The sequence below is a fragment of the Streptomyces sp. NPDC104307 genome, assembly GCF_055584045.1.
This window is the reverse complement of sequence record NZ_JBVJMU010000008.1, coordinates 228,305-284,782: the sequence shown is the minus strand read 5'-3', so window position 1 is coordinate 284,782 and position 56,478 is coordinate 228,305. Positions and strand designations below refer to the sequence as shown.

General features: G+C 71.3%; 48 protein-coding genes and 1 riboswitch (2 of these 49 only partly in view). Of the genes, 18 read left to right on the top strand and 30 right to left on the bottom strand.

Annotated features, from left to right (window positions below; genetic code table 11):
* On the top strand, positions 1–119 hold the end of the coding sequence (locus ACZ601_RS22395) for a hypothetical protein (RefSeq protein WP_440575406.1). Its footprint begins 283 nt before the window's first position; the window shows 119 of its 402 coding nt (coding positions 284–402); its start codon lies off the left edge, out of view; its stop codon occupies positions 117–119.
* Positions 120–575: 456 nt separating this feature from the next.
* Here ACZ601_RS22395 and ACZ601_RS22390 read toward each other — a convergent pair whose 3' ends face one another.
* The gene (locus ACZ601_RS22390; RefSeq protein ID WP_469540567.1) at positions 576–1,748 is read right to left on the bottom strand and encodes an acyl-CoA dehydrogenase family protein; all 1,173 of its coding nucleotides are present in this window, start codon (positions 1,746–1,748) and stop codon (positions 576–578) included.
* A 392-nt stretch (positions 1,749–2,140) separates the two neighbouring features.
* Here ACZ601_RS22390 and ACZ601_RS22385 point away from each other — a divergent pair, with 392 nt between their 5' ends.
* Positions 2,141–3,415: a glycoside hydrolase family 18 protein gene (locus ACZ601_RS22385; RefSeq protein ID WP_469540564.1), complete on the top strand. Its 1,275-nt coding sequence runs from the start codon at positions 2,141–2,143 to the stop codon at positions 3,413–3,415.
* A gap of 74 nt (positions 3,416–3,489) precedes the next feature.
* On the opposite strand, the gene ACZ601_RS22380 is transcribed toward ACZ601_RS22385, so the two are convergent.
* Entirely contained in the window at positions 3,490–3,639 is a 150-nt protein-coding gene (locus ACZ601_RS22380; protein ID WP_469540562.1) for an SCO1431 family membrane protein, read from the bottom strand.
* 116 nt (positions 3,640–3,755) lie between these two features.
* Positions 3,756–5,126 carry a peptidase C39 family protein gene (locus tag ACZ601_RS22375; RefSeq protein ID WP_469540560.1) on the bottom strand — a complete coding sequence of 457 codons (1,371 nt, stop codon included), beginning with the start codon at positions 5,124–5,126 and terminating at the stop codon, positions 3,756–3,758.
* Positions 5,127–5,334: 208 nt separating this feature from the next.
* Between ACZ601_RS22375 and ACZ601_RS22370 the strand changes: the two genes are divergently transcribed.
* Positions 5,335–5,946 carry a uridine kinase family protein gene (locus ACZ601_RS22370; protein ID WP_440575411.1) on the top strand — a complete coding sequence of 204 codons (612 nt, stop codon included), beginning with the start codon at positions 5,335–5,337 and terminating at the stop codon, positions 5,944–5,946.
* A 376-nt stretch (positions 5,947–6,322) separates the two neighbouring features.
* Positions 6,323–8,227, top strand: coding sequence for an AAA family ATPase (locus tag ACZ601_RS22365; RefSeq protein ID WP_469540557.1), 1,905 nt, complete (start codon positions 6,323–6,325; stop codon positions 8,225–8,227).
* Between the two features lie 49 nt (positions 8,228–8,276).
* Here the strand turns inward: ACZ601_RS22365 and ACZ601_RS22360 are convergent, their stop codons facing one another.
* The 11 genes from ACZ601_RS22360 to ACZ601_RS22310 form a co-directional block, all read right to left on the bottom strand.
* A complete protein-coding gene (locus ACZ601_RS22360; RefSeq protein ID WP_469540554.1) occupies positions 8,277–9,374 on the bottom strand; it encodes a hemolysin family protein in 1,098 nt (365 codons plus the stop codon).
* Positions 9,371–10,741 carry a hemolysin family protein gene (locus ACZ601_RS22355; protein ID WP_469540552.1) on the bottom strand — a complete coding sequence of 457 codons (1,371 nt, stop codon included), beginning with the start codon at positions 10,739–10,741 and terminating at the stop codon, positions 9,371–9,373. The genes ACZ601_RS22360 and ACZ601_RS22355 overlap by 4 nt, the downstream gene beginning before the upstream one ends.
* Before the next feature lie 187 nt (positions 10,742–10,928).
* The gene (locus tag ACZ601_RS22350) at positions 10,929–11,378 is read right to left on the bottom strand and encodes a PH domain-containing protein (RefSeq protein ID WP_469540549.1); all 450 of its coding nucleotides are present in this window, start codon (positions 11,376–11,378) and stop codon (positions 10,929–10,931) included.
* A 22-nt stretch (positions 11,379–11,400) separates the two neighbouring features.
* Entirely contained in the window at positions 11,401–12,249 is an 849-nt protein-coding gene (hisG, locus tag ACZ601_RS22345) for an ATP phosphoribosyltransferase (RefSeq protein WP_440575416.1), read from the bottom strand.
* 59 nt (positions 12,250–12,308) lie between these two features.
* On the bottom strand, positions 12,309–12,581 hold the full coding sequence (locus tag ACZ601_RS22340; protein WP_073739434.1) for a phosphoribosyl-ATP diphosphatase: 273 nt from the start codon (positions 12,579–12,581) through the stop codon (positions 12,309–12,311).
* 34 nt (positions 12,582–12,615) lie between these two features.
* A complete protein-coding gene (ribH, locus tag ACZ601_RS22335) occupies positions 12,616–13,101 on the bottom strand; it encodes a 6,7-dimethyl-8-ribityllumazine synthase (RefSeq protein WP_469540544.1) in 486 nt (161 codons plus the stop codon).
* Positions 13,102–13,144: 43 nt separating this feature from the next.
* Positions 13,145–14,443: a bifunctional 3,4-dihydroxy-2-butanone-4-phosphate synthase/GTP cyclohydrolase II gene (locus ACZ601_RS22330; RefSeq protein WP_469540541.1), complete on the bottom strand. Its 1,299-nt coding sequence runs from the start codon at positions 14,441–14,443 to the stop codon at positions 13,145–13,147.
* Positions 14,440–15,084 carry a nicotinamide mononucleotide transporter family protein gene (locus tag ACZ601_RS22325; protein WP_073739438.1) on the bottom strand — a complete coding sequence of 215 codons (645 nt, stop codon included), beginning with the start codon at positions 15,082–15,084 and terminating at the stop codon, positions 14,440–14,442. Before ACZ601_RS22325 ends, ACZ601_RS22330 begins: the two co-directional genes overlap by 4 nt.
* Positions 15,081–15,698 (bottom strand): riboflavin synthase, encoded by a 618-nt coding sequence (locus ACZ601_RS22320; protein WP_469540537.1) that lies wholly within the window; start codon positions 15,696–15,698, stop codon positions 15,081–15,083. Before ACZ601_RS22320 ends, ACZ601_RS22325 begins: the two co-directional genes overlap by 4 nt.
* Positions 15,699–16,799 carry a bifunctional diaminohydroxyphosphoribosylaminopyrimidine deaminase/5-amino-6-(5-phosphoribosylamino)uracil reductase RibD gene (gene ribD / locus ACZ601_RS22315; RefSeq protein ID WP_469540535.1) on the bottom strand — a complete coding sequence of 367 codons (1,101 nt, stop codon included), beginning with the start codon at positions 16,797–16,799 and terminating at the stop codon, positions 15,699–15,701.
* 155 nt (positions 16,800–16,954) lie between these two features.
* Positions 16,955–17,085: riboswitch (FMN riboswitch) on the bottom strand.
* Positions 17,086–17,590: 505 nt separating this feature from the next.
* Complete coding sequence (locus ACZ601_RS22310; protein WP_469540532.1) at positions 17,591–18,808, bottom strand: ROK family protein; 1,218 nt, start codon at positions 18,806–18,808, stop codon at positions 17,591–17,593.
* A gap of 155 nt (positions 18,809–18,963) precedes the next feature.
* Here ACZ601_RS22310 and ACZ601_RS22305 point away from each other — a divergent pair, with 155 nt between their 5' ends.
* Positions 18,964–20,193 carry an MFS transporter gene (locus ACZ601_RS22305; RefSeq protein WP_469540529.1) on the top strand — a complete coding sequence of 410 codons (1,230 nt, stop codon included), beginning with the start codon at positions 18,964–18,966 and terminating at the stop codon, positions 20,191–20,193.
* A gap of 155 nt (positions 20,194–20,348) precedes the next feature.
* Complete coding sequence (locus tag ACZ601_RS22300) at positions 20,349–21,743, top strand: uracil-xanthine permease family protein (protein WP_440578570.1); 1,395 nt, start codon at positions 20,349–20,351, stop codon at positions 21,741–21,743.
* Positions 21,744–21,799: 56 nt separating this feature from the next.
* On the opposite strand, the gene ACZ601_RS22295 is transcribed toward ACZ601_RS22300, so the two are convergent.
* The 6 genes from ACZ601_RS22295 to ACZ601_RS22270 all read right to left on the bottom strand — a co-directional run bounded on the left by ACZ601_RS22295 (position 21,800) and on the right by ACZ601_RS22270 (position 29,420).
* Positions 21,800–22,765: a GNAT family N-acetyltransferase gene (locus ACZ601_RS22295; protein WP_469540527.1), complete on the bottom strand. Its 966-nt coding sequence runs from the start codon at positions 22,763–22,765 to the stop codon at positions 21,800–21,802.
* Positions 22,762–24,897: a peptidase C14 gene (locus ACZ601_RS22290; RefSeq protein ID WP_469540524.1), complete on the bottom strand. Its 2,136-nt coding sequence runs from the start codon at positions 24,895–24,897 to the stop codon at positions 22,762–22,764. The genes ACZ601_RS22295 and ACZ601_RS22290 overlap by 4 nt, the downstream gene beginning before the upstream one ends.
* Before the next feature lie 117 nt (positions 24,898–25,014).
* A complete protein-coding gene (locus ACZ601_RS22285) occupies positions 25,015–25,854 on the bottom strand; it encodes an SDR family NAD(P)-dependent oxidoreductase (protein ID WP_469540522.1) in 840 nt (279 codons plus the stop codon).
* A 166-nt stretch (positions 25,855–26,020) separates the two neighbouring features.
* Entirely contained in the window at positions 26,021–26,866 is an 846-nt protein-coding gene (locus tag ACZ601_RS22280) for an amidohydrolase family protein (RefSeq protein WP_469540519.1), read from the bottom strand.
* The gene (locus tag ACZ601_RS22275; protein ID WP_469540517.1) at positions 26,863–28,050 is read right to left on the bottom strand and encodes a mandelate racemase/muconate lactonizing enzyme family protein; all 1,188 of its coding nucleotides are present in this window, start codon (positions 28,048–28,050) and stop codon (positions 26,863–26,865) included. The genes ACZ601_RS22280 and ACZ601_RS22275 overlap by 4 nt, the downstream gene beginning before the upstream one ends.
* Complete coding sequence (locus ACZ601_RS22270; RefSeq protein ID WP_469540514.1) at positions 28,050–29,420, bottom strand: aspartate aminotransferase family protein; 1,371 nt, start codon at positions 29,418–29,420, stop codon at positions 28,050–28,052. The genes ACZ601_RS22275 and ACZ601_RS22270 overlap by 1 nt, the downstream gene beginning before the upstream one ends.
* 287 nt (positions 29,421–29,707) lie before the next feature.
* Between ACZ601_RS22270 and ACZ601_RS22265 the strand changes: the two genes are divergently transcribed.
* The 10 genes from ACZ601_RS22265 to ACZ601_RS22220 all read left to right on the top strand — a co-directional run bounded on the left by ACZ601_RS22265 (position 29,708) and on the right by ACZ601_RS22220 (position 41,496).
* Positions 29,708–30,565: an IclR family transcriptional regulator gene (locus ACZ601_RS22265; RefSeq protein WP_440577834.1), complete on the top strand. Its 858-nt coding sequence runs from the start codon at positions 29,708–29,710 to the stop codon at positions 30,563–30,565.
* Between the two features lie 208 nt (positions 30,566–30,773).
* Complete coding sequence (locus tag ACZ601_RS22260; RefSeq protein ID WP_469540510.1) at positions 30,774–32,921, top strand: peptidase C14; 2,148 nt, start codon at positions 30,774–30,776, stop codon at positions 32,919–32,921.
* A 42-nt stretch (positions 32,922–32,963) separates the two neighbouring features.
* Entirely contained in the window at positions 32,964–34,220 is a 1,257-nt protein-coding gene (locus ACZ601_RS22255; RefSeq protein ID WP_469540507.1) for a Gfo/Idh/MocA family protein, read from the top strand.
* A 41-nt stretch (positions 34,221–34,261) separates the two neighbouring features.
* Entirely contained in the window at positions 34,262–35,518 is a 1,257-nt protein-coding gene (locus tag ACZ601_RS22250) for an ABC transporter substrate-binding protein (RefSeq protein WP_469540504.1), read from the top strand.
* 98 nt (positions 35,519–35,616) lie between these two features.
* Positions 35,617–36,522 carry a carbohydrate ABC transporter permease gene (locus ACZ601_RS22245; RefSeq protein ID WP_073739466.1) on the top strand — a complete coding sequence of 302 codons (906 nt, stop codon included), beginning with the start codon at positions 35,617–35,619 and terminating at the stop codon, positions 36,520–36,522.
* Positions 36,523–36,524: 2 nt separating this feature from the next.
* Entirely contained in the window at positions 36,525–37,475 is a 951-nt protein-coding gene (locus tag ACZ601_RS22240; protein ID WP_469540500.1) for a carbohydrate ABC transporter permease, read from the top strand.
* Between the two features lie 6 nt (positions 37,476–37,481).
* Complete coding sequence (locus ACZ601_RS22235) at positions 37,482–38,510, top strand: NAD-dependent epimerase/dehydratase family protein (protein ID WP_469540497.1); 1,029 nt, start codon at positions 37,482–37,484, stop codon at positions 38,508–38,510.
* Between the two features lie 8 nt (positions 38,511–38,518).
* Positions 38,519–39,598 (top strand): dihydrodipicolinate synthase family protein, encoded by a 1,080-nt coding sequence (locus ACZ601_RS22230; protein WP_469540495.1) that lies wholly within the window; start codon positions 38,519–38,521, stop codon positions 39,596–39,598.
* Entirely contained in the window at positions 39,582–40,607 is a 1,026-nt protein-coding gene (locus ACZ601_RS22225) for a hydroxyacid dehydrogenase (protein ID WP_469540492.1), read from the top strand. The genes ACZ601_RS22230 and ACZ601_RS22225 overlap by 17 nt, the downstream gene beginning before the upstream one ends.
* A gap of 40 nt (positions 40,608–40,647) precedes the next feature.
* Entirely contained in the window at positions 40,648–41,496 is an 849-nt protein-coding gene (locus ACZ601_RS22220) for a fumarylacetoacetate hydrolase family protein (protein ID WP_469540488.1), read from the top strand.
* Between the two features lie 6 nt (positions 41,497–41,502).
* Here the strand turns inward: ACZ601_RS22220 and ACZ601_RS22215 are convergent, their stop codons facing one another.
* The 5 genes from ACZ601_RS22215 to ACZ601_RS22195 form a co-directional block, all read right to left on the bottom strand.
* Positions 41,503–43,203 (bottom strand): flavin monoamine oxidase family protein, encoded by a 1,701-nt coding sequence (locus tag ACZ601_RS22215; protein ID WP_469540485.1) that lies wholly within the window; start codon positions 43,201–43,203, stop codon positions 41,503–41,505.
* Positions 43,204–43,255: 52 nt separating this feature from the next.
* The gene (locus tag ACZ601_RS22210; RefSeq protein WP_469540482.1) at positions 43,256–44,053 is read right to left on the bottom strand and encodes a carbon-nitrogen hydrolase family protein; all 798 of its coding nucleotides are present in this window, start codon (positions 44,051–44,053) and stop codon (positions 43,256–43,258) included.
* 242 nt (positions 44,054–44,295) lie between these two features.
* Positions 44,296–44,751 (bottom strand): Lrp/AsnC family transcriptional regulator, encoded by a 456-nt coding sequence (locus ACZ601_RS22205; protein WP_311307943.1) that lies wholly within the window; start codon positions 44,749–44,751, stop codon positions 44,296–44,298.
* A gap of 137 nt (positions 44,752–44,888) precedes the next feature.
* A complete protein-coding gene (locus tag ACZ601_RS22200) occupies positions 44,889–46,346 on the bottom strand; it encodes an aldehyde dehydrogenase family protein (protein WP_440578705.1) in 1,458 nt (485 codons plus the stop codon).
* 220 nt (positions 46,347–46,566) lie between these two features.
* Positions 46,567–48,033, bottom strand: a complete 1,467-nt coding sequence (locus ACZ601_RS22195) for a GuaB1 family IMP dehydrogenase-related protein (RefSeq protein WP_389213561.1) — start codon at positions 48,031–48,033, stop codon at positions 46,567–46,569.
* A gap of 307 nt (positions 48,034–48,340) precedes the next feature.
* On the opposite strand from ACZ601_RS22195, the gene ACZ601_RS22190 reads away from it, so the two are divergent.
* The gene (locus ACZ601_RS22190; RefSeq protein ID WP_469540674.1) at positions 48,341–49,357 is read left to right on the top strand and encodes a terpene synthase family protein; all 1,017 of its coding nucleotides are present in this window, start codon (positions 48,341–48,343) and stop codon (positions 49,355–49,357) included.
* A 58-nt stretch (positions 49,358–49,415) separates the two neighbouring features.
* Here ACZ601_RS22190 and ACZ601_RS22185 read toward each other — a convergent pair whose 3' ends face one another.
* From ACZ601_RS22185 to fmt, 4 genes are all read right to left on the bottom strand, one after another.
* Positions 49,416–50,432 carry a sugar-binding transcriptional regulator gene (locus tag ACZ601_RS22185; RefSeq protein ID WP_024488660.1) on the bottom strand — a complete coding sequence of 339 codons (1,017 nt, stop codon included), beginning with the start codon at positions 50,430–50,432 and terminating at the stop codon, positions 49,416–49,418.
* A 164-nt stretch (positions 50,433–50,596) separates the two neighbouring features.
* The gene (gene rpe / locus ACZ601_RS22180) at positions 50,597–51,280 is read right to left on the bottom strand and encodes a ribulose-phosphate 3-epimerase (protein WP_389213563.1); all 684 of its coding nucleotides are present in this window, start codon (positions 51,278–51,280) and stop codon (positions 50,597–50,599) included.
* Positions 51,281–51,391: 111 nt separating this feature from the next.
* Positions 51,392–52,825: an RsmB/NOP family class I SAM-dependent RNA methyltransferase gene (locus tag ACZ601_RS22175; protein ID WP_469540478.1), complete on the bottom strand. Its 1,434-nt coding sequence runs from the start codon at positions 52,823–52,825 to the stop codon at positions 51,392–51,394.
* 73 nt (positions 52,826–52,898) lie between these two features.
* Positions 52,899–53,831 carry a methionyl-tRNA formyltransferase gene (gene fmt / locus ACZ601_RS22170; protein ID WP_469540476.1) on the bottom strand — a complete coding sequence of 311 codons (933 nt, stop codon included), beginning with the start codon at positions 53,829–53,831 and terminating at the stop codon, positions 52,899–52,901.
* Positions 53,832–54,072: 241 nt separating this feature from the next.
* Here fmt and ACZ601_RS22165 point away from each other — a divergent pair, with 241 nt between their 5' ends.
* Entirely contained in the window at positions 54,073–54,612 is a 540-nt protein-coding gene (locus ACZ601_RS22165; RefSeq protein WP_440578824.1) for a hypothetical protein, read from the top strand.
* Between the two features lie 487 nt (positions 54,613–55,099).
* Here the strand turns inward: ACZ601_RS22165 and ACZ601_RS22160 are convergent, their stop codons facing one another.
* Positions 55,100–56,478, bottom strand: partial view of a primosomal protein N' gene (locus ACZ601_RS22160; protein ID WP_469540472.1) — the 3' portion only. It continues 772 nt past the right edge of the window; the window shows 1,379 of its 2,151 coding nt (coding positions 773–2,151); its start codon lies off the right edge, out of view; its stop codon occupies positions 55,100–55,102.

Genomic DNA, 56,478 nt, shown 5'->3' with positions numbered 1-56,478 from the left:
CCCTGCTGTTGACGCTCCCCCAGGGGCTCGACTGGAGGATGCAGCCGTTCTCGCACGCCGGGGGCAGCGCCTCCCGCCCGTTCCGGATGCCGCACCAGGTCCGGCGCGAGGCCGCCTGATCCCGGCCGCCGCCTCCGCGGGACGGCGAACCGGCTGACGCGACGCGACCGCGCCGCATCACGACGGCCCGGCCGGCGTGGTGCGGTCGGCGAACGGGAGCGTTCCGGCACCCGAGCCGCCCGGGGGCCCGGCGAACGAGCGCCCGAATCGGCCGGACAGTGACCAGGCCCGGCCCCCCCAGCGTTGACCTGGCATGACCCTGCTGCATCACACGGCCGGCCCCGGTCGACGCCGTCTCGCCGTTCCGGCCTCCGAAGAATCGATTCCGCAGCCCGGACCCTCGCCGGCGCCGCAGTCCGAGCCGCCGCGCCGGGTTCCCCACTCGACCGATCCGCCCATCTACCGGGCGCTGCTCCGGCACTGGGAGAGCGCCGGGAGGACCCCGCCGGGCCGCCATGACCAGGAGTGGAACCGGATCATGACGACGCCCGTGTGGTCCGACCGGCCGCTGCGGGTCAGTGCGTCTCAGGACCCGCGAGGTGGCGGGCGATGACCATGCGCTGGATCTGGTTGGTGCCCTCGACGATCTGCAGCACCTTGGCCTCACGCATGAGCCGCTCGACGGGGAAGTCCAGCGTGTAGCCGTACCCGCCGAGGACCTGGACGGCGTCGATGGTGACCCGCATCGCGGCGTCCGTGCAGAACAGCTTGGCCATGGCCGCCTGCCGCGAGAACGGACTGCCCGCGTCGCGCAGCCTGGCCGCCTCCAGGTAGAGCGCCCGGCCCGCCTCGATCTGGGTGGCCATGTCCGCGAGCATGAACCGCAGCCCCTGGAAGTCCGCGATGGGGCGGCCGAACTGCTTGCGCCCGGTGGCGTAGGCGACGGCCTCGTCCAGCGCCGCCTGGGCCACGCCGATGGCGCACGCGGCGATGCCGAGCCGCCCTGAGTCGAGTGCGGACAGCGCGATAGCGAAGCCCTGCCCCTCCTCACCGATCCGGCGCGCGTCGGGGACCCGGACACCGTCGAAGTGGAGCTGGGCGGTGGGCGAGCCCTTCATGCCCATCTTCTTCTCGGGGACGGCCGCGCTCAGCCCTTCGGCGTCGCCGGGAACGAGGAAGGCGGTGATCCCGCGGGCGCCGTCGGCGCCGGTACGGGCCAGCACGGTGTAGAAGTCCGCGACGCCGCCATGGGTGATCCACGCCTTGGTACCGGTGATGACCCAGCTGTCCCCGTCCCGTACGGCCTTCGTCCGCAGCGAGGCGGCGTCCGAGCCGGAGGCGGGCTCCGAGAGGCAGTAGGCGCCCAGCAGGCCGCCCGCGAGCATGGCCGGCAGGTGTTCGGCCTGCTGCTCCTTGGTGCCGTATCCGGCGACCGCGTGGCAGGCGAGGGAGTGGACGCTCACGCCGAGCCCGACGGTGAGGCGGGCGGAGCTGAGCTCTTCGAGGACCTGGAGGTACACCTCGTACGGCTGGTCGCCGCCGCCGTGGGCGGAGTCGTACGGCAGTCCGAGCAGGCCGGAGCCGGAGAGCAGCGTGAAGACCTCGCGCGGGAACCGGCCGGCGTCCTCCTCCTCGGCCGCCCTGGGCACGATCTCCCGCTGGGCGATGTCGCGGACGAGCGCGATGAGCTGCCTGGACTCCTCTGTGGGCAGACGGCGTTCCACTGACTGCGGGGCACGGTCGGGCATGACGGCGCTCTCCTCCCTGTCGGGCGTTGCGGCGATCGCGCGCGCGGGGTGTGTGCGGCGCCGCCGGGGATCTACGGGCGGAGCCCGAAAAGACTGCGGTCCAGCCGATGTTGCCCTCCCGGATTGCGAGAGGTGCCGGTCAGCGGCTGTGGCGGCTTGAGTATGCCCGATAGGACGGTATCCGTCACTGGGTGACAGGGCACTTCGGCCACGTCGGGCGGTCGCGGGCCGTCCTGGCGAACGGTCAGCGGAATTGGTCCGAACCATTGACCCAACTGGTCTAGTCCATCTACGGTTCACCGCGAACCGGCTTTCCGCGTTCATGCCAATTCTGTGCAGGCGCAGAGAGCCGGTCGTCCACCGGCAAGTCCCCTCCCCCACGAGGAGCAACGATGATCGGACTGCATCGCCCGGAAGCCCGCCTCCGGGCGCTCGCCGCCGCCGCCTGTACCACCGCCCTGGGCGCCGCCCTGCTGGGCGTCGCGGGCACCGGGTCCGCCGGCGCGGCCCCCGCAGAGCTGAAGGCCGCCGCCCCGGCGGCAGCGCCCGCCGCCCCCACAGCGGCCGGCAGCAAGGTGGTCGGCTACTTCACCGACTGGGGCGTCTACGACCGCAATTACCACGTCAAGAACATCGAGACGTCGGGCTCGGCCGACAAGCTCACGCACATCAACTACGCCTTCGGCAACGTCCAGGGCGGCAAGTGCACGGTCGGTGACTCGTACGCCGACTACGAGAAGACCTACACGGCCGACCAGTCGGTCGACGGGGTCGCGGACACCTGGGACCAGGACCTGGCCGGCAGCTTCAACCAGCTGCGCAAGCTGAAGAAGCTGCACCCCGACCTCAAGGTCCTCTGGTCGTTCGGCGGCTGGACCTGGTCCGGCGGCTTCGGTGAGGCCGCGAAGAACCCGGCGGCGTTCGCGGACTCCTGCTACAGCCTGGTGGAGGACCCGCGCTGGGCCGATGTCTTCGACGGCATCGACATCGACTGGGAGTACCCCAACGACTGCGGCCTGACCTGCGACACCAGCGGCCCTGACGCGTACGGCAACCTGCTGTCCGCCCTGCGCTCCAAGTTCGGCAGCGACAACCTGGTCACCTCGGCGATCAGCGCGGACGCCTCCGACGGCGGCAAGCTCGACTCCGTCGACTACGGCGGCGCCGCACAGTACGTCGACTGGTACAACCCGATGACGTACGACTACTTCGGCGCATGGGACGCCAAGGGCCCGACAGCCCCGCACTCCCCGCTGAACTCCTACTCGGGCATCCCCAAGGACGGCTTCAACAGCGAGGCGACCATCGCCAAGCTGAAGGCGGAGGGCGTCCCCGCCTCGAAGCTGCTGCTCGGCATCGGCTTCTACGGCCGCGGCTGGACCGGCGTCACCCAGGCGGCGCCGGGCGGCACGGCGACCGGCGCGGCCCCCGGTACCTACGAGGCGGGCATCGAGGACTACAAGGTCCTCAAGAACAGCTGCCCCGCCACCGGCACCGTCGCGGGTACGGCCTACGCGCTCTGCGGCACCAACTGGTGGAGCTACGACACCCCGGCCACCATCGGCACCAAGATGGACTACAAGAACGAGCAGGGCCTCGGCGGCACCTTCCTCTGGGAGCTCAGCGGTGACACCACCGACGGCGAACTGATCAAGGCGATCAACTGACCTCGGTGCGGCAGGCATGACGGTGGGCGGGGAGCCGGGCGGGCTCCCCGCCCACCGTCACGCCCGCCCGCCGCTCACATCAGGCCGAGCTGCGTGACGAACATCGCGATGACGACGACGAGCGTCCAGCCCAGGACGTTCTCCAGCAGCTTGGAACGGTCCCCGGGCCCGCCGGTCCGGGTACGGCGGCGGGCGGTGGTGGTTGCGGCGGCAGTCGCGGTCATGGCATCTCGTTCGGTCGGCCGGCAGTCGGTGTCCCCCGAGGACCCGACCACAGTGCCAGCCGGACCGGCCCCCGGGGTAGAGAGCTGCGTCACTGCCCCGGGGACGCCGGAGCGCGTCAGCGGACGCCGACAGCCGCCAGAGCCCGGCGCTGGGCGGGGGTCGGGTGCGCGGGGAAGTACAGGTAGCAGACGCCACCTGTGCCGGACACCACACCGCCGCTCGCGTTGTAGCGCTTGGTGCGGAGCCAGATCGTCTCCCACTCGTGCCGCTTGTAGACGCGGCGCACCGCCTCGTCGTCCGGGGACGCGGGGTCGTTGGCGATCACGTCGCCGTCCGCGGTGAAGCCGATCACCGTCATCAGGTGGCCGGAGGTGCCGTAGCCCGCGCCCGTCAGCTCCTCCTTCAGGAACGACTGGGACGTTATGGCCGGAATCCCCGCCCGGATCAGGGTCTCCAGGTCCTTCAGCGAGCCCAGCCGGGTCACCACGGCGCTCATGTCCTCGTACGTGGCAGCGTAGGCGGCGTTGAACGGCCAGTTGCCGCAGCCCTCGTACTGGTTGTCGTAGGTGAACCGCGCCGCGTGGCAGACCTGCGGGTCCGCCAGCCCCGGCTTGACCCAGGCGAGGTCCGCCGCGCTGGGGTGGCGGCCCCAGTACTCGATGATCATCTGCGAGGAGGTGGGGCTGCACCACGCCTCGCCGCCGTTGTCGTACTCGGGGTACTGGCCCGCGTGCACGTTCTGCGAGTAGCGCGGCACCGGCAGCTCCCGGACCAGCCCGGGGACGGAGGCGGGCACGGTGAAGCGGTCGGGGACGTCCGAGGCCATCGCGCCCAGGCGCCACACCGTGGGGGTGAGCCGGGTGCCGGGGGTGCGGTACAGGGTCAGCCGCAGCCGGTAGGAGGCGAGCCGCAGTCCGCTCGCCGCGTCGTCCACCGAGAAGGTGTCGGTCCAGATGGAGCTCTTGCCGTCGCTCTGGTCGTCGACGGACGTGCGGCGGATGTCGCCGTCGCCGGCCGCCCAGCGCCCCATGACGTACCAGGGGGACTCGGTGCCGTCCGAGTAGGTGCCCCGGAGCTCGATCTGGATCCAGGTGCCGGCCGGCGTGTGCGCGTTCCAGGAGGCGATCGCCTCGGTGGCCGGGACGGAGGAGCGGTGGACGGGTGAGGTCCAGGTCGCGTACTCCCAGGCGGCCGTCGTACCCGTGTGCGGGTCGGTGTAGTCGGTACGTCCCAGCGGGTGGCCGATCACCAGGCCCGCCCGGCGGCCCGCGACGGCTCGGGTCCCGGCGCCGGAACCGCAGCGCCAGTCGGTGTACGTACTCCAGGAGTGGTTGTCCACGGAAGCTGCCGCCGTCGAGGGTGCGGGGTGCGGGGCTGAAGAGGGGACGGCGGCGGCCGCGGAAGCGGTGGACGACACCGCTCCAGCTCCGGCCGCAGCCGCGATGGCGGCGGCGAGCACGGTTCGGCGTGAGGTCGGAATGGGCATGGGCGAGACCCCCGGTCGTAAGCGGAATGGGGCTTCAGGTGCACGACAGTGCGCCAACTATTGCGGCTCCTCCCCCGGTTCGGCCAGCGATTCGCCTCGCGCCGCCCGACCAATATTGGTCTCGACCACTGGCGTGACCTGCGGCGGCTCCGTAGCGGCTCGCAGACCGGACGGACTCGCGGACCGGACGGACTCGTAGGCTGGACGGATGAGCGACCTCTCGCAGCACGCCGCGCGGCTGCGCACCCTGCCACCTTCCTGCGGACCGGTCCGGCTGATCGCCGTCGACGGCCACGCGGGATCCGGCAAGAGCACCTTCGCCGCCCGGCTCGCGGCGGCGCTCGACGGCGCGCCCGTACTCCACCTGGACGATCTGGCCAGCCACGAGGAGATGTTCGGCTGGACGGACCGGCTCCGGAGCCAGGTCGTCGAGCCGCTGTCGCACGGGGAGCCCGCGCGCTACGAGCCGTACGACTGGACCGCCCGGCGCTTCGGCCCGCCGCGCACCCTGGAACCGGCTCCGGTGGTCCTGATCGAGGGGGTCGGCGCCGGACGGCGGGCGCTGCGCCCCTTCCTCGCACACCTGTTGTGGATGGATCTGCCCGCCGCCGAGTCATGGGAACGGGGCCGCCGGCGGGACGGTCCGGCCCTGACGGGGTTCTGGGACGACTGGACCGTCGCTGAATCGGCTCATTTCTCGGCCGATCCCTCGCGCCCCTCGGCCGAAACGTTGGTGCGTCAGTTGCCTGTGGGGTACGAGTGGTTGAAGGGATCCGGTGCGACAGCAAAAGCGAGTCGCTCCATCACCCAAAGTGATTAATCGGTGCCGCCATACCGAGCAGTCGGAAATCGGTCCGTAAGTGCCCCGGCTCTGCTTGACCCGGGGCGGTACAGGTCTTACGTTCTCAATGTGCGGCTTTTCGGAGCCCCCGCAGACGCGAAGCCCCCGGTTGTTCCCCCGTGATCGGGGGCTTCGTTCTGTGCCCGGCGCCCGTTCCCGGCCGCCTTTCACCCCATCGCGCTCACCCTGGGTCACGACCCCTCTTCAGCCTGCGGCGCCCTTAGTCGGACACTCCCTGCGCAGGTACGATGCCTCTCAGTGCGGTCAATTCCCGTTCGCGGCACAGCGGTTCGGCACGCCTCGGCGGGCAGCCGTGCGGCGGGACATCCTGGGGGCACGGTTTGTGGGGGACCAGATGGACATCGGCACGCAGGGCGCACAGGCCCCGGCCGACCTCGCCTGGCTGCGCGGCGTGGACGCCTACACGATGGGCGCCTACCCGCAGGCAGAGGAGGAATTCAGAGCCGCGGTACAGCTCGATCCCGGCATGGCGGACGCCTGGCTGGGCCTCCACGCGCTGCGGGCCGACACCACCTCTGCACTGCTGCACATGTACAGCCACCGTGACCGCTTCGGGGAGCAGCGCGGCCGCCACCGCCGCACGCTGAACTCCTGGTACTGGCTGGGCTGGTGGGTGCAGCCGGTGCTGGAGAGCCCGCGCGATCTGCTGCTGGCGCACGCCTCGCACTGGCTGGACGGACGCCATGTGCCGGAGCTCGACCGGGCGTTGGCCGGGCTGCCGCCGGTGGACGCCGACGCGCAGGTCCGCTTCCTGCACGCCTGCCGTTCCTACCTGGTCAAGGACTGGGAGCAGCTCGTACGCCATACGGAGCAGCTGATCGAGGACCCGCTGCTGGGCATCGAGGCGGGGCTGTTCGGCGGTATGGCCCGGGTACGGCTGGAGATGTACGGACAGGCCGAACCGCTGCTCTCCACCGCGCTGATGCGCTGTCGCAGCGAGCAGCCGCAGCGCAAGGAGCTGCGCTACTGGCTGGCCCGTGCGCACGAGGGGACCGGCCGCAGCGCTGCCGCGCTGCCGTTGTACCGGGCCGTGCACCGGATCGACCCGGCGTTCATGGACACCTCGGCGCGGCTGGCGGCGATCGCGGACTACGACGGGCTCGACGGCTCCGACGAGTTCTCCGGGCTGGCCGCGGTGTCGCTGACCGGTCCGGGGGGCGACGGCATGTACGTGGAGGCCCAGCCGGACGGCGACTCGGTCCTGGGCACCGATCTGGTGGACGGCCGGGATCCGCGGCCCGGTGGCGCTGATCCGCAGGACCTGCCGGGGGTGGGGGTGTCGCCTCCGCCCGGCGGGGCGCGGGAGAAGACCTCGGTACCGGGCCAGTCGGCGCCGTCTCTGTTCCCGGCCGGCCCGAGCGATCCGGTGCTGCTGGCCGAGGCCTTGGCCGAGCTGGAGCGAATGGTCGGGCTCGATCCGGTGAAACGGCAGGTCAAGGCCTTGTCCGCGCAGCTGAACATGGCGCGGCTGCGGGCCGGCCAGGGGCTCCCCGTACAGCCGCCGAAACGGCATTTCGTCTTCTCCGGACCGTCCGGCACCGGGAAGACCACGGTGGCCCGCATTCTGGGCCGGGTGTTCTACGCGCTGGGCCTGCTCGGCGGGGACCATCTGGTCGAGGCCCAGCGGGCGGACCTGGTCGGTGAGTTCCTGGGCCAGACGGCGGTCAAGGCCAATGAGCTGATCGATTCCGCACTGGGCGGGGTGCTGTTCGTCGACGAGGCGTACAGCCTCTCCAACACGGGCTACAGCAAGGGCGACGCGTACGGGGACGAGGCCCTGCAGGTCCTCCTCAAGCGGGCGGAGGACAACCGGGACCATCTCGTCGTCATCCTGGCGGGATACCCGGAGGGCATGGACCGGTTGCTCGCCACCAACCCCGGGCTGTCCTCGCGGTTCACCACCCGGGTGGACTTCCCCAGCTACCGCCCGCTGGAGCTCACCGCGATCGGTGAGGTCCTGGCCGGGGAGAACGGGGACGCGTGGGACGAGGAGTCGCTGGACGAGCTGCGGGCCATCAGCGGCCATGTCGTCGACCAGGGCTGGCTCGACGAGCTGGGCAACGGCCGGTTCCTGCGCACGCTGTACGAGAAGAGCTGCGCCTACCGCGATCTGCGGCTCTCCGGCTATGCGACGGTGCCGACGCGGGACGATCTGGCGACGCTGCGGCTGCCGGATCTGATGCAGGCGTACGGCGAGGTGCTGTCCGGGCGCCGGCCCCCGGAGCGGCCGACGGGGTGATCCCGGGCCGTCGGACGGGTCGGCCGACCCGGCCGACGGCCCGGGAGCCTCAGCCGACCAGGGCCGTGAGTTCGTCCGAGCCGGTCTGCCGCTCCCCGGTGCGGCGCGGCTCCGAGACCCGGTGGGCCGGGTCCCGCACCTCACCGACCAGCATCTCCAGGACGTCCTCCATGGCGACCAGGCCGAGTACCCGGCCGGAGGCGTCCGCGACCTGGGCCAGGTGCGTCGCGGCGCGGCGCATCACCGTCAGGGCGTCGTCCAGCGGGAGTTCGGCCCGTACCGTGGCCATCGGGCGCCACACGTGCTGCGGGACCGCCCGCTCGCCGTCCTCCAGGTCGAGGACGTCCTTCACGTGCAGGTAGCCCATGAACGGGCCGCCGCCCTCCGCGCAGACGGGGAACCGCGAGTAGCCGGTCCGCACCGTGAGCGCCTCGATCCGGCGCGGGGTGACGGACGGGTCGACCGTCACCAGGTTCGCCCGGCGCAGCAGTACCTCGGTGACGGGACGGCTGCCCAGCTCCAGCGCGTCCCCCAGCCGCTCCTGCGCCTCCGGCTCCAGGAGTCCGGCCTGTCCGGAGTCCTCGACCAGCCGGTTGAGCTGCTCGCTGGTGAAGACGGCCTCCACCTCGTCCTTCGGCTCGACGCCGAAGAGCCGGAGCACCAGCCGGGCGCAGGCGCCCAGCGCGGAGGTGACGGGGCGGCAGAGTCGGGCGAAGCCGACCAGGCCCGGACTGAGCCACAGCGCGGTCTTCTCCGGGGCGGCCATCGCCAGGTTCTTCGGGACCATCTCACCGATGACGAGATGGAGGAAGACGACGAAGACCAGCGCCAGCACATAGCCGAGCGGATGGATCAGGCCCTCGGGCAGGTGGACCGCGTGGAAGACCGGCTCCAGCAGCTGGGCGACGGTCGGTTCCGCGACGGCGCCGAGGGTCAGCGAGCAGATGGTGATGCCGAACTGGGCGGCCGCCATCATCTGCGGCAGGTTCTCCAGCCCGTACAGCACCTGCCGGGCCCGGCTGGACCCGGTTGCCGCGAGCGGTTCGATCTGGCTGCGGCGCACCGAGACGAGTGCGAACTCGGCGCCGACGAAGAAGCCGTTCGCGAGGACCAGGAGTCCGGCGAAGAGCAGTTGGACCAGGCTCATCGCGCCGCCTCCAGGACGCCATGGGCCGCCGGTTCCGCGGCGGCCTGCTCGTTGAACCCGGCCAGCCGTACGAAGCGGACCTTCTCGGCCCGGTAGTGGCCGACCTGGCGGACCGAGATCCGCCAGCCGGGCAGTTCGGCCCGGTCCCCGGGGGCGGGGATCCGGCCCAGCAGGTCGGCGACGAGACCGGCCACGGTCTCGTACGGGCCGTCGGGTACGTCGAGCCCTATCCGGCGCAGGGTGAGGACCCGGCAGCTGCCCTCGGCGTCCCAGGCGGGCCTGCCGTCCTCCGGGGCGGCTGGGGCCAGCTTGGGGCGGTCGGCGCCTTCGGCGTCGTGCTCGTCCCTGACCTCCCCCACGAGTTCCTCGATGATGTCCTCAAGGGTGACGACACCGGCGGTGCCGCCGTACTCGTCGACCACCACGGCGATCGGCTGCTCCTTGCGGAGCCGCTGGAGGAGCTGCTCGACGGGCAGCGTCTCCGGGACCAGCAGCGGGGGCACCGCGATCCGGCCTGCCGTGGTGCGCAGCCGGTCCCCGGAGGGAACGGCGAGCGCGTCCTTGAGGTGAATCATGCCGACGACCTCGTCGATGCGCTCCCGGTACACGGGGAAGCGGGAGAGGCCGGTGGCGCGGGTGAGGTTGAGGACGTCGGCCGCGGTGGCGGACGTCTGGAGTGCGCTGACCTTCACCCTCGGGGTCATGACGTGCTGGGCGGTGAGGCCGGCGAGCGACAGGGTCCGTACGAAGAGGTCCGCGGTGTCCTGTTCGAGGGTGCCGGCCTCGGCGGAGTGCCTGGCCAGCGAGACGAGCTCGCCCGGGGTGCGGGCGGAGGCCAGTTCGTCGGCCGGCTCCACGCCCAGCAGCCGCACCAGCCGGTTGGCGACGGTGTTCAGCAGCCCGATCACGGGCCGGAAGGCCATGGTGAACCGGTGCTGGGGACCGGCGACGAACCGGGCGACCTGGAGTGGCTTGGAGACCGCCCAGTTCTTCGGTACGAGTTCGCCGATCACCATCTGGACGGCGGCCGCGAGGAGCATGCCGATCACCACGCTGATGCCGGGGACGGCACCGTCGGGGAGACCGGTCAGGGTGAGTGGGCTCTCCAGCAGCTGGGCGAGGGCCGGCTCGGCGAGCATGCCGACCACCAGTGAGGTGATGGTGATGCCGAGCTGGGTGCCGGAGAGCTGGAAGGAGAGTTCGCGCAGGGCGTCGACGACGGTACGGGCCCGCCGGTCGCCCTCGGTGGCGGCGCGCTCGGCGTCCGCCCGTTCCACGGTGACGAGCCCGAATTCGGCTGCCACGAAGAATCCGTTGGCGAGGATGAGAAGGAATGCCGCACTGAGAAGCAGCAGGGGGGTGGTCATGCCGCCGCCTCCACGGAAGGGGCGGCGCAGGTACTACCGGAAGATCCGTCCATTGCTGGAGGGAGTCACTCCTTGGGTCGCAGGAAAGCCCCGCGGGCCTCAGGGGCCGTCTGGTGCGGGGCGGGGCGCGCACAGGGCGCCGCCGCCCCCCAGAGTAATCAACAAGAGGCCGTGCGGGGCAGGGGGCTCAGCCGTTGTCCGTGCCCGTGCCGTGGTTCTCGGCGAGGGCGCGGAGCGCGCGGGCGTCGCGAATGGCCTGCTCCTTGGCGATTCCGGGCTGGATGCCGAGGGCGGGCATGCTGGTCCCGTCGCTGAGATCGAGGAAGACCCAGGGGTCACCGGCACGCAGGTTGACGCGCAGGATCTCGGCCCAGGACAGCCGCCGGGTACGGGTGAGATTGACCACGGTCACCCCGCTGTCGTCCGCGACGACCTTGGGGCGGCTGAGCAGCGCCAGCACGCCGAGGAAGACCAGCGCGGTGAAGACGAAGCTGGCCCGCTCCCCGTTGCTGAGCTGCTCCAGGGTGAAGGCGACGGCGGTGATGACGACGAACATCATCACGCCGACGCTCAGCAGGACCACGCGGGTGCGGGTCGGCCGGAAGGTGACCGGGAGGGAGGGTGCGGGGGCTGACATGGTCTTCTTCCGTGTCCCGCCGTCAGAGCCGGCAGGCGTGGATGGCCGTGGTGAGGATGGCGCGGGCGCCGAGTTCGTACAGGTCGTCCATGATCCGCTGCGCCTCCTTGGCGGCGACCATGGAGCGGACGGCGACCCAGCCCTCGTGGTGCAGCGGGGAGATGGTGGGCGACTCAAGGCCCGGGGTGAGGGCGACCGCGCGCTCCAGGTGCTCGACGCGGCAGTCGTAGTCCATCATCACGTAGCTGCGGGCGACCAGGACGCCCTGGAGGCGGCGCAGGAACTGCTGCACCTTGGGGTCTTCGGCCGGGGCGCCGGTGCGGCGGATGACGACCGCCTCCGACTTCATGATCGGTTCGCCGATGACTTCGAGGCCGGCGTTGCGCAGGCTGGTGCCGGTCTCGACGACGTCGGCGATGATCTGGGCGACACCGAGCTCGATCGCGGTCTCGACGGCGCCGTCCAGGTGGACGACGGAAGCGTTGACTCCGGTATCGGCCAGGTGCTTGGCGACGATGCCCTCGTAGGAGGTGGCGATCGTCTTGCCGTCGAAGTCCTGCGGGCCCTTGGCCGTGCCGGGCTTGGTGGCGTAGCGGAAGGTGGAGCGGGCGAAACCGAGCTGGAGGATCTCCTCGGCTTCGGCGCCGGAGTCAAGGAGCAGGTCGCGGCCGGTGATGCCGATGTCGAGCCGCCCCGAGCTGACATAGATCGCGATGTCGCGCGGTCGCAGGTAGAAGAACTCCACCTGGTTCTCGGGGTCGACGAGGACGAGCTCCTTGGACTCCTTGCGCTGCTTGTAGCCCGCCTCATGGAGCATCGCCATCGCAGGCCCGGAGATAGCACCCTTGTTGGGGACGGCGATGCGCAGCATGAGGTCGGGTTTCCTTTGCGAAAGGGGTCTGGAGCGTCGGACGGGTGCGGAGGTCGTGCTCAGAGATGGGCGTAGACGTCGTCGAGCGAGATTCCGCGCGCGACCATCATCACCTGGACGTGGTAGAGCAGCTGGGAAATCTCCTCGGCTGCCGCGTCCTTGCTCTCGTGCTCGGCGGCCATCCAGACTTCGGCGGCCTCCTCGACGACCTTCTTGCCGATGGCATGCACACCCTTGTCCACCAGTTCGGCGGTACGGGAGGTGGAGGGGTCGCCGTCGGCGGCCTTGAGCTGGAGCTCGGCGAAGAGCTCTTCGAAGGTTTTGTTCGCCATGATGTCCTTAGAATACGGGGTCCCGGACAGGTACTCAGCGCCAGGGTTCGCTGACCGAGCGCAGCGTGGTGGCGGTGGCGACGGCGGCGGTGACCGCTTCGTGCCCCTTGTCCTCGTTGGACCCCTCGATGCCCGCCCGGTCGAGCGCCTGCTCCTCGGTGTCACAGGTGAGGACGCCGAAGCCGACCGGTACACCGGTGTCGACCGCGACCTGGGTGAGGCCGTTGGTGACGCCGTGGGACACGTATTCGAAGTGCGGGGTGCCGCCCCGGATGATCACGCCGAGCGCGACGATCGCGTCGTACCCGCGCCCGGCCAGCACCTTGGCGACCACCGGGAGCTCGAAGCTGCCGGGGACCCTCAGCAGGGTCGGCTCGTCGATGCCCAGGTCGTGCAGGGCGCGCAGCGCGCCGTCGACGAGTCCGTCCATGACCTTCTCGTGCCACTGCGCGGCGATGACCGCCACGCGCAGGTCACCGCAGTTGCGTACGGACAGTTCGGGTGCGCCCTTGCCGCTCATGTCTCTCCTACCGCTCGTTTCCTTGATGGCCGGTGTTCCGGGGCTACTGGTTGCCGCAGGTCGACACCGTGGCGGCGTCGAGCCAGGGCAGGTCGTGGCCCATCCGGTCCCGCTTGGTGCGCAGGTAGCGCAGATTGTGCTCGCCCGCCTGGACGGGCATCGGTTCCCGTCCGGTGACGGCCAGGCCGTGCCGCAGGATCGCTGCGGTCTTGTCGGGGTTGTTCGTCATCAGGCGCAGGCTGCGGACGCCGAGGTCCTTGAGGATCTGGGCGCCGGCCGCGTAGTCGCGGGCGTCGGCGGGCAGTCCGAGCTCCAGGTTGGCGTCGAGGGTGTCGACACCGCGCTCCTGCAGCTCGTACGCGCGCAGCTTGGAGACCAGGCCGATGCCGCGTCCCTCGTGGCCGCGCAGATAGACGACGACGCCGCGTCCCTCGTCCGTGATGCGCCGCATCGAGGCGTGCAGCTGGGGGCCGCAGTCGCAGCGCTCGGACTGGAAGATGTCGCCGGTCAGGCACTCGGAGTGGACCCGGACCAGGACATCGTCGCCGTCCCCGATGTTGCCGTGGACCAGCGCGACGTGCTCGACCCCGTCCACGGTGGAGCGGTATCCGTACGCGGTGAACGCGCCGAAGTCCGTCGGCAGCCGGACCTCTGCCTCGCGGCGGACGGTCGGCTCGGAGGTGCGCCGGTAGGCGATCAGGTCCTCGATGGAGATGATCGTGAGGCCGTGCTTGCGGGCGAACGGGACCAGTTGGGGAAGGCGCAGCATGACGCCGTCCTCGCCCGCGATCTCGACGATCGCCCCGGCGGGCCGCAGTCCGGCGAGCCGGGCGAGGTCGACGGCCGCCTCGGTGTGCCCGTTGCGCACGAGCACCCCGCCGGTACGGGCCCGGAGCGGGAAGATGTGGCCGGGCCGTACGAAGTCACCGGGGCCCGCGACGCCGCCGGCGAGCAGCCGGAGCGTGGCGGCCCGGTCGGCGGCGGAGATGCCGGTGGTGACGCCGTGCGCGCCCGAGGCGTCGACGGAGACGGTGAAGGCCGTCTTCATCGACTCGGTGTTGTGGTCGACCATCTGCGGGAGTTCGAGCCGTTCCAGCTCGGCGTTCTCCATGGGCGCGCAGATCAGTCCGCGGCACTCGCTCATCATGAAGGCGACGATCTCGGGGGTGGCCTTCTCAGCCGCGATGACGAGGTCGCCCTCGTTCTCCCGGTCCTCGTCGTCGACGACCACGACGGGCCGGCCCGCCGCGATGTCGCGGATGGCCTGCTCGACGGGGTCCAGGGTGAGGTCCTCCGAGGGCGCGTGGTGTTCCCGGTGCAACCAGGTGGGCTGGGCAGTCATGCCGTGGCTCCTTCCAGAGCTGGTGTCCGCGTACGCAGCCACCAGTCGCGCATGCCCCACAGGACGAGGGCCCCGTAGACGACGTAGATGAGACCGGAGAAGGCGAGACCGCTGTGGAAGTTGAGCGGTACGCCGACCAGGTCGACGAGGAGCCAGGCGAACCAGAACTCGACCATGCCTCGGGCCTGGGCGAGCATCGCCACGAGCGTGCCGGCGAATATGTACGCGTCCGCCCACGGGCTCCACGAGAGCGAGGGGAAGGCGGTGAACAGGCCGCCGACCGCGAGGGTGCCGACCGCTGCCCCGCCGAGCAGGTAGCCGCGTTCGCGCCAGGTGGCGAACCGTACGGCGATGGAGCCGTCCTGGGCCTGCTGCCTGCCCCGGGTCCACTGCTGCCAGCCCCAGACGGCCACCGCGATGACGATGACCTGCTTGCCGACACTGCCCGCCTGGTGCACCGAGACGTTGGCGGCGACCAGGACGACACCGGACAGCAGCTGCGCCGGCCAGGTCCAGATGGAGCGCAGCCAGCCCAGCGTGAGGGCGATCAGACCGATCGTGTTGCCGATCATGTCGGACCAGATGATGTGCTGACCGAAGACGCTGAACGCCTCCGAGTTCAGCCAGTGCAGGGCGCTCACTTCACCGGCTCCTCTGGCTCCTGCGCGCGGTGGCCGAGCAGCCGCTCGACGTACTTCGCGATGACGTCCACCTCCAGGTTGACCGGGTCGCCGGGCTCCTTGTGGCCGAGCGTGGTCAGGGCGAGGGTGGTGGGGATGAGGCTGATGGTGAAGTAGTCGGGTCCGGCGTCCACGACGGTCAGGCTCACGCCGTCGACGGTGATCGAGCCCTTCTCCACCACGTACCGGGTCAGCTCGGCGGGGAGGGACACCTTCACGATCTCCCAGTTCTCGGAGGCCTTGCGCTCGACGATGCGGCCGGTGCCGTCCACGTGACCCTGCACGATGTGCCCGCCGAGCCGGCCGCCGACCGCCATGGGCCGCTCCAGGTTGACCCGGGAGCCGGCCCGCAGCGCGCCCAGGCTGGACCTGTTCAGCGTCTCGGCCATCACATCGGCGGTGAACTCCTGGCCGTCGTGGTCGACGACGGTCAGGCAGACGCCGTTGACGGCGATCGAGTCGCCGTGCTTGGCGCCCTCGGTGACGACGGGCCCGCGCAGACGGAATCGGGAGGCGTCGCCGAGGTTCTCGACGGCGGTGACCTCACCCAGTTCTTCGACAATTCCGGTGAACACTCAGTTTCCCTTCGGAGCAGGGCCGGGGACGGCGGTGATGCGCAGATCGGGGCCGATACGCACGGTCTCGGTCATCTGGAGGCGCAACGCCTTGGAGATGGTGGGGATTCCGGCGTCGGCCAGGGCCGCGGGGCCCGCGCCGAGGAGCACGGGGGCGAGGTAGCCGACGATCCGGTCGACGACTCCCGCCGCGACGAAGGCCCCGGCCAGGGTCGGGCCGCCTTCGAGGAGTACGGAGCGGACGCCGCGCTCATGGAGGGCGGCGAGCAGCGCGGGAAGGTCCAGCCCGGGGCCGGACGCGGCGCGCGGCAGCCTCAGGACGGCCTCTGCCGGGAGGTGGCGGACGTCCGCGTCGTCGGCCACGGCGATCAGGGTGGGGGCGCCCGCGTCGAGGACCCGGGCTCCAGGCCGGACGGCGGTGGCGGCGGTGTCCACGACGACCCGCAGCGGCTGGACCGCGCCGTCGATGCCCCTGACCCCGAGCTGGGGGTCGTCGGTGCGGGCGGTTCCGGAGCCGACCACGACGGCGTCCGCCTCTGCGCGCAGCCGGTGGACGTCGGCGCGGGACTCCGCGGAGGTGATCCAGCGGCTGGTGGCGTCGGCGGCCGCGATCCGGCCGTCCAGGGTGGCCGCGTACTTCCAGGTGACGTGGGGGCGGCCCAGCCGCACGGAGGTCAGCCAGGCGGCGTTGCCCTGCTCGGCCTCCTCCGCGAGGAGGCCCCGCTCGGCCTCGACCCCGGCGGCGCGCAGGGTGTCGCCACCGCCGGTGGCCTGCGGGTTCGGGTCCCCGACCGCGTACACGACGCGGGCGATCCCGGCCTCGATGAGCGCCTGGGCGCAGGGGCCGGTGCGTCCGGTGTGGTTACAGGGTTCGAGGGTGACGTAGGCGGTGCCGCCCCGGGCCTTCTCGCCGGCCGCGCGCAGGGCGTGGATCTCGGCGTGCGGCCCTCCGGCGCGCTGGTGGAAGCCCTCACCGGCCGGCCGGCCCGCCGCGTCGAGGACGACGCATCCGACGACCGGATTGGGGCTGGTGGAGCCGAGACCGCGGGCTGCGAGCGCGATGGCTCGGCGCATTGCGGTGGTGTCGGCTGCGGTGTCCACCGGGTCCTCCTGCCTCTTCGGGCACGGACTCCGGGGCCTGTCGATGACGACAGATGAAGCGGAACGCAGAACGGGGACGCCGAATGCCGGAAAAACGGATGGATCGGTCGCCCGAAAACCATCCGCCGACGGCGGCGTACCCGCGAAACGGCCCGCCGCGCACTGCCTCCCATCCGGACTTTAACCGTCGGTCCAGGAATCTCACCTGGTCAACCGGCCGCTGGATGCGGACGGGTCGCGGACTATAACCGCCGGTTCGGAATTGCACCGACCCCGGAGTGCGCTGCTGCTGGTACAGAATCAGTGTGCCACGACTGGCCGTGGGCCATGCGGGTGAACGCTGTGGAGTGGCTCACAGACAGCCCGTGACGGTGCCCTTTTCCGGGGTGCGGGGTTCCGTCCTCAATCGCCGGACGGGCTTGAGTGCGGGTCCCCCGCGGGGCGCCCGCGTCCGGTGGGTGGGGGTTCGGGGTCCCTCCGGGGCGTCTCCTCAAACGACGAACGTGCGGGGGTCCGCATTGCGTACCCGGGTCTGTGTTCGTCGTTCTGCGGGGACTCCCCTGCACGCCCCCGAACCCGCCCGTCGCGCGCCTGCGACAGCACTCCGGCCGGTGTGCAGACGCGACTGGGCCTGGGGTGGGGACGTGCAGGGGAGTCCCCGCAGAAAATGGCGTACGACCCGAGTCCCTTACGTACCCGGGTGAACACGCCATTTTTGAGGAGACGCCCCGGAGGGGCACCACCCCCCACCCACCGGACAGGCGCACCCCGCACAGGCGGAGCACCCGCACTCAAGCCCGTCCGGCGATTGAGGACGGAACCCCCCGCCCCGGAGCCCCCGCACCGAACAGCGCGTCCTGTGCCGCCTCCCGCGCCGCGAGCAGCGCGCCGCGCAGGACCGCCGTGCCGCCGAGCAGGCCGGCCCTGACCTCGGTGCGCAGGGGGGACATCAGGGCGAGCCGTTCCTCGACCCGTGCGGCCAGCGCGTCGCCGCCCGCGAGACCGACCTCGCCCGACAGCAGCACGCATCCCGGGTCCAGGACCGAGACGACGGCTGCCGCGCCGAGCGCCAGCCGGTCGGCGAGCGCGTCGAGGAACGCCTCGCTGTCGCCCTCCCCCGCGAGGGCCGCGCGGACGGCCGCAGCCGAGCCCGGCTCCCGGCCGCCGGCCGGGACGGCGATGCCGTGGGCGGCGGCCAGTTCGCACAGGGCCACCGAGCCCGCCAGGGAGTGAAAGCCGCCGTCGCAGCTGACGGCAGACGGGGTGCCGATGGTGCCGGGCACTGGCAGGAAGCCGATCTCGCCCGCGCCGCCGGAGGCACCGCGGCGCACCCTCCCGTCCAGCATGACGGCCGCTCCGACGCCGTGCCCGAGCCAGAGCAGGACGAACGTGTCATGGTCACGGGCCGCTCCGACCCGGTGCTCGGCTACGGCCGCCAGATTCGTCTCGTTCTCGACGAGCACGCCGGCAGGCAGCCGCTGCTGGAGGGCCCGGACCAGTCGGCGGTGCCAGGCCGGCAGTCCTGTGGTGTCGCGGAGTTCTCCGGTGACCGGGTCGATCAGGCCGGGGGCGCCGATGCCGACGCTGTGCAGCGGCACGGTGCCGGCCCGGCGCGCGGTGCGTTCCAGGAGGGCCACGGCCTGCTCGACGGCGTCGTCGGTGGCGGTCTCGCTGCCGATCGGCAGGGTGGCCTCGGCCAGGGTCGCGCCCAGGAGGTCGGCGACGACCACGGCGAGGCTGTCGGTGCGGACGTCGAGGGCGGCGAGATGGGCGCGGTCCGCGACGATCCCGTAGAGCCGGGCGTTGGGGCCTCGGCGCTCGGCCCCGGCCTCTCCGACCACCCGGATCAGGCCCGCCCCCTGCAGCCGTTCGACCAGGTCAGCGACGGTGGGCCGGGAGAGTCCCGTCAGGGTCTTCAACTGCGTGGCCGTCAGGGGGCCGTCCTGCTGGAGGTGCCGCAGGGCGAGCCGGTCGTTGATGGCCCTGGCGGTGCTCGGTGATGCGGGCATGCCGGGATCCTTCCAGACCGTCGCCGCGATGGAGGCCGGCACGGCCTATTTATCAGGCAGGGTTCCTGATAGTTTACTGCCCGCATCGTGGAGAAGGACGCCGGGGAGCGTCGGAACCGCGGCATCGGAGAATTCCCAGGGGAGGGCACGGCGGCATGACGACGGATTCCACGGCAGCGGTCTTCAGCACGGAGCAGGTGAGGCGCGCCAGGTACGCCATCGCCGCGGTCTTCGCGGTACACGGAGCGGTGACCGGCAGTTTCGCCACCCGGGTGCCGTGGATCCAGGACCATGCCGGGCTCAGTGCCGGACAGCTCGGCATAGCCCTGGCCTTCCCGGCGATCGGCGCCTCGCTCGCGATGCCGCTGGCCGGCGCGATCAGTCACCGCTTCGGCGCCCGGACCGCGCTGCGCGGGCTGCTGATGCTGTGGACCCTGGCGCTGATCCTGCCTTCCATAGCCCCCAGCCTGCTGACGCTGTGCGCGGCCCTCCTGGTGTACGGGGCTTCGGCGGGCATGTCGGACGTGGCGATGAACGCGCTCGGGGTCGAGGTGGAGAACCGCCTCAACAAGTCGATCATGTCCGGGCTGCACGGGATGTGGAGCGTGGGCGCCCTGGTCGGTTCGGCGGCGGGCACGGTGGCCGCCCATCTGGGGGCCGACGCGCGGCTGCACCACGCCGTCGCCGCGCTCGTCCTCACCGCGCTCGGGCTGATCGCCTGCCGGCAGGTGCTGGATCTGCACAGCGAGCCGGACACGGAGGCTCCGCCGCGCTTCACCCTGCCGCCCAGGTCGGCCCTGATCATCGGCGCGGTGGGCTTCTGCGCGGTGTTCGCGGAGGGCGCCAGCCTGGACTGGTCGGCGGTCTACCTCCGGGATGCCCTGGACAGTTCCGCAGGTCTGGCTGCCGCGTCGACGACCGCGTTCGCGCTGACGATGGCGGTTGCCCGGATCGCCGGTGACCGGGTCGTCGACCGCTTCGGCGCGGTGCGGACCGTACGGACCGGCGGCGTGCTCGCCACCGTCGGCGGGGTCCTGGTGGTTACCGCGCCCAATGTGGTCCTGGCGTTGTGCGGCTTCGGACTGATGGGTCTCGGCATCGCCGTGGTCGTGCCGCTCGCCTTCGCGGCGGCCGGGCGCAGCGGGTCGAACCCGAGCCGGGCGATCGCGGGTGTCGCGACGATCACGTACACCTCGGGGCTGATCGCCCCGTCGGCCATCGGCTCGCTGGCCGAGGCGACCTCGCTGGTCGTCTCCTTCGGCCTGGTCTCGGTGCTGGCCTTCGGGCTGGTGCTCGGGGCCGGTGTGCTGCGGGCGGGCGATCGCAAGGTGTCCTCGTCCGACGCCGGGGTCCCGGGAGCGGCGCCGGCCGAGCCGCGCCCCTGAGCCGTCCGGGTCACCGGGCGCGGCGTGCACCCCGTGCCCGGATCCCGGCGGAGGGCGGTTGACGAACCGGCATTAACATGGCGCTGATCTTTTCCGCGGTCCGCGCCGTGCCCCGTGAGGCACCGGCCCGCCGCACCTACACACAGGGAGCAACCATGGGCGGCCTCGGCGTGCGCTGGACCTTGCACGGCGACGGGAAGACGCCCGCACCGGGAGCGGTCGTCCGCCCCGATGAGCGGCTCTCCTGGCCTCGGACGTTCGGGCTGGGCGCCCAGCACGTGGTCGCGATGTTCGGCGCGTCGTTCGTCGCCCCGGTGCTCATGGGTCTCGACCCGAACCTGGCGATCATGATGTCGGGTGTCGCGACGGCCATCTTCCTGCTGGCCACTCGCGGGCAGGTGCCCAGCTATCTGGGCTGTTCGCTCTCGTTCGTCGGGGTCGCCGCGACCATCCGGGCCAGTGGCGGCAGCAGCGCCGTGGTCACCGGCGCGGTCTTCGTGGTGGGCGTGGTGCTCTTCCTCGCCGGTCTCGCGGTGCAGCGGTTCGGCGCGCGGATCATCCACGCGGCGATGCCGCCGGTGGTGACGGGTGCGGTCGTGATGCTGATCGGCTTCAACCTGGCGCCGGTCACCGCGTCCACGTACTGGCCGCAGGACCAGTGGACGGCGCTGCTGGTGATGCTGTTCACCGGACTGGCCGTGGTCTGTCTGCGCGGTTTCCTGTCCCGGATCGCGATCTTCCTCGGGCTGGTCTTCGGCTACGTGCTGTCCTGGGTCCTGGACCGGGTGTTCGGGAAGATCCACTCCCCCGCCGGGGGCGCCGAGGCCGTGGACCACTGGCGGCTGGACCTGTCGGGGGTGGGGAAGGCCGACTGGGTCGGGCTCCCGTCGTTCCACGCCCCGAGCTTCGAGTGGTCCGCGATCCTGGTCGCGCTGCCCGTCGTCATCGCGCTCATCGCGGAAAACGCCGGCCATGTGAAGGCGGTCGGCGAGATGACGGGCCGCTCGCTGGACGGCAAGCTCGGCACCGCGATCGCCGCGGACGGGGCCGCCTCGATGCTGTCGACCGCGGTCGGCGGTCCGCCGAACACGACGTACTCCGAGAACATCGGCGTGATGGCCGCGACCCGGGTGTACTCCACCGCGGCCTACTGGGCGGCCGCCTGCTTCGCCCTGCTGTTCGGCCTGTGCCCCAAGTTCGGCGCGGTCGTGGCGGCCATTCCGGGCGGGGTCCTCGGCGGCATCACGGTGATCCTCTACGGCATGATCGGTCTCCTCGGTGCCCAGATCTGGCTGAACGCCAAGGTCGATCTGCGCAACCCGCTGAACCTGGTGCCGGCCGCGGCGGGCATCATCATCGGCGTCGGCGGGGTCAGCCTGAAGGTCACCGACAACTTCGAGCTGAGCGGGATCGCGCTCGGCACCATCGTCGTGATCACCGGCTACCACGTGCTGCGGGCCTTCGCCCCGGCCCACCTCAAGACCCAGGAACCGCTGCTCGACTCGGGGACGTCCGGCTACGACGGGAAGCCGCCGGCCGACGAAGCCTGACCGTTCGGTGGCCCCGGCCGGTACGCGGGGCCGGGGCCGCCGAACGGGCGGCGCGATCAGAAGGAGTCGCCGTACCAGTGGACCGCGCCGGGCGCCGTGACCGCGGCGCGCACCGACTCGGCCGGGGCGTGCAGCGGCCGTGCCATCCCCACGTGCTCCGTGACCTGACCGGCGTCCGCCAGCAGGACCGGCAGTGCGGCCCGCACCCCGGGAGTGACGGGAATCCGGACCCGGGCCCGGCTCAGCCCCGCCGCGGCGGCCCGTGAGCCGACGGCGGCGAACAGCGCACCCAGGCACGCCTCCGTGCCCGCGAACTCGCGCACCTCCACGCAGTCCCCCGCGTGCTGGGCCACGATCCAGCCGGTGAGCGCGCCGGAAACCGGGTCCCGCGCCACGAGCGACTGTTCGAGCGCGCCGTACCAGGCGGGCACGCGCACCGCCCAGTCCTCGGGCGCCCGCAGCGAGCTGAGCGGCCGCCGCGCGTTGTACGCGTGGTGCAGCGCGGCCACCTCCACGGCGTCACGGGCCGTGGCCGCACGGACCGGGTAGGGGTCCGGAGCGGGCGAGGGGGCGAGCGTCCCCTGCTCCGGAGCGGACGAGGCAGCAAGGGTCCCCTCGGTGTAGCCGCTCGCGAACTCCTGCCACCCCGAGCCCCGGTAGACGCCGGGCGTCCCGGTGAACAGCAGGGACCAGGCGCACTGTTCGGCCGTCATGGTGCGCTCCGCCGCCGCCAGCAGCCGCCGCACCAGCCCCTGTCCCCTGGCTTCGGGGCGGGTCGCCACGCTGCCGATGCCGCCGACCCGGCGCGGGGTGCCGTCCGCGTCCCGGATCAGCCTCGGTACGTAGACGACGACCGCGTCGATCCGCTCCCCCGCGTCGTTCTGCGCAACGAAGGTGTGCCGGTGGCGGTCCGGGTCGAGCGCGTGGAGGGCGGCGAGGTGCGGGGAGTCGAAGCACCGCTTCCACAGGGCGGCCAGAGCCGGATCGTCGGCCGGGGTGGCGGTGCGGACGATGGCGCTCACAGGATCAGGTTCCCGCCCGTGCGCACCCGTTCGCCGTCCTGCGGCATCGCGCCACGCCGGGTGCCGTCCTCCACGCACCCCGTGTGCAGGACCGAGTCCAGGGCTTCCGGGGCGAGGTGGAGGACGCCGCCGCTGAAGCGGACGCCGGTCGCCGCGTAGCGGTTCACGCCGTCGGCGATACGGATGTGCGCGGTGTCCGCAGAGGCTGCGGTGCTGCTGAGACCGGTGAGGTCCCAGGTCGTGCTCCCCGGCCCGGCCGCCCGGCCGAGCAGCATTCCGGCCTTGTTGCCGCCGGTGATCCTGGCGCCGCCGGTGATGGTGATCCGCTGGTCGCGCACGCCGCTGAGTTCGATGCCGGTGTTGTGGAACGTGCCGCCGTCCAGCCGCAGATCGGCCGAGCCCACCGAGAGGGGGGCCGCGTCCTCTGCGCCGGTTACGGTGCAGTCGGTGAGGTGGACGGGGCCCGCGCCGCGCAGGACGACGCCGTCGACGCCCTTGAACGTGCAGCGCACGAAGTGGACGGGTGCGGTGACGGGGGTCTGGACGAGGACGGCTCCGGCGGGCGGTTCGAAGGAGCAGTCGCTGACGGTGGTCGGCCGGTTGGAGCGCTCTGAGCGCTGGGCGACGGCGAAGGTCTTCGCGGTGCAGCCGCGCACCTGGGCCCCGTCGGCGTTCACCGTGAGGGTGCCGGCCTGGTCGAAGGTGGGGCGGGCGATCACCGTGACGTCGTCCAGGGTCAGGTCCGTGATCTTGGTGTTAGCGGTGAACCAGGAGCAGACGTGTCTGCGTACGGTGATCCGCTTGGCGGAAATGCCCCACTGGGCGCCCGAGTTGGCGATGTCCATGAGCCCGGAGTTGCCGTCGAAGAGCAGGTCGTGCTCGTACTGGCCGTGGGTGGTGAAGGGGTTGCCGCCCGCGTCGTCACCGTCGCCGTGGCAGTTCACGACGGTGCAGTAGGCGGAGGCGGTCAGGTCGTTGAGGTGGCGCACGTTGCTGGTGGTGCAGTCGGCCACCCGCCCGTACAGGCAGTAGATCTGCTGGGTGAGGTAGCCCGCGCCGCCGTACTCGACGGTGGGCGGGTTCTTCAGCGAGCAGCTCTCGGTACGGAAGCGGGTACACCAGCGGCGCATGACGACCGGCCAGAAGGTGCCGGTGGCGTGGATGCCGGAGACGTCGCAGCCGACGGCGTACTCGAAGCTGACGGGGTGGGAGCCGGTGTGCTCGTCGGGTCCCGCCCCCTCGAAGAGCATGTTGCGGATGTGGGTGTCGCGGACCGGCTCGATCCGGGTCCAGGTGAGGGTGCGGCCGGCGGCGAGTTCCCAGCCGTTGAGGTAGCCGATCCGGATGTGGCCCGCGTCGACGATCTCGGTGATCTCGACGAGCTTCTGCAGTTCCCGCTCGTCACCGCCGCCGCCCTCGACCGGGTCGACCTGCACCGACCACCACTGGCCGACCGCGAAGGCCTTCGCGTCGGGAACCGGGAAGGTGTCGGTGAGTTCGATGACCTTGCCGGAGAGCGGGTGCTTGACGGTGGTGTCGGTGACGGTGCCGCGGAAGGAGAGGACGGCGCCGAAGGGGTTGTCGTGGGTGTTCTTCTCGATGTCTGTGGTGTGGATGTGGTGGCCGCCGAAGTCGAGTTCGATGTTCGAGCGGTCGAAGAGGTGGCGTTTGGTGAACAGGAGGTCTGTGTGGGCCTCGATGCGGTGGACGGCCGGGTCGTTGACCATGGCGTCGAGTGCCGCGTCGGCGGGGGTCTTGGCGTCGAAGTGGCCGAAGGTGCGGAAGTCGAGCGTTCCGGTGTGGAGCTGGTGCCAGCGTCCGGTCTTCGCGTGGGTGGGGGCGATGACGGTGCCGCCGTTGTGGGCGGCGGTGGACTTCTTGTCCCAGCGCAGGGCCATCGCGCCGCCGTCGCCGGGGGCGTGGTAGCCGGCCAGCAGGATCTGGGTGCCGTCGGCGAGCGGCTTGGTGTTCAGGGCGCGCAGTGCGGCGACCGTGTCCAGGTTCAGTACGTCGCCGGTGTGGGCGGGGGCGGCCTGGGCCGGGGCTGCGGCCACGGTCGAACCGGCCATGACCAGACCGGCCAGACCCGAAGCCCGCAGCAGATTCCGGCGGGACGAAGCGTTCGCGGACATGACGGAGGTGCTCCTCGCGTTGTCAGTGCTTGTCGGTGCGTGCTCGGTGCGTGCTCGGTGCGTGCTCTGTGCGTGCGTGCTCGGCGCGCGCTCTGTGGGCTTGCGGAGAACCGGCCGTCAGATCGTGTTGCGGTACGGCGGCATGAAGCGCATCCGCGGCATCTGGTCGGCCAGCACCCCGCCGTCCACCACGATCCGCGCCCCGGTGAGGTAGGCACCCGCGTCAGAGGCGAGCAGCAGCAGGGCGCCCACACACTCATCGGGCTGTGCGTACCGGCCGAGCGGGATGCGCTCGCGGTACGCGGACTCGAAGGCCTCCCGGTCGAAGGGGAACTCGCCGTCGATGGGTGTCTCGACCATGCCGGGGGCCAGGGTGTTGGCGGTGATGCCGTACGGGGCCAGCTCGACCGCCAGGGTCTCGGTGAGCAGTTGGGCGGCGGCCTTGGAGGCGTTGTAGTGGGCCAGGCCCGCTTCGGCCACCAGTGCGTTCTTCGAGGTGATGGTGATGATGCGGCCGGGAACGGAGTCCGCCGTCATGTGTTCGGCGATGCGCTGGCTGAGGAAGAACACCGCGTCCACGTTGACCCGCATGATGTGCGACCAGCTGGCCGGGGTGATCTCGTTGAAGCGTTCCAGCGCGGCCGTGCCCGCGTTGTTGACCAGGATGTGCAGCGGCCCGCTCTCGGCGCGCACCGCGTCGGCGAAGCCGGCCAGCGCCTCGATGTCCGCGAGGTCCTGCCCGTACACCCGGCAGCGCCGCCCGAGCGCCTCGACCTCCGCCCGGGTCCGCTCGATGCCCTCGGCGCCCGGCAGGTCGACGAGCACCAGGTCGGCGCCCGCCTCGGCCAGTCCCACGGCGAAGGACCGGCCGAGGCCCCGGGCGGCCCCGGTCACCAGCGCGGTGCGGCCGGTCAGGTCGAAGCGGTCGGTGCCGCGGGGCGGGACGGCTGCGGTCATGGCGGGGCTCCTCCAGACGGAGAGATACGGAAAAGGGCCTTCGGGCTGGGTCGGGCCGCCGCGCGGGGGACACATGGGTGAGTGCGCGGCGGCCCTGCTACCGGCCGGCACCCCCGGACAGGGGGATGAACCGGGGTGCCGTACCGGTAGTCCGGGGAACGGCGGGTCAGCCGTTCAGGCCCAGCAGATCGAGCGAGGGCCGGTGGATGATCTCCTCGATCGCGTCCGCGTCCAGCGGCGGCAGCCCGGGGACGCCGGGGATACGGGCGATCTCCCGGAGCCCCTTCACCGAGTCGTCGACCGTCGTGAACGGGTAGTCGCTGCCGAACAGCACCTTGTGGAAGACCCCGTAGTCCTGGACCAGCCGGAGGCTGTGCCAGAGCTGGAAGGGCCGGTAGTGCAGGGCGCTGAGGTCGGCGTACACGTGCGGGTGCTTGCGGATGACCGCGATGCACTCGCCCTCGAAGGGGTGGCCGAGGTGGGCCAGTACCATCCGCAGCTCGGGATGGCGGATGGCGACCGCGTCCAGGTGGCGGGGCATCGCCCACTCCAGCGGCGCGCTGGAGACGAACGTCGTGCCGGTGTGCACCAGGAGCGGCAGCCCGTGCCGTTCGGCGTACGTGTACAGCTCGTCGTACTCCTCGGCGGCGGGGTCGAAGCCCGCGTACATCGGCATCAGCTTGATGCCGCGCAGGCCGAGCTCCTGGTGGCCGTAGCGCAGTTCCTCCTGCCAGCCGGGCTGGGTGGGGTCGAGCGCCAGGTAGCCGATCAGCCGGTCGGGGTGTTCCCCGACGTACGCGGCGACGGCCGCGTCGTCGACCCAGAGGCCGCTGCGCCTGGCCTTGCCGCCGACGACGATCGTGCGGGTGGAGTCTGGCGCCGTGGCGGCGTACTCCTCCCACTTCACCGAGAGGTCGACCTCGCCCTCGTGGGCGCGGGCGGAGTCGGAGCTGAACGGGTCGGTGAAGTCGTGGCTGTGCCGGAAGAGATGGGAGTGGACATCGGTGATCATGTGCGGTTCCGCTTCTCCCAGCCGTCCGCGAACATGTTCCAGAAGCGGTGGCTGGGCGGGTGTTCCTCGAAGACCTCGTCGACGAGTTCGACGCCGATCCCGGGGGCGGTCGGCAGCGCGATGCGGCCGTCCGCCATCGGGAGGGTGCCCTTGAGGGCGTCGAAGACGAACGGCTCCAGGAGCCCGTCGAAGGTTTCGAGGATCTTGAAGTTGGGGATTCCGAGCGCCGCGTGCACCGAGACGGTGGTGCAGAGCGGGGAGTTGGAGTTGTGCGGGGCCACCAGCATGCCGTGGGTGTCTGCGATCGCGGCGAGCTTCCTGACCTCGGTGAAGCCGCCGGCCATGGAGAGGTCGGGCTGGATGATGTCGACGGCGTTGGTGGCGAAGAGCTGCTTGTACTCGTAGCGGTTGTGGAAGTGCTCACCGCCGGAGATCGGGAAGGCGGCGCGCTGGCGCAGTTCCGCGTACCGCTCGATGTGGGTCCAGGGCATCGGCTCCTCGAACCAGCCGATGTCGAACGGTTCCAGTTCCCGTACGAGACGGGCGGCGGTCGGCATGGCGAACCGGGCGTGGCCCTCGATGAAGAGGTCGATGTCGGGGCCGATGGCCTCCCGGACGGCGGCCACGAGGTCGATGGAGCGGCGCAGTTCGGCGCGCTCCAGCTCGTGCAGGCCGGGGCCGAAGGGGTCGAACTTGAGGGCGGTGAAGCCCTTGGCGACGGTCTCCTTCGCCTTGGCCGCGAAGGTCTCCGGCTCGCGTTCCCCGGTGTACCAGCCGTTGGCGTAGACGCGTACGTCGTCGCGGCAGGCGCCGCCGGTCAGCCGGTAGGCGGGGACACCGAGCGCCTTGCCCATCAGGTCGTACATCGCCTGGTCCAGGCCGGACAGGGCGACGCCGCCCATGTCGCCGCCGCGCAGGAAGTCGCCCTGGTAGACGCGGAGCCAGAGTTCCTCGACGTCGAAGGGGTCGGCGCCGATCAGGTGGCGCCGGGCGATGGCCTCGGTGAGCGCGCAGACCTCACCGACCCGGTAGGGGTGGGTGATCTCTCCGATGCCGGACAGGCCCTCGTCGGTGTGGACCCGGACGTAGCCGAAGTCGCGCCAGGAGGTGCCGAGCATCAGGGTCTCGACGCGGGTGATCCGTCCGGCGGGGCCGACGGGGCGGGTGCGGTTGACGGTCAGCATCAGCGGGTCGCTCCACCCATGGTCGAGGTGTTCTCCAGGTCGCGGGCGCCGCCCTCGGCGAGGACGGCCCTGACCGCGGCTTCCGTGCCCTCGATCAGACGGTTCACGTCGTCGTCGGTGTGCGCGTAGCTGATGTGGCTGCGCTTGAGGTTGAGCGGCAGCTCGAACAGGCCGTGCTCCAGGAGCTTGCGGCGGTAGCCGACGAACAGCGAGGCGTCGTTGTTCAGCAGGTCCGCGTAGGTGCGGGGGGCCTCGCCCGGCATGAAGTAGCTGACGAAGACGGAGCCGTAGCCAGTGACGACGGCGGGGACGCCGAGGCGCTCGTACAGTGCGGTCAGTTCGGTGCGGACGCGGCCGCCGAGCCGGAAGACGTGGTCGTGGACCGGTTCCTCGCGGAGTTTGCGCAGCGTGGCGAGGGCGGCGGCGACGACGGACGGGTGGCCGTTGTACGTTCCGGCGAAGAAGGCGGGGGCGCCGGGGCGGGTGGAGAAGAGGTCCATCAGGTCTGCGCGGCCGCCGATCGCGCCGACGGGGGCGCCGTTGGCGATGGCCTTGCCGAGGGTGGTGAGGTCGGGGGTGACGCCGGAGATCTGCTGCCAGCCGCCCAGCGCATGGCGGAAGCCGGTGATGACCTCGTCGAAGATCAGGACGCTGCCGGCCTTCGTGGTCTCCTCGCGCAGCGTGGTCAGGAACTCCTGGTACGGCAGGAGCGCGCCGACGTTGTGCGGGACGGGTTCGACGATGACGGCCGCGATGTCGGAGCCGTGCTCCGCGAAGGCGCGCCGGACGGCCTCGCTGTCGTTGAACGGCAGGACAAGGGTGGCTTCGAGGACCTCGGGCAGGATGCCGGTGGAGATCGGGTCGTGGCCGCCGACCTTCTCCGGCGCGGAGATGACGTTGAGGCTGACCGAGTCGTGCCAGCCGTGGTAGCAGCCCTGGAACTTGACGACGAGGCGGCGGCCGGTCGCGGCGCGGGAGACGCGCAGCGCGTGGAACGTGGCCTCGCTGCCGGTGCTGGTGAGCAGCACCTTCTCGATCGAGGGGATCAGCTCGGTGAGCTGTTCGGCGAGGAGGACCTCGCCTTCGGTGACGCCGACGCCCATGTGGCCGAGGGTGGCGCCGGCCTCTGCGGTCGCGGCGGCCACGTCGGGGTCGTTGTGGCCGAGCAGCGGCGGGCCGAACGCCGAGTGGAAGTCGGTGTACTCGCGTCCGTCGGCGGTACGGAACCGTGCGCCGTCGGTCCCGGTGACGACCAGGTCGGTCAGTCCGGGAACGCTGCGCTGACCGCTGTTCACGCCGCCGGGTACGACCTGGCGGGCGCGTTCGGCGAGTCGGGCTCCGGATTCGTTGCCTACCGGGCCTGAACTCATGGTGCTTGCTCCTTGCGTCGAGAGTCGTCGGTTTTCGCGGGCCCTGCCCGGCCCGTGAGTCCCTGGCGCCATCCGCCCGGCAGTCGCCGCAGGAAGAGGTGATCCGTGGTGCTCGGTACTGCGTTTCACTTTTCAGAACGCTGTTCTGTAGAGCAGAACAGTGCCTGGATATTACGTCCGCCTCTGGGACCGGTCAACCCCCTTCCAGCCACCCAAGGCCCTGATTTCCGGGTTTTCTTGACTAGCGCGTACGCCGCAGGACCCCGTAGGCACTAGGCTGTTCTGCTATGACGAACAGTGCTGCCCCTGAGGAACCGAAATACTGGGTCAAGAGCGTGGCCAGGGCAGCCGACATCCTCGAAGCTCTCGCCGCTCCCTCCCAGGGGAACGGTCTGAGCGTCACCGAGGTCGGCCAGGTCTGCTCCATCTCCAAGAGCGCCGCGTTCGGCATGCTCCAGACCCTGCGCGCCTACGGCCTGGTCTCGGACGACGGCGAGGGCATGAACCGCCGCTACCGGCTCGGCATGAGCCTGGCCAGGCTCGGTGACCGTGCCAGGTCCCAGGTCTCGCTGCGCGGGGTCGCCCACCCCGTCCTGCGCGAGCTCAGCCGCACCACCGGCATGGCCTCCAGGCTCGCCGTCCCCGAGGACGGCCACGCGGTCGTGGTGGACCAGGTCGAGCTCGACCAGCGCGTCCGGCTCGATCTGCGGATGGGCCAGCGCGAGCTGCCGCACTGCACGGGCCTGGGCAAGGCGCTGCTCTCCGCCGTGCCGCAGGGCGAGGCCGCCTCGATCGTCGAGCGGTTCGGGCTGCCCCGGCGCACGTCCCGCACGATCACCGACCCGGCGACCTTCCTGTCCCACCTCCGCGACATCGCCAGGGTCGGCTACGCCCTGGACGACGAGGAGGACGCCGAGGGCATCATCTGCATCGGCGCACCGGTCTTCGACGACCGTTCGGTGTGCGCCGGGGCCGTCTCCATCACCGGTCTGAAGACCGGGCTGCCGGCCTGGCGGTACCAGGAGCTGGGCGGCCAGGTACGGGACTCGGCGCGCCGGATCAGCGTCTCGCTGGGCTGGGCCGAAGAGCCGGAGGACGGCGTTTCGGACACCGCGATGCCGCATTCCGACGAAATCGGGTCTTGACCGATCGGCATAACCCGCCGTAGGTTCCCTGCCAACCCCGGTGACGCTCACCCGTCACCGCCGATTTACCCCTCCCGGTCCGATTCCGACGCCTGCCCAACGCGTCGTGAACATCCGACGGCCGGACCCTTTTCAGCCATCCGCCTCATGGCAGTCCACCGCAGGAACGCTCCCTCACTTGTCGCACTTCTTGGAAGGCGAAGTCCGCATGAGCGTTCCGCACCACTCCACCTCTGCCTCGTCCCGTCGCAATGTGCTGCGGGCTTCGGGTCTGGCCGGTCTGGTCATGGCCGGTTCCGCCGTGGCCGCCGGGTCCGCGCAGGCCGCACCCGCCCACACCGGTGACGTACTGAACCTGGATACGGTCGCCGCACTGCGCGCCCTGAACACCAAGCCGTTCGCCGACGGCACCCAGATCCTGCTGGCCGGCTACCGGACCCCCGGCGACGGCGGCGCGATGGCCCTGCGCTGGGACAGGAAGTCCACCGCCGCCCACAACGGCGGCACCGTCATCGCCCCCACCCACGCGAAGACCGGACGCTGGCACCAGCTCCACACCGGAACGCTCGACTTCCGCACCTTCGGCCACTTCGACGCCAAGACCCCCGCCGACGCCGCACTCGACGCCATGGTCAACGACCCGGCCGTCCACCGCATCGAGGCCCACACGGACCTCCTGTTCACCAAACGCCACCTCTTCGACCGCTCGAACATCGAACTCGACTTCGGCGGCCACCACATCCACACCACAGACATCGAGAAGAACACCCACGACAACCCCTTCGGCGCCGTCCTCTCCTTCCGCGGCACCGTCACCGACACCACCGTCAAGCACACACTGAGCGCGGCGATGCCGGATCTCTCGGACCTCTTCGAGGTCGGTGACGCGTCGAAGTTCGCGGTCGGCCAGTGGTGGGCCGTGGAGATCAACGCCCTGTCCGGGCAGTACGAGAAGGAGATCCAGCGGCTCGTCCAGGTCACCGGTGTCGTCGACGCGACGCACATCCGGGTCAACTACCAGATCGGCTGGGACCTGGCCGCCGGACGCACCCTGAGCTGGACCCGGATCGAACCCGTCGACCGCGCACACGTGCGCAACATGGTCTTCGAGGGCTGGGGCGAGGACGAGATGACCGGCTCGCACCCGGTCGCCTACGAGTACGCGGTGCGCTGCGACGTCTCCGGCATCGAGGCCATCGGCACGTTCTGGCCGGTGGTGATGCGCCGCTGGTGCACGTACTACCGCACCGAACAGTGCTCGCTGACCAACCCGAAGTCCGTCACCTACGGCGGCGCGGGCTACCTCACCCAGCAGATCTACTGCCTGTACGGGCACGTGGAGGACTGCCACACCTCCAACGCCCGCCACCTCAACGACTTCACGGCCTCGGCCTACTGCTACGTCACCAACTGCCACGGCGACGGTGACGACGAGGGCCCGTTCGTGACGCACGGCCAGTTCGAGCACGACCTCACGTACACCGGCAACTCCGGGCTGATGACCTTCGCCAACTCGGGCACGGCCTGGGGTGGCCGGGCCAAGCGGATCACCGTGCGCCGGCACGCCTGCTCCTGGTTCGTGGCCCGCGTCAAGATCACCGACCTGACGCTCGAAGACGTCCTGGTCATCGGCAAGAAGTCGCTGGACGGCTCCGGAATGCTCTGGGTCAACGCGGACGGCGTGCAGATGCGGGGCTGTACGGCGACGGGCCCGCTGATCGTCTCCCGGGCCTCAGAGCTGTCCGCCCGCCCCAACGTGATCGCTGACTCGTCCTTCGCCTTCGCGGCGGGCGCGGAGATCACCCAGGCAGGCGTCACCGCGCCGCTCACCCTCCAGCGCACCACCTTGAAGGGCGTCGACGGCGCACTGTTCAACGGCACCGGGCCGCTCGTCCTGGACCAGTGCACGCTGACCGGCTCCAAGGACACCGCCCCCGTCTCGCTCGCTCACACCGACATCACGGTCCTGGGCGGCGAACTCCGCGACACCGGCCTCAAGCTGACCTCCGCCAAGGACCAGCGCCTCCGCATCGACGGCACCCGGCTCTCCGGCACCAACAAGGACGGCGCCCTCCTGGCCCGTACCGGACCGGACCGTACCGTCGACTGGCAGCTCGGGGGCCTCGACTCGACCGCGCCAGAGGGCACCGCCCATGTGCTGCTCACCGAGGGCACCAACCGCTACCGGGCCACCGGCTCCACCTTCACCGGTGGCCGGCTCGAACTGCGGCCCGCGGCGTTCGGCGGCTCCAGCCATCTGCTGCACACCGGCTGCGTCGAGGACGGCACCGAGCGCACCGCGCTCCCGGACGAGGGCAACCGCGTCGCCCACACCTCGGCCACGCTGCGCTTCTGACCATCTGGGCCCCCGCGGCCCATCGAACACCAGGGATTCCCCGTGCCCACGCATACCCCGATCACCGGCCGGCCCGTACGCGTCGCACTCGTCGGCGCCGGCAACCGCGGTCTGACGTACGCCGAGTGGATCAAGGCGCACCCGGAGCGCGCCGAACTCGTCGCCGTCGCCGATCCGCGCCCCGCGGCGCGGGCGGCCGCCGGCGCGCCGGTCGAGTTCGACGACTGGCGGCCGCTCGTGGAGAACCGCGTTGCGGACGCCGTCATCGTCGCCACCCAGGACCGCTTCCATGTGGAGCCGGTGCTGGCCCTGGCCGGGGCCGGTTACGCGATCCTCGCGGAGAAGCCGCTCGCCCCGACGGAGGAGGAGACCCGGCGGATCGTCGAGGGGGTGGAGCGGGCCGGGGTGCTGTTCGCGGTGTGCCACGTCATGCGGTACACCCCGTACACCGACCTGGTGAAGGAGGTCGTGGACTCCGGGGTGCTCGGTCAGCTCGTCTCGCTCGACCATCTGGAGCCGGTCGGCTGGTGGCACTACGCCCACAGCTACGTACGCGGTCCGTGGCGCAGCGAGAAGGACTCCTCCCCGATGCTGCTGGCCAAGTCCTGCCACGACCTGGACTGGATCACGTACGTCATGGGCGGCCGGATCGAGCAGGTCACCGGCTTCGGCGGGCTGAAGCACTTCCGGCCCGAGAACGCCCCGGCCGGGTCCGCGGAGCGCTGCCTCGACTGTGCGGTCGAGGCGGACTGCCCGTACAGCGCGCTGAAGCTGTACATGCCGACGCTGCGCGAGAAGGGCGCGGTCTGGCCGGTCACCCATGTCACGGAGGCGACCGACGAGGCCGGTCTCGTGCAGGCCCTGCGCGAGGGCCCGTACGGGGTCTGCGCGTACCGGAGCGACAACGACGTGGTGGACCACCAGGTCCTCGCCATGCAGTTGACGGACGGGGTGACCGCGACCTTCCAGATGGTCGCGTTCACCGAGCAGACCCACCGCCAGACCCGGATCTTCGGCTCGCACGGCTGGCTCACCGGTGACGGTGAGCGGGTCACGGTGCAGGACTTCCGGACCGGCGAGTCCACCGTCCACGAACTCGGCGCGTCCGGTTCGAACGCGGCCGACGGGCACGGCGGCGGGGACGCCGCACTCGTCGAGGCGTTCGTCACCGCCGTCGCCACCGGCGAGCCGGGGGCCGTCCGCTCCGGCCCCGCCACCTCGCTCGGCAGCCACCTCGCGGCGTTCGCCGCCGAACGCGCCCGGCACACCGGCACCGTCCAGACGGTCCCGGCGCAGTGACTTCCCCTCTTCCCGCCCTCAGGTTCCCGGAGGACCACCTCATGTCCCGTCTCCTCACCCGCCGTTCCAGAGTCCGCGCCCTCGCCGCGCCCGTCCTGGCCACCGCGCTCGCCGCCGGAGTGCTGGCCGGCTGTTCCGGCAGCGGCGACGACGGCAACACCGTGACCATGTGGACCTACCCGGTCATCTTCGACGAGGCCAAGAACAAGGCGTACTGGGACGGCCTGGTCAAGGCGTTCGAGAAGAAGCACGAAGGCGTCAAGGTGAAGGTGGAGACCTTCCCCTGGGCCAACCGCGACACCGCCCTGGCCACCGCGATCGCCTCCGGCAAGGGCCCCGACGCGGTCTACCTGATCCCGGACCAGCTGCCGAAGTACACCAAGAGCATCATCCCGGCCGGTGACTACATGCCGGCCTCCGCCAAGTCGGACTACACGGACTTCGCGCTGAAGTCCGTCACCGTGGACGGCAAGCCGCTCGCCACCCCGATCCTGACCAGCGCCAACCCGCTGATCTGCGACAAGCGGGTGTTCGACGCGATCGGTGAGAAGAGCTACCCGTCGAGCTGGGCCGACCTGGAGGCGCTGGCCCCGAAGCTGAAGAAGAAGGGCTACTACGCCACCAGCTACAGCGGTGACACCCAGCAGACCCTGAACATGACCTTCTACCCGCTGCTCTGGCAGGCCGGCGGCGACGTCTTCTCCGAGGACGGCAAGAACGTGACGTTCAACGACGCGGCCGGTGTGAAGGCGCTGACGTACCTGAAGAAGCTGGTCGAGGGCGGCTACACCGACAAGGACCTGGTCACGACCACGCCCAAGCTGGAGCAGACCCCGACCGCCAAGGGGAAGGTGGCCTGCACCTGGCAGAACACCCCGGCGGACGTCGAGCCGTTCTGGGGCAAGGAGAACATCGTCGTCCAGCCGCCGCTGAAGGACACCGCGTCGGTCGGTTACGGCACCGTCGGCGCGCTGGCGATGCTGAAGGGCGCCGACAAGAAGAACACCGGCGACTGGCTGAACTTCGTGGCGGAGTCGAAGAACTCGGCCGGACTCCAGAAGGCCGCAGGCTACTTCCCGGCCCGCAAGTCCGGTGGCGATCTGTACCCGGACGACAAGCTCCAGACCGCCGTCGGTGCCACGCTGCCGAGCATGGACGTGGGCCCGCTCCAGGACAAGGCGCGTGAGGTCCAGGGCGTGCTCGCCCCGGAGATCCAGGCCGCGCTGCTCGGCAAGAAGAGCCCGCAGGACGCGCTGGACACCGCTCAGAAGGCCGCGCAGGCGATGCTCGGCCGCTGATCGACGGTCGCGGGGGCCGGTCTCCGGCCCCCGCGATCCCACCGGGTGTGACACCCCCAAAACCCCCCGCAATTCCCCCGTACCGCAAGGAGATCCCCGTGGCAGTCGTCGCGGAACCCACCCGCCGGGGCCGTCGCAGCGGGCCGCAGGCGCGCCGCGAGGCCCGGATCGGCCTGCTCTTCGTCCTCCCGTGTTTCCTGCTGTTCCTCGCCTTCCGGTTCGGACCGGGCGTCGCCGGTGTGCTGATGAGCTTCACCGACTACTCGCTCACCGGCGGCGGCAGCTTCATCGGGCTCGACAACTTCACCCGCCTCTGGGCCGATCCGCTGTTCTGGCAGGCCCTCAAGGTCACCGTCCTGTACACCGTGATCGCCGTACCGGGGACGCTCGCCGCCTCTGTGTGCCTGGCGCTGATCACCCGCCGCGCGTTCCGCGGCGCCAAGTTCTTCCGTTCGGTGTTCTTCCTGCCGGTCGTCACCTCACTGGTGCTGGCCGCCACCGTCTTCGTCTGGATCTTCTCGACCGGCGGCCCGTGGTCCACCCTGATGGGCTGGTTCGGGCTGTCCGAGGGCTCCTGGCTCTCCGACGACGTGCTGGTGCTGCCCGCGCTCGCGATCGTCGGCATCTGGTCCCGCTTCGGCTACGGGATGCTCATCCTGCTCGCCCGGATGCAGGACATCCCCCGCGAGCTGGAGGAGGCCGCGCTCACCGACGGGGCGGGGCCCTGGCAGCGGTTCCGGTACATCGTGCTGCCGCAGCTCAAGCCGGCCCTGTTCTTCCTCGCCGTGATCGAGACGACGGCCTCGTTCCAGGTGTTCGACGCCGTCTACACCATGACGGGCGGCGGACCCGCCAACGCCAGTTACACGCTCGTCTTCCAGCTCTACGACGCGGGCTTCAAGTACTTCGACCTGGGTTACGCCTCCGCCATCGGTGTCGCGCTCTTCGTGCTGACCGTGGTCGTCGCGGTGATCCAGCGGCTCGTGATCGGGAAGGACCAGTGACCATGACAACGGCACCCGAAGAGACGAAGGCACCGGCCGTCCGCAAGGCGGCCCCGGTCCTCCCCGACCGGGCCGCGCGCCGGGCGGAACGCAGGCTGCGCAAGCTCTCCGAGCAGGACACCGTCCCGTACGGCATGCGCCCGACCAGGGCCGGCCGGATCGCGCGCGGCGTGCTGCTGACGGTGGCCGCGCTCGTGACCGTCTTCCCGTTCTACGCGATGGTCGTGCTCTCGCTGAAGCCGTCCGCGGCGGTCGACTTCCCCGGCAGTCTGCTGCCCTGGCCGCTGACCGGCGAGGCGTACGACACCGTCATGGGCGCCCAGGACGTGCCGCGCTGGCTGCTGAACACGCTGATGTACTCGGTCGTCTCGGTCGTCGGCGTGCTGCTGCTCGCCTCGCTCGCCGGATACGCGTTCGCCAAGAAGCGCTTCCCGGGCCGGGAGGCCATGTTCTGGTCGTTCCTGTCGATGGTGATGGTCCCGTACCACGTCACGATGATCCCGACGTTCGCGATGATCGCGAAGCTCGGCGGCGTCGACACGTACTGGGGACTGATCGTGCCGACCCTGGCCAACGCCCAGGCGGTGTTCCTGATGCGGCAGTTCATCCAGGGGCTGCCCGACGAACTCTTCGAGGCGGCCCGGCTCGACGGGTGCAGCGAGTGGCAGATCTTCTACCGGATCGTGCTGCCGCTGCTCAAGCCAATCCTCGCCACGCTCGGTGTCTTCGTCTTCCTGTGGCACTGGAACGACTTCCTGTGGCCGCTGGTCATCGGCCAGTCCACCGACATGCGCACCCTCACCGTCGGCATCGCCTCGCTCCAGCAGCAGAACGTGCCGCTCAACGTGGTGCTGTCCGGCTCCGTCATCGCATTCGTGCCCATCTTCGCCGCGTACATGGTGGGCCAGCGCTACTTCACCGAGGGCGTCACCGCGTCCGGAATCAAGGGATAGCCAGGTATGTTCACCGATGAGGCCGCTCTCGAAGAGCGGCTCGCCACCCCCTCCCCCGCGCTCGTCGCCGACCTCGGCCGTCTCGAAGGCGATCTGCTGGTCCTCGGGGCGGGCGGCAAGATGGGCCCCAGCCTGTGCCGGCTGGCCCGCCGGGCGCTGGACGCCGCAGGCCGCACGGACGTGACCGTGTACGCGGTCTCCCGCTGGTCGGACCAGGCCGCCGCGGACGAGCTGGAGGCCGCCGGGGTCCGCACCGTCGCCTTCGACCTGATGGACCCGGCCGCCGATCTGGCCGAACTGCCCGAGGCCGGGAACGTCGTCTTCATGGTCGGCGCCAAGTTCGGCTCCGCCGGGGCGCCTTCGCTCGCCTGGGCGGTGAACGCCGCGATGCCGGACCGGGTGGCCCGCCGCTGGTCCGGAGCGCGGATCGCCGCGTTCTCCACCGGCAACGTGTATCCGCTGGTGCCGGTCTCCTCCGGCGGCTGCACCGAGACCGACCCGGTCGGCCCGGTCGGGGAGTACGCCATGTCGTGCCTCGGCCGGGAGCGGATCTTCGGCCATGCCGCGCTGACCCTCGGCACCAGAGTCGCCAACATCCGCCTCAACTACGCGGTCGACCTGCGCTACGGCGTCCTCGCCGACATCGCGTACCGGGTCCAGGCGGGCGAACCCGTCGATGTGACGACCGGTCACGCCAACGTCGTCTGGCAGGGGTACGCCAACGAGGTCGCGCTGCGCTCGCTGCCGCACGCCACCGACGGCGAGCCGTTCACCCTCAACCTCACGGGCCCGGAGACCGCTTCGGTGCGCCGCATCGCGCAGTGGTTCGGTGAGGAGTTCGGCCGTGAGCCGGTCCTCGCCGGGGCCGAGGCGCCCACCGCGCTGCTCTCCGACGCGAGCCGCTGCCACGCCCTCTTCGGCTACCCGGACGTGACGCTGCGCACCCTCGTCGAGTGGCAGGCCGACTGGCTGCGGCGCAGGCTCCCGCTGTCCGGCAAGCCCACCAAGTTCCAGGTACGCGACGGAAGGTTCTGATCCACTCCATGTCCGCTTCCCCCCGCCCGTCCACCCACGCTTCCCCCCGCCCGTCCACCCCCGCGCTGGATCTGCTCGCCCGGGGTGCGGCGATACCCGCCCATCCGCTGGCGCTGCACGCGGACGGCACGTTCGACGAACCCCGCCAGCGCGCGCTGACCCGCTACTACCTGGCGTCCGGGGCGGGCGGCGCCGCCGTCGCCGTACACACCACGCAGTTCGAGATCCGCGAGCCCGGCGTCGGTCTCCTGCGGCCCGTCCTTGAGCTCGCGGCCGAGACGATCGACGCCGAGGCCGGCCGCCCCTTCGTCAAGGTCGCCGGGGCCTGCGGCTACACCGCGCAGGCCGTCTCCGAGGCCACCACCGCGGCCGAACTCGGCTACGACGCGGTGCTGCTCTCCCCGGCCGTGCCCGGCGCCGACGAGAAGGGGCTGCTGGAGCGGGCGCGAGCGGTCGGCGAAGTGCTGCCGGTGATCGGGTTCTACCTCCAGGAGGCGGTCGGCGGAAGGTACTTGTCGCCCGGCTTCTGGTCCGCGTTCACCGACCTGCCGAACACCGCCGCCGTCAAGATCGCACCCTTCGACCGGTACCGCACGGCCGACGTCGTACGGGCGGTGTCCGCCGCCGACCGGGCGGGCGAGGTGGCGCTGTACACCGGCAACGACGACGACATCATCGGTGACCTGCTCACCCCGTACGGCGCGGCGGACGGGCCTCGGCGCTGGTTCGCGGGCGGGCTGCTCGGCCAGTGGGCGGTGTGGACGAGCTCCGCGGTCGCCCTCCTCGACGACGTCCGGCTGGCCCGCGCCGGGGACCACGAAGCGATGGTCCGCTGCCTGGCCCGGCGCACCGAGCTGACCGACGCCAACAGCGCGGTCTTCGACGTACGCAACGCGTTCCGCGGCTGCATCGCAGGAGTGCACGAAGTGCTGCTCCGCCAGGGCCTGTTGGCGAACATCCGCTGTCTGGACCCGGCCGAGACGCTCTCCCCCGGACAGGCCCAGGAGATCACCCGGGTGGCCTCGGCCTACCCTTGGCTGACCGATGACGCCTTCGTTGCGGAGCACCTCGATGCCTGGCTCTCCTGAATCCGCCGACCGCTCCTCCCGGGTGGTCGTCGCCGTACCCCCGCACCTGCGCGAGCAGTTCTTCACCGCGGAGGTGTGGCGGGAGCTGGAGCGGGCCGCCGCACTGACCGTCCTGGACGACCACAGCGACCGGGAAGCGCTCGAAGCGGCGCTGCCCGGCGCACGCGCGCTGATCCTTTCCTGGCGGGCGCCCAAGGTGGACGCCCAGCTCCTCGCCCACGCGGACCGGCTGGAGCTGGTGGCGCACACCGGCTCCGCGGTCGCGCCCTACGTCACGGAGGAGGTGTTCCGGCGGGGCATCCTGGTCACCCAGGCCGGCGACGAGATGGCCCGCCCGGTCGCCGAGGTGGCCCTCGCCTTCACCCTCTCGCTGCTCCACCGCATCCAGCGCTTCGACCACGCCCTGCGCGGCGGGCAGGACTGGGCGGCGGCGAGCACGGCACCGCCGCGCCACGAGATCCACGGCAGCGACATCGGGGTGATCGGCGCCTCCCGCACCGGACGGGCCTACATCCGGATGGTGCGGGCGATGGGCGCACGGGTCAGCGTCACGGACCCGTTCCTCTCCGAGGCCGACGCGGAGGCGCTCGGGGTGAAGTCCGTACCGCTGGAGACGCTGCTCTCCGGCAGCCGGATCGTGGCCGTGCACGCACCGGTCACCGAGGAGACCCACCGGATGATCGGCGCCGAACAGCTGGCGCTGATGCCGGACGGGGCGGGCCTGGTGAACACCGCCCGGTCGTGGCTGGTCGACGAGGACGCGCTGCTGGCCGAACTGACCACCGGCCGCCTCGACGCGGCGATCGACGTCTACGACGCCGAGCCGCTGCCCGTCGGCCACCCCTTCCGCGCCCTGCCGAACGTGCTGCTCACCCCGCACCAGGCGGCCGGCAGCGTCGAGTGCCGGCAGCGTCTTGGCACCAGCGCCGTCAACGAGGTGCTGCGGCTGCTCGCCGGGCGCCCGCCGGTCCACGCCGTCACCGCGGAGGCGCTGGTCCGCCTCCGCTGACCGCCACCCCTCACCACACCTTTCAGGAGATCCACCCTTCATGCGACTGATGCGCATAGGCGAGCCGGGCCACGAGCGCCCGGTCGTCGTCTGCCCCGAGGGCCGTCACTACGACCTGTCGGGCATCACCGACGACATCGACGGCGCGTTCCTCGCCGCGCTGGCCGACAACCCGCACCTGATCCCCGCAGAGCCGAAGCTCCCGGAGACCGACATCACCGGGCAGCGGATCGGCGCCCCGGTGGCCCGGCCCTCCGCGCTCCTGTGCATCGGACAGAACTACGCGGCCCACGCGGCGGAGTCCGGTGCCGAGCCGCCCGAGCAGCCGATCCTGTTCTACAAGTCCCCGAACACGGTCGTCGGCCCGTACGACGACGTGCTCATCCCGCGCGGCTCGAAGAAGACCGACTGGGAGGTGGAGCTGGCCGTCGTCATCGGCCGCCGCGCCTCCTACCTGGACTCCCCCGCCGACGCGGCCGCGCACATCGCGGGCTACGCGGTCAGCAACGACGTCTCGGAGCGCGCCTTCCAGCTGGAGGAGTCGGGCGGCCAGTGGTCCAAGGGCAAGAGCTGCGCCACGTTCAACCCGCTGGGCCCGGTCCTGGTGACGGCCGACGAGCTCGTTGACCCGCAGCGGCTCCGGCTCACCAGCCACGTCAACGGGGAGCCCCGGCAGGATTCCTCCACCGCGGACATGATCTTCAGCGTGGCGCACCTGGTGCACCACCTGTCGCAGTACCTGGTGCTGGAGCCCGGAGACATCATCAACACGGGTACGCCGCAGGGCGTGGCGCTGTCCGGCCGCTTCCCCTACCTGGGCCCGGACGATGTGATGGAGGTCGAGATCTCCGGCCTGGGCCGGCAGCGCAGCGTCTGCCGGCCCGCGTAACCGGCCTCAGTCCTCCGGGAGTTCGACCGGGGCGAGCTCGTCGAAAAGGTCGCCGGGGCCGGGGTTGGCCGCGTCGGTCGCGCCGCCGAACTGGGTCATCACTCCCCAGACGGCGTTCAGCGCGGTCTGCACGGCCCCCTCGGCCCAGCCGGCCGTCCAGGAGATGTCGTCGCCCGCCAGGAACAGGCCCCGCTTGTCGGCGGGCAGCCGGTCCTGCATGAAGTGGGTGAACAGCCGCCGCTGGTAGCGGTAGTGGCCGGGCAGATTGGCCTTGAACGCGCCCATGAAGTACGGCTCGTTCTCCCAGGACACCGTCACCGGGTTACCGGTGATGTGCTTCCTGATGTCGACGCCCGGGTAGATCTCGCCGAGAGACTTCAGCATGACGTCCATGCGCTCGGTCGCGGAGAGCGGCAGCCACTTCAGGCTGTCGTCGCACCAGGTGTACGAGAGACAGATGCTGGCGGGCTTGTCCGGGCCGTCGTCGAGGAGGTACGTGCCGCGCGTCATCCGGTCGGTCAGCGTCATCGACATGGTGTCGCGACCGGTGGTCTCGTCCTTGTCCAGCCAGAACGGCCGGTCGACGGGGACGAACAGCTTGGACGACTCCATGTAGTGGGTGCGCTCCATCGCCGTCCAGTGGTCGATCGGGAAGAGCGCGTCGTCGCAGGCGATCTTGGAGAGCAGCAGCCAGGACTGCCCGGTGAAGACGGCCGCCCGGAAGGTGCGGATGTCGCCGGAGGCGTCGGTGACGGTGATGCGGTTCCCGGCGGTGCGGTTCAGCCGGGTCACCGCGGGGCGCGGCTCGCCGTCGTGCAGCGAGGCCAGCGAGGTGCCGAGCGGCCAGTGGATGATCTTCTGCGGTTCACGTTCCCACAGGCGCAGCGGAAGCTGCTGGCTGCCGCCGACGATGGAGCGGTGGTGGTCGTCCGCCTCGGTGTAGACGACGCGCAGGATCTCCAGGATGGAGTTGGGGAAGTCGGTGTCCCAGCCGCCGGTGCCGAAGCCGACCTGGCCGAAGATCTCGCGGTGCCGGAAGGACTTGAAGGCCTCGGAGTCGCAGAGGAAGCCGTAGAAGGTCTGGTTGTCGAGCTTCTCGACGAGCCGGGCCCAGATCTCGCGGATGCGCGACACGTCGCGCTCGCGCATCGCCCGGTTCATGTCGGAGAAGTCGGCGCCCTCCTCCAGGCAGCTGTTCCAGGCGTCCATCACGTCCCGGTAGATCTGCGGGAGGTCGTCGATCGTGCGGGCGTAGTGCGAGGCGCCCTTCAGGTCGACGACGGTCGAGGGGGTGGCCGGGGAGAGCGGGTTGGGGAACGGCTTGGTCTCCAGTGCGACCAGGTCGATGTAGTGCTGGAGCGCGGTGGAGGACGGCGGGAAGCGCATGGCGCCCATCTCGGCGGTGAGCGGCTCGCCGTCCACCGTGCAGCCGTCGAACTCGACCGTGCGCAGCCGGCCGCCGATCCGGTCGGCCTCGTACAGGACGGGCCGCAGCCCCATCTTCATCAGCTCGTAGGCGGTGATGATTCCGGAGAGCCCGCCGCCGATGACGGCCACCTCCGCACCGTGCTCGGTCGCCGGTATCTGGCCGAGCCCTGCGGGGTGCGCGAGGAAGTCGTCGTACGCGTACGGGAAGTCCGGCCCGAACATGGTGATCGGCGGGGCCGCTTCCTCGGTGTGCTGGACGGCGGGGGGCACGGCGGTCATGAGGTACGGACTCCTTGCGGGGAAAGGCGAAGACGTGAGGGGGCGGGCGGGCTCAGACGAGGGAGCCGTACAGGCCGGGGCGGCGGTCGCGCAGATACGGGTTGGCGGCCCGGGAGGCGGCCAGCAGGGCCGGGTCCACGTCCGCGAGTACGAGTTCCTCACCGCGCCCCGCACGGGCACGGACCGTGCCGTCGGGGCCGGCCAGGCAGCTCAGCCCGACGAACTCGAACTCGCCTTCCGGGCCGGTCCGGTTGGCGTAGGCGATGTACAGCTGGCTCTCGAAGGCGCGGACCGGGACGAGGGACTCGGCGACGAACGAGAAGGGGTGCATCAGCGCGGTCGGGACCAGCAGGAGGTCGGTGCCGGCCAGGGCGTGCGCCCGTACGCTCTCCGGGAACTCGACGTCGTAGCAGGTCAGCAGGCCGATCCGGACGCCGTCCAGCTCGGCCTGGACGACCGGCTGCTCACCGGGGGTGAACCAGTGCTGCTCGAAGCCCCCGAAGAGATGGGTCTTGCGGTAGTTCGCGAGCGCGGTGCCGTCCGGGCCGATGAGCTGGGCGGCGTTGTACAGGGTGTCGCCGTCACGCTCCGGGTAGCCGTAGTGGACGGCGATCCGGCGCCGTGCCGCGATGCGGGCGACGGCCTGTGCGGCGGGGCCGTCGGCGGTCTCCGCCAGCCGGGGCACGTCGTCCCCGATCGCGTACCCGGTCAGGAACATCTCGGGGCAGACGAGCAGCCGGGCCCCGTCGGCGGCGGCGCGCCGGGCGGCGTCGTCGAGCACCTCGGTGTTCCGGGCCACCGAGCCGGGAGTTCCGGAGCTCTGGAGCAGGGCGGTACGCAACGGCGGCATGGCTGACCTCGGACGATACGGGCAGGGCGGGGACGTTGAAACGGTACGTTCCGCCCGACACCCCGAACAAGCAGCGACCGTTGCGCACCAACAACCGATCCGTTGCGCCAATCAGGCGGGACGCGAAGATTCATTGCGCCAACCCAGCCCGTGCGGCCGTTCTCAGCCCGCCCGGCGTTTGAGGACGGAACCGTCGCCGGAGGACCCGGCCCATCCCATGTACGCCGCCCCGCAGGGACCCGCTATCCCGGCGACCCCGACGAATACCGCCGCAACAGCGGCGAAAGCACGAGCACGGACTTCGTCCGTTCCACGTACGGCTCGCCCGCGATCCGCTCAAGCACCTGCTCAAAATGGCGCATGTCCGCCGCGAAGACCTGGACGAGCGCGTCCGCGTCACCGGTGACCGTGGACGCGGAGGCGACCTCGGGATACCGGGCGAGCCCCCGCTTGATCGAGTCCGGGGACGTATTGCGGCTGCAGTAGATCTCGATGAACCCCTCGGTCTCCCAGCCGAGCGCCGCGGGGTCCACCCGCACGGTGAACCCGGTGATCGCGCCCTCGGCGCGCAGCCGGTCCACCCGGCGCTTCACGGCGGGCGCGGACAGGCCGATGATGGAGCCGATGTCGGCGTAGGAGCGGCGGGCGTCTTCGGCGAGGGCGTGGACGATGCGTTCGTCGAGGTCGTTCAGTCGCACGTCGTACGGGTCACTTCTCTGCGATGGCGTGGCCGGGTGACGGGCCACGGTCAGGTCGTGTTCGGGGGCGGCGGTGCCGCCCCCGAAGTAGACCACGGGCGCGCCCCTCGGGCGCGCTCACCGCAGGTGGAGCGGGGTCAGAACGGGAACTGGGAGCGCCCGTGCTGCACGGAGATCCACTTCAGCGTGGTGAAGGCGTCGAGCATCGAGTCGCCGTTCAGCCGCCCGAGTCCGGAGTTCTTCTCGCCGCCGAAGGGGACGATCGGCTCGTCGTGGACGGTGCCGTCGTTGATGTGGATCATGCCGGTGCGGATGCGCTGCCCGACCCGGACGCCGCGCTCGATGTTGCCGGTGTGCACCGCGCCGCTCAGCCCGTACGGGGAGTCGTTGGCGATCCGGACGGCCTCGTCCTCGCCGTCGAACGGTACGAGGAGCGCGACGGGGCCGAAGATCTCCTGCGAGAGCACCGGGGAGTCGGCGGCCAGGCCGGTCAGTACGGAGGGGCTGACGAGGTTGCCGACGGCCTGCCCGTGCAGCAGTGCGGTCGCACCGGCCGCCACGGTCTGGTCGACGAGGGCGGTGATCGCCTCGGCCTGGGTGGAGTTGATCAGCGGGCCGATCTGGGTGGCCGGGTCGGCCGGGTCGCCGACGCGCAGCGAGGCGACCTTGGCCACGAACTTCTCGGTGAACTCCCGCTCCACCGAGCGGTCGACGAGAATCCGGTTGGCGGCCATGCAGACCTGGCCCTGGTGCACGTAGCGGCTGAACACCGCGGCGTCGACCGCGTAGTCCACATCGGCGTCGTCGAGGACGATGAGCGCGCTGTTGCCGCCGAGTTCGAGCACGGAACGCTTGAGGTTGGCGGCACACACGGTCGCGACGTGCCGCCCGACCTTGTCCGAGCCGGTGAAGGAGATGACCTGCGGAACCGGGTGCTCCAGCAGCGCGTCACCGATCTCCGCGATATCGGTGACCACCACGTTGAGGAGTCCGGCGGGCAGCCCGGCGTCCTCGAACACCTTGGCCACCAGGGTGCCGCCGCAGATCGGCGTGTTCTGGTGCGGCTTGAGGACCACGGCGTTGCCGAGTGCCAGGGCGGGGGCGACCGACTTCAGCGACAGCAGGAAGGGGAAGTTGAACGGGCTGATGACACCGACGACTCCGGCGGGCACCCGGTAGACCCGGTTCTCCTTGCCCTCGGTCGGTGAGGGCAGTATCTGTCCGGTGGACCGCAGCGCGAGCTGGATCGACTCGCGCAGGAACTCCTTGGCCAGGTGCAGCTCGAAGGCGGCCTTGAGGCGGGTGCCGCCCAGCTCCGCGACGATCGCGTCACCGATCTCGGCCTCACGGTCCTCGACGATCCGCAGCGCCTTCTCCAGTACGGCCCGCCGGGCGTAGGCGTTGGTGTCGGCCCACGCCTGCTGAGCCGTCTCGGCCGCCCGGTAGGCCTGGTCCACCTCGTCGGCCGTGGCGACCGTGATCGAGGCGAGCTTCTCCCCGTCGAAGGGGTTGAAGTCGATGATGTCCCACGAGCCCTTGCCCGGCCTCCACTCACCGTCGATGTACTGATGGGCCAGGTCGGTGAAGAAGGACATGAGATCCCTTACCGCAGAGAGGCGGGCAGCTGATTGGGGTTCATGTTACTTAATTTTCAACTGAGTTGGAAAGCGCGAAGGCCCTCCCGGGCACCGGGATCCGGACACCGCGGCGACCCCCGCGAACCCCCTTCGCAAGCCCGTGAGCTCCCCGGACGCACCGGTGCCCCCTCCGGCACGAACGGCCGGAAGGGGCACGGATGGTGGGTGGTGGACCGGGTCAGCTCCAGCTGGAGTGCAGCGGCTTGCCCTCCGCGTATCCGGAGGCGCTCTGCACTCCGACGACGGCCTTCTCCGCGAACTCCGCGAGGGAGCCGGCACCGGCGTACGTGCAGGAGGAGCGGACGCCCGCGATGATCGAGTCGACCAGGTCCTCGACGCCGGGACGGGTCGGGTCCAGGAACATCCGCGAGGTGGAGATGCCCTCCTCGAAGAGCGCCTTGCGGGCCCGGTCGTACGCCGACTCGTCGGAGGTCCGGTTCTTCACGGCGCGCGCGGACGCCATCCCGAAGGACTCCTTGTAGAAGCGGCCGTCGGCGGACTGCTGGAGGTCACCGGGCGACTCGTACGTCCCGGCGAACCAGGAACCGATCATGACGTTGGACGCGCCCGCGGCGAGCGCCATGGCGACATCGCGAGGGTGGCGGACGCCACCGTCCGCCCAGACGTGCTTGCCGTACTTCTTCGCCTCCGCCGCGCACTCCAGGACGGCGGAGAACTGCGGCCGGCCCACTCCGGTCATCATCCGGGTGGTGCACATGGCGCCGGGTCCGACACCGACCTTGATGACGTCGGCGCCGGCCTCGATGAGGTCGCGCACACCCTCGGCGGCGACGATGTTGCCCGCGACGATCGGCACCTGCGGGTCCAGCGCCCGCACCGCGCGGACCGCGTTGATCATGGACTCCTGGTGGCCGTGCGCGGTGTCGACGACCAGGGTGTCGGCTCCGGCGTCGAGGAGCTGCTTGGCCTTGCCCGCCACGTCGCCGTTGATCCCGACGGCGGCAGCGATCCGCAGCCTGCCGTTCGCGTCGGTGGCGGGGGTGTAGAGAGTGGCGCGCAGTGCGGCCTTCCGGGTGAGTATGCCGACGAGACGGCCCTCGGCGTCGACCGCGGGGGCGAGCTTGCGGTTGGCGCCGTCGAGCTTGTTGAAGGCGTCGCGCGGGTCGATGTCCGCGTCGAGCAGCACCAGGTCCCTGGACATGACCTCGGAGAGCTGGGTGAAGCGGTCGACGCCGGTCAGGTCGTGGTCGGTGACCACGCCGACGGGCCGCCGGTCGCTGTCGACGACGACACCGGCGCCGTGGGCGCGCTTGGGCAGCAGGGACAGGGCGTCGGCGACGGTCTGGCCGGGGGCCAGCTCGATGGGGGTGTCGAGCACGAGGTGGCGCGTCTTGACCCAGCTGATGACCTCGGTGACGACCTCGATCGGGATGTCCTGCGGGATGACGACGAGACCACCGCGACGGGCGATCGTCTCGGCCATCCGGCGGCCCGCGATGGCTGTCATGTTCGCGACGACGAGCGGGATGGTGGTGCCGGTGCCGTCGGGCGAGGACAGGTCCACGCCCTGGCGGGATCCGACCGCCGACCTGCCCGGGACCATGAAGACGTCGTCGTACGTGAGGTCGTACGGGACCGAGGGGGACTCTGTGTATCGACCGGTGCCGGGCTCAAGAAAACGCATAACACTCATTTTTTCATACGAAATGGCGCAGGTCGTTTCCACGAAGACACAACAAACAACTCCCGCCTTCGTATGTTCCTCCGAGGAACACGGCCGGGAGTCCCGGGCAAGTGGAACCTGCCTTACCCACAGACCCTACCCTCACCGCTTCCGGATCATTGGGGATCATCATCCCTGGACCTGGCGACAAGGGGTCAGGTAGCTTCAAATCCGCAGGTCCGGCGGGTCAGCCAGACACCCCGGAGGAACAGGCGGAATGCTCACAACTTCCGTCGCAGGCACGACCGGAGAGGATCACGACCCGCCCGTGGAGAGCGAACTGCCGGACATCTACTGCCCGTTCCCCCAGCGCACGAACCCGCACGTCGGGCACGTACGGGAGCACCTCGACAGCTGGACCCGCAACACCGGCCTGGTGCACCGGGATTCAGCCAGGGACCGCTTCGAGCAGGCCGACTTCGGGGCCTTCGTCGGCATGGTCTACCCGACCGCCGACAGCGACAAGCTGGACCTCGTCGCCGACTGGTTCGTCTGGCTGTTCCTCGTCGACGACCAGCTGGACGACGGACACCTCGGCCGCAGCCCGGACCGGGTGCGCCGCGTGGTGGAAGTGATGCGTTCCGTGGTCGAGGGCGGCGCGAGGCCTGCGGACGAGGGGCTGCCGGCCGCCGTCGTCGCCCTCGTCGACCTGTGGGAACGCACGGTGCCGGCCGCCGCACCGCAGTGGCGGCGACGGTTCACGTATCACCTGATGACGTACCTCACGACCGCCACCACCTGGGAGGCGGGGAACCGGGCCGACGGGGTGGTCCCGGCCGAGGCGACGTACATCGAGAAGCGCCGGCACACCGGGGCGATACATGTCTGCATGGACCTGATCGAGATCGTGGCCGGCATCGAGGCGCCCGAGTCGATCCACAACGATCCCCGGTTCATCACCGCCCTTGAGGCCTCGTGCAACGTCGTGTGCTGGGCCAATGACGTGTACTCGTACGAGAAAGAGCAGGTGCTGGGCGAGATCCACAATCTCGTCCACCTGGTCCGGCACCACCGGGGGTACGGCAAGCAGGAGTCGCTCGACCACGTCTGCGCGGAGATCGCCACCGAGACCGAGCGCTTCCTCACCGCGGAGGCCGAGCTGCTCGCCGCGTACCCGCAGCTCGACTGGATGCTGGAGCCGTATCTGGACGGCATGCGGAGCTGGATGCGCGGCAACCTCGACTGGTCCCGGCAGACACCGCGCTACAACCCGGCCGACGTCAGCCAGTACAAGGAGCCGGAGCAGTATCTGGAGGCGACGGTCCTGGGCGTCCCGCAGGACTGATCCCCTGGCGCGAAGGCAAGGGGGCGTGGGCGGTGCTACCGCCCACGCCCCCTTCCGTTCACTCCCCGTCCGGGTCGCGCCGCTCCAGCGCCGGCCGGCGCGGCGCGGCCGAGTCGGTCAGCAGGTAGTCGGCCGCCGCCGTGTCCGTCACCAGGCTGGTGACCAGCCCGGACCGCAGCACCGCGCCGATCGCCGCGGCCTTGCGCTGGCCGCCCGCGATCGCCACCACCTCGGGGATCCGGCGCAGTCGGTCCGCCTCGACCGTGATGCAGCGCTCACCGAGATCCCGGCCGACCCGCCGGCCCTCCGAGTCGAAGAGGTGCGCCGACATCTCGGCGGCGACGCCGAGCGAGGCGTAGTGCTCGCGCTCCTCGTCGGACAGCATGTCGTGGACCGTCGAGATGCCGGGCTCCCAGGAGCCGATGGACACCGCCGCGACCGTCACCTTGTCGAAGTACTCGAAGGCGCGGGCGATCCCCGTCTGGTGGCGCAGCGCGGCGGCCGTGGCCGGGTCGGGCAGCAGCATCGGCGCGTAGATCGGGTGGGCCTCGCCGCCGGAGACCTGGGCGGCCCGCCGGACCGCCTCGACCGAGCCGCGCTCGGCGGTGCCCGCGTCGTACACCCCGGTGAGCTGCACGACCGTGCACGGCGGGAGCCGGTCCAGGGCGGCGGCCATGTGGATGGTGGACCGGCCCCAGGCCAGCCCGAGCACATCGCCCTCGTTCACCAGTTCGCCGAGCAGATCGGCCGCGACCTCGCCCAGGTTCTCCGGATCGGCGGCGTCGTCCTGCTCCTCCGCGGGGGACTCGACCACGACCGCGTGGCGCAGCCCGTAACGCGCGCGGAGCGCGTCGGAGCGCTCGGCGTCCAGCTCTGCGGGGACCCGGATCTCGATCCGTACGAGGTCACGCTCCAGCGCCGTCTCCAGGACCCTGGCCACCTTGAAGCGGCTGACGCCGAACTCCTCCGCGATCTGGATCTTGGATTTGCCCTCAAGGTAGAAGCGGCGGGCCATGGCCGCCGCCTGCACCAGCTCCGCGGGCCCCATCCGCAGGGCGGACCGGCCCGCCGACATTGCAGACACCGCGTTCTCCTCACTGCTGTTCACGCTCTCGATACGCCGTTCATCCTGTCAGATACGGCGATCCTTGATCGGTCCCGTCGGACCGCGTTCATCTGCCCTTGGCCGGGACGACCGGCAATCGGGGGCCGGAGCGGCTGCCCGCTCCGTCGCCCCCGTCAGTGGCCGCACGCCCACGGCGCGGAGGCGGTGGCCCCGTCGGCCTTCGCGCGCAGCGCCCGCACCGCCTCTGCCGGGTCCTTGGCGCCGTACACGGCGGAGCCCGCGACGAAGACGTCGGCCCCGGCGTCCGCACACCGCTCGATGGTGGACTCGGAGACCCCGCCGTCGACCTGGAGCCACAGTTCGAGGCCGTGCCGGGAGATCAGCTCACGGGTGCGGCGGATCTTCGGCAGCATGATGTCCAGGAAGGACTGCCCCCCGAAGCCCGGCTCCACCGTCATGATCAGCAGCATGTCCAGCTCGGGGAGCAGGTCCTCATACGGTTCAATGGGCGTCGCCGGCCTGAGCGCCATGGAGGCGCGGGCACCCTTGGCCCGGATCTCCCGTGCCAGCCGTACGGGGGCTGCCGCCGCCTCCACGTGGAAGGTGACGGAACCCGCGCCCGCCTCGACGTACTGAGGGGCCCAGCGGTCCGCGTCCTCGATCATCAGATGGCAGTCCAGCGGGGTGTCCGTGGCCCTGCTGAGCGATTCCACGATCGGCACACCGAGGGTCAGATTGGGCACGAAGTGGTTGTCCATGACGTCGACATGGAGCCAGTCGGCGCCTTCGACTGCCTGCGCCTCCTCGGCGAGGCGTGCGAAGTCGGCGGAGAGAATGCTGGGGTTGATCTGGGCCATGGGCCAAGCCTGCCATGTTCTGCGGCACTTCCCCGCTTCGGTGCGCTCCAAAGCCTCACGGGATCATTACGGTTCGCACATTCCCGGCCTTTCACCCCCGGTGCGGGCCGATCAGCCGGTACGCCGCAGCACCGCGAGGTACATCGCGTCCGTGCCGTGCAGATGCGGCCACAGCTGGACGTCCGGTCCGTCACCGAGGGCGGGCACCCCGGGCATCAGCGGACGGGCGTCGACCCACTCGGCCTCGACCGGCGCGCCGCCGCGGCCCTTGAGCACGTCCTCGACGACCACCCGGGTCTCCGCCAGGTGCGGGGAGCAGGTCGCGTACCCGACGACACCGCCGACCCGCACGGCCTTCAGCGCCTCGCGCAGCAGACCGCGCTGGAGCGGCGCGAAGCTCTCCAGGTCTTCCTTGCGGCGCCGCCAGCGGGACTCCGGCCGGCGGCGCAGCGCGCCGAGGCCCGAGCACGGGACGTCCATCAGGATCCGGTCGAAGGTGCCGGGCCGCCACGGCGGGCGGGTGCCGTCGGCGGTGATCACCTGGTACGGGCCCGGGTTGCCGGCCAGTGAGCGTTCCACGAGGCGGGCCCGGTGCGGCTGCTTCTCGGCCGCCAGCAGAGCGGCGCCCCGGCCGGCGGCGAGGGCGGCCAGCAGGGCGGCCTTTCCGCCCGGTCCGGCGCAGCCGTCGAGCCAGCGGGTGTCGCTGCCCTCCAGCGGTGCGTTGGCGAGGGCCGCGGCGACGAGCTGGCTGCCCTCGTCCTGGACACCGGCCCGGCTCTCCCGCACGGCGGTCAGGGCGCCGGGCTCGCCACCCTCGGCCATCCGTACGGCGTAGGGCGACCAGCGGCCGGGGAGCCCGTTGTCCTCGCCGAGCGCGTCCATCAGCTCATCGGTGGTGGAGCGGCCGGGGCGGGCGACGAGCGTGACCTCGGGCCGTTCGTTGTCGGCCTCCAGCAAGTCCTCGATGCCGGCCCGGCCGCCGCCGAGGGCGTCCCACAGCGCGGAGACGATCCAGCGCGGGTGCGAGTGCACGAGGGCGAGGTGGTCCTCCGCGTCGTCCTCGTACGAGGGGGCGACCCGCGCCACCCACCCTTCGAAGTCGTCGGCGGTCACCTTGCGCAGGACGGCGTTGACGAATTTGGCCCGCCCCTCACCGAGCACCACCCTGGCCAGCTCCACACTGGCGGAGACGGCGGCGTGGGTCGGGATGCGGGTGCCGAGCAACTGGTGCACGCCCATGTTGAGCACGTCCAGGACCGGCGGGTCGACCTCGCGCAGCGGCCGGTCGATGCAGGCGGCGACGATCGCGTCGTACGTGCCCTGGCGGCGCAGCGTCCCGTAGACCAGCTCGGTCGCCAGCGCCGCGTCCCTGCTGTCGAAGTCGCCCGCCGCACGGGCCTTCTTCAACAGCGGCGGGAGGACGAGGTTGGCGTACGCGTCCCGTTCGTCGACGGCCCTCAGGGCCTCGAAGGCGAGGAACCGGACCGGGTCCTTCTTCGGGCGGCGGTGCGGGGTGGCGGGACGGCGACGCGGCTGGTCGTTCACGTGAAAGGTGCTCCGCTGATGGTGAGAGGGCGAACCGTCCCAGCCTACGTCCCCGCCCCGGCCCGCCGGTCCGTCAGCTGCCGACGAGCTCGCCGGGGACGATCCGCACGCCGCGCGCCCAGTCGGCGGCGCGCATCGGCTTCTTGCCCTGCGGCTGGACCCAGAGCAGCTCGACCGCGTGCGACCCGGTGCCCACGTACACGTTGTTCTTGGCCACCGACAGCTCGCCGGGCGCCAGATCGGCCCGGCCCACCACGGGGGCGGCCTGCACCAGCTTGAGCCGCTCGCCCCGGAAGAGCGTCCAGGCGCCGGGTGCGGGGGTGCAGCCCCGGACCACCCGGTCCACCCGCAGGGCGGGCGCCGACCACTCGATCCGGGCGTTCTCGACGCTGATCTTCGGCGCGAGGGTGACTCCCTCCGCGGGCTGCGGCACGGCGTGCAGGGTGCCGTCCTCGATGCCGTCCATGGTCGCGGCGAGCAGCCCGGCCCCGGCGAAGGCCAGCCGGGTCAGCAGGTCACCGCTGGTGTCGGTGGGCCGGACCTCCTCGGTGAGTACGCCGTACACGGGCCCGGAGTCGAGCCCCTCCTCGATCAGGAAGGTGGAGGCGCCCGTCACCTCGTCGCCCGCCATGACGGAGTGCTGCACGGGTGCTGCGCCGCGCCAGGCCGGCAGCAGCGAGAAGTGCAGGTTGACCCAGCCCCTGGCGGGCACGTCCAGCGCGGCCTTGGGCAGCAGCGCCCCGTACGCGACGACCGGGCAGCAGTCCGGCGCGATCTCCCGCAGCCGTGCCAGGAAGCCCTCTTCGCGCGGTTTGGCCGGCTTGAGCACCTCGATCCCGGCCTCCTCCGCCCGCTCCGCGACGGGACTGGCCACCAGCCTGCGGCCGCGCCCGGCGGGCGCGTCGGGCCGGGTGACGACGGCGGCGACCTCGTGCCGGCCGGAGGCGATCAGTGCGTCCAGTGCGGGTACGGCTACCTCGGGGGTGCCTGCGAAGACGAGCTTCATGGGTGGCTGACTGCCTCTCAGGCCGAAACGTTACGGTGACGAGCAACGCACAAGTCTATGGGCCCGGCGGCCGGTGCCCACCCAGGGGGCGTACGCACGGTTGCGCGCCCCTCGCAGGTGCGTATACGCCCCCGTAGCGTGACCAGATCCCCGGCTGAGGCGTTGGTCAAGTGAGATTGACCGAAGCGAGCCGCCACGGTGCGGCCCGATCCCTTTCAACGCCGGTTCGAGAGGCTTCTTCATGGCCGACCACGCAACCCACGACGCCCAAGCGCGGGCCAGCCTGCATCTTCTGGTGCGGGACATCGAGCGGGTCCGGCGGCAGGTGGACGCGCTGCGCACGCTCACCGCCCAACTGGGCAACGTCTACCGTCCGCGCCGCTCCGGCCCGTCCGCCGGCTTCGTCGTCTACGGCAGGGCCCCGGCCCCCACCGTCAGGCTGGCGCAGGAACTGCGGGACAGTGTCGAGACCCTGGTGACGGCGGCAGTGGACTTCGACCGTTCACTGGGCTTCTCCTGGGACGCGGTGGGCTCCGCGCTCGGAGTCACCAAGCAGGCGGTCCACCGCCGCTACGGCACCAGGCGCGCCGCCCCCCAGCCGCTGGCGGCCGAGGCCGCGGAGCCCGTGGCTCAGCGGCCGGTGCCGGTGGCGCCGTCCGCCGCTCCGGCGCTGCCCTCCGTGCCTGCCGCACGGTCGATGCCGCCGCAGCCGTCGCCGGAGCGTCCGCCCTCGCGCGAGGATCTGCGCCCGAGCGCCTTCCCGGGACCGCGCAACGGCTGACGCTGCCGGGTCCTTGGTGCGGGGTTCCGTCCTCAATCGCCGGACGGGCTTGGTGTGCGGGTGCGGCCTGTGCGCGGGGTGCGCCCTTGTTCGGTGGGTGGGGGGCGGTGCCCCTCCGGGGCGTCTCCTCAAAAATGGCGTGTTCACCCGGGTACGTAAGGGACCCGGGTCGTACGCCATTTTCTGCGGGGACTCCCCTGCACGTCCCCACCCCAGGCCCAGTCGCGTCTGCACACCGGCCGGAGTGCTGTCGCAGACGCGCGACGGGCCGGGTTCGGGGGCGTGCAGGGGAGTCCCCGCAGAACGACGAACACAGACCCGGGTCCGCAATACGGACCCCCCGCACGTTCGTCGTTTGAGGAGACGCCCCGGAGGGACCCCGAACCCCCACCCACCGGACAGGCGCACCCCGCGGGGGACCCGCACAAACAAGCCCGTCCGGCGATTGAGGACGGAACCCCCCGCCCCGGACAAGGGCAACCCACCGTCACCCGATGTCCGGCGGGTCCACCCGAATCCGCACCGGGCCGCCGCCACCACCGCCCCGCGACATCCGCGCCGCCTGAGCCGCCTTCAGCGCGGCCGCCAGCGCCGCCCCGCTTCCCGGGCGCACCCGGACCAGGGCCCGCTCCCAGGTCTCCCCCGGTGGCGCGTCGAACGGCCTGCGGGGCCGTCCCGGCTCGGCTGAGGGGACCGGCACCGGACCGAGCACCTCCGCCTCCGGCGGCAGCTCCGCGGCGGCCAGGAACGCGGCGAGCGACTGCGGCTCCCCCGTCACCGAAGCCATCCGGGACACCGGCGGAAAGCCCAGCTCGGCCCGTTCCGCCAGCTCGCGGCGGGCGTGACCGACCGGGTCCCAGCGCACCAGGGCCTGCACCGGACGCAGCGTCGGCTCCGCGACGATCACCACCGTGCCGCCCTCCGGCTGCCCCCGTACCAGCGCGGCGGCCGCCGTCCAGCGGCGCAGCGCCTCCTCCCCGGCCCGCAGGTCGGGGCGGCCGACCATCGCCCAGCCGTCCAGCAGCAGCGCGGCCGCGTACCCACCCTCCGCGACGGGTTCGGCGCCCGGGGTACTGACCACGAGCGCGGGCTGGTCCGGCACCGAGTCCAGCACGTGGTCGCGTCCCGAGGTCCGTACCGGCACGGCGGGAAAGGCCCGGCCGAGCTCCTCCGCCGTGCGGCGGGCACCGACGATCTGCGCGCGCAGCCGGCGGCCCCCGCAGGCCACGCAGTGCCAGGACGTCTCGGGCAGGCCGCACCAGGCGCAGTTCAGGTCCCGCTGGTCGGGCGCCTCCAGCGGTCCCGCGCAGTGCCGGCAGCGCGCGGGCTCCCGGCAGCGCTCGCAGGCCAGCCGCGGGGCGTACCCGCGACGCGGCACCTGGACGAGCACCGGGCCGCTGCGCAGTCCGTCCCGCACCGTCTGCCAGGCGAGGCTCGGCAGCCTCGCGGCCCGTGCGGCGCCGTCCCGCGCGAGCTCGCCGTCCCCGACGGTACGCACCAGGGGCGCCGCGATCCTGGTCTGCTCCCGGTCGGCGCGCAGCGGGAGCGCCCAGCCGCTCTCGACCAGCTGGGCGCCCTCCACGGTGCAGTTCGTGCCGCCGAGCAGGAAGCCGCACCCGCTGTGCGCCGCCCGTAGTTCGAGGACCTCGCGGACGTGCGGGAAGGGGGCGTTGTCATCGCTGTGGCTGGAGTCCCCGTCGTCCCAGACGGCGACCAGGCCGAGGCCGGCGACCGGGGCGAACATCGCGGCCCGTGTCCCGACGACCGCCCGGACGGACCCGCGCCGCACGGCGAGCCACTCCCGGTACCGCTTCTCGGGGCCGGAGCCGGCGGTCAGCAGGGCGTGGCGGCCCTCACCGAGGATGC

What these genes read in the sequence shown, in the direction of transcription:
- ACZ601_RS22285 (WP_469540522.1), bottom strand. Translation starts at nt 25,854, where the DNA reads ATGACCGCAGCCGTCCCGCCCCGCGGCACCGACCGCTTCGACCTGACC.
- ACZ601_RS22210 (WP_469540482.1), bottom strand. Translation starts at nt 44,053, where the DNA reads ATGCCGCCGTTGCGTACCGCCCTGCTCCAGAGCTCCGGAACTCCCGGC.
- ACZ601_RS22300 (WP_440578570.1), top strand. Translation starts at nt 20,349, where the DNA reads ATGGGCGGCCTCGGCGTGCGCTGGACCTTGCACGGCGACGGGAAGACG.
- ACZ601_RS22390 (WP_469540567.1), bottom strand. Translation starts at nt 1,748, where the DNA reads ATGCCCGACCGTGCCCCGCAGTCAGTGGAACGCCGTCTGCCCACAGAG.
- ACZ601_RS22200 (WP_440578705.1), bottom strand. Translation starts at nt 46,346, where the DNA reads ATGTCCTTCTTCACCGACCTGGCCCATCAGTACATCGACGGTGAGTGG.
- ACZ601_RS22350 (WP_469540549.1), bottom strand. Translation starts at nt 11,378, where the DNA reads ATGTCAGCCCCCGCACCCTCCCTCCCGGTCACCTTCCGGCCGACCCGC.
- ACZ601_RS22280 (WP_469540519.1), bottom strand. Translation starts at nt 26,866, where the DNA reads ATGATCACCGATGTCCACTCCCATCTCTTCCGGCACAGCCACGACTTC.
- ACZ601_RS22195 (WP_389213561.1), bottom strand. Translation starts at nt 48,033, where the DNA reads ATGCGTTTTCTTGAGCCCGGCACCGGTCGATACACAGAGTCCCCCTCG.
- ACZ601_RS22250 (WP_469540504.1), top strand. Translation starts at nt 34,262, where the DNA reads ATGTCCCGTCTCCTCACCCGCCGTTCCAGAGTCCGCGCCCTCGCCGCG.
- rpe (WP_389213563.1), bottom strand. Translation starts at nt 51,280, where the DNA reads ATGGCCCAGATCAACCCCAGCATTCTCTCCGCCGACTTCGCACGCCTC.
- hisG (WP_440575416.1), bottom strand. Translation starts at nt 12,249, where the DNA reads ATGCTGCGCATCGCCGTCCCCAACAAGGGTGCTATCTCCGGGCCTGCG.
- ACZ601_RS22240 (WP_469540500.1), top strand. Translation starts at nt 36,525, where the DNA reads ATGACAACGGCACCCGAAGAGACGAAGGCACCGGCCGTCCGCAAGGCG.
- ACZ601_RS22235 (WP_469540497.1), top strand. Translation starts at nt 37,482, where the DNA reads ATGTTCACCGATGAGGCCGCTCTCGAAGAGCGGCTCGCCACCCCCTCC.
- ACZ601_RS22310 (WP_469540532.1), bottom strand. Translation starts at nt 18,808, where the DNA reads ATGCCCGCATCACCGAGCACCGCCAGGGCCATCAACGACCGGCTCGCC.
- ACZ601_RS22260 (WP_469540510.1), top strand. Translation starts at nt 30,774, where the DNA reads ATGAGCGTTCCGCACCACTCCACCTCTGCCTCGTCCCGTCGCAATGTG.
- ACZ601_RS22340 (WP_073739434.1), bottom strand. Translation starts at nt 12,581, where the DNA reads ATGGCGAACAAAACCTTCGAAGAGCTCTTCGCCGAGCTCCAGCTCAAG.
- ACZ601_RS22380 (WP_469540562.1), bottom strand. Translation starts at nt 3,639, where the DNA reads ATGACCGCGACTGCCGCCGCAACCACCACCGCCCGCCGCCGTACCCGG.
- ACZ601_RS22355 (WP_469540552.1), bottom strand. Translation starts at nt 10,741, where the DNA reads ATGACCACCCCCCTGCTGCTTCTCAGTGCGGCATTCCTTCTCATCCTC.
- ACZ601_RS22275 (WP_469540517.1), bottom strand. Translation starts at nt 28,050, where the DNA reads ATGCTGACCGTCAACCGCACCCGCCCCGTCGGCCCCGCCGGACGGATC.
- ribH (WP_469540544.1), bottom strand. Translation starts at nt 13,101, where the DNA reads ATGAGCGGCAAGGGCGCACCCGAACTGTCCGTACGCAACTGCGGTGAC.
- ACZ601_RS22220 (WP_469540488.1), top strand. Translation starts at nt 40,648, where the DNA reads ATGCGACTGATGCGCATAGGCGAGCCGGGCCACGAGCGCCCGGTCGTC.
- ACZ601_RS22365 (WP_469540557.1), top strand. Translation starts at nt 6,323, where the DNA reads ATGGACATCGGCACGCAGGGCGCACAGGCCCCGGCCGACCTCGCCTGG.
- ACZ601_RS22305 (WP_469540529.1), top strand. Translation starts at nt 18,964, where the DNA reads ATGACGACGGATTCCACGGCAGCGGTCTTCAGCACGGAGCAGGTGAGG.
- ACZ601_RS22185 (WP_024488660.1), bottom strand. Translation starts at nt 50,432, where the DNA reads ATGTCGGCGGGCCGGTCCGCCCTGCGGATGGGGCCCGCGGAGCTGGTG.
- ACZ601_RS22360 (WP_469540554.1), bottom strand. Translation starts at nt 9,374, where the DNA reads ATGAGCCTGGTCCAACTGCTCTTCGCCGGACTCCTGGTCCTCGCGAAC.
- ACZ601_RS22375 (WP_469540560.1), bottom strand. Translation starts at nt 5,126, where the DNA reads ATGCCCATTCCGACCTCACGCCGAACCGTGCTCGCCGCCGCCATCGCG.
- ACZ601_RS22225 (WP_469540492.1), top strand. Translation starts at nt 39,582, where the DNA reads ATGCCTGGCTCTCCTGAATCCGCCGACCGCTCCTCCCGGGTGGTCGTC.
- ACZ601_RS22385 (WP_469540564.1), top strand. Translation starts at nt 2,141, where the DNA reads ATGATCGGACTGCATCGCCCGGAAGCCCGCCTCCGGGCGCTCGCCGCC.
- ACZ601_RS22290 (WP_469540524.1), bottom strand. Translation starts at nt 24,897, where the DNA reads ATGTCCGCGAACGCTTCGTCCCGCCGGAATCTGCTGCGGGCTTCGGGT.
- ACZ601_RS22370 (WP_440575411.1), top strand. Translation starts at nt 5,335, where the DNA reads ATGAGCGACCTCTCGCAGCACGCCGCGCGGCTGCGCACCCTGCCACCT.
- ACZ601_RS22330 (WP_469540541.1), bottom strand. Translation starts at nt 14,443, where the DNA reads ATGACTGCCCAGCCCACCTGGTTGCACCGGGAACACCACGCGCCCTCG.
- ACZ601_RS22265 (WP_440577834.1), top strand. Translation starts at nt 29,708, where the DNA reads ATGACGAACAGTGCTGCCCCTGAGGAACCGAAATACTGGGTCAAGAGC.
- ACZ601_RS22230 (WP_469540495.1), top strand. Translation starts at nt 38,519, where the DNA reads ATGTCCGCTTCCCCCCGCCCGTCCACCCACGCTTCCCCCCGCCCGTCC.
- fmt (WP_469540476.1), bottom strand. Translation starts at nt 53,831, where the DNA reads ATGAAGCTCGTCTTCGCAGGCACCCCCGAGGTAGCCGTACCCGCACTG.
- ACZ601_RS22215 (WP_469540485.1), bottom strand. Translation starts at nt 43,203, where the DNA reads ATGACCGCCGTGCCCCCCGCCGTCCAGCACACCGAGGAAGCGGCCCCG.
- ACZ601_RS22270 (WP_469540514.1), bottom strand. Translation starts at nt 29,420, where the DNA reads ATGAGTTCAGGCCCGGTAGGCAACGAATCCGGAGCCCGACTCGCCGAA.
- ACZ601_RS22165 (WP_440578824.1), top strand. Translation starts at nt 54,073, where the DNA reads ATGGCCGACCACGCAACCCACGACGCCCAAGCGCGGGCCAGCCTGCAT.